This is a genomic window from Actinomadura macrotermitis, from assembly GCF_009604375.1.
GTDB lineage: Bacteria > Actinomycetota > Actinomycetes > Streptosporangiales > Streptosporangiaceae > Spirillospora > Spirillospora macrotermitis.
Window position 1 is genome coordinate 335,782 of sequence record NZ_WEGH01000002.1, and the last position, 56,694, is coordinate 392,475.

Annotated in this window: 49 protein-coding genes (1 of these 49 only partly in view); 28 read left to right on the forward strand and 21 right to left on the reverse strand. The window is 72.1% G+C overall.

What is annotated here, in order from left to right:
- Positions 1–633 precede the first annotated feature (633 nt).
- The 4 genes from ACRB68_RS13345 (at position 634) to ACRB68_RS40155 (ending at position 5,004) form a co-directional block, all read left to right on the forward strand.
- Complete coding sequence (locus ACRB68_RS13345; RefSeq protein ID WP_153532821.1) at positions 634–1,098, forward strand: hypothetical protein; 465 nt, start codon at positions 634–636, stop codon at positions 1,096–1,098.
- Between the two features lie 7 nt (positions 1,099–1,105).
- Positions 1,106–3,766, forward strand: coding sequence for a tetratricopeptide repeat protein (locus tag ACRB68_RS13350; RefSeq protein ID WP_153532822.1), 2,661 nt, complete (start codon positions 1,106–1,108; stop codon positions 3,764–3,766).
- Between the two features lie 163 nt (positions 3,767–3,929).
- Positions 3,930–4,241 carry a hypothetical protein gene (locus ACRB68_RS13355; RefSeq protein WP_235959373.1) on the forward strand — a complete coding sequence of 104 codons (312 nt, stop codon included), beginning with the start codon at positions 3,930–3,932 and terminating at the stop codon, positions 4,239–4,241.
- Between the two features lie 298 nt (positions 4,242–4,539).
- On the forward strand, positions 4,540–5,004 hold the full coding sequence (locus tag ACRB68_RS40155) for a nuclear transport factor 2 family protein (RefSeq protein ID WP_194293303.1): 465 nt from the start codon (positions 4,540–4,542) through the stop codon (positions 5,002–5,004).
- A gap of 115 nt (positions 5,005–5,119) precedes the next feature.
- On the opposite strand, the gene ACRB68_RS13365 is transcribed toward ACRB68_RS40155, so the two are convergent.
- Complete coding sequence (locus ACRB68_RS13365; RefSeq protein WP_153532824.1) at positions 5,120–6,034, reverse strand: putative sugar O-methyltransferase; 915 nt, start codon at positions 6,032–6,034, stop codon at positions 5,120–5,122.
- 180 nt (positions 6,035–6,214) lie between these two features.
- Between ACRB68_RS13365 and rfbA the strand changes: the two genes are divergently transcribed.
- Positions 6,215–7,120 (forward strand): glucose-1-phosphate thymidylyltransferase RfbA, encoded by a 906-nt coding sequence (gene rfbA, locus ACRB68_RS13370; RefSeq protein WP_153532825.1) that lies wholly within the window; start codon positions 6,215–6,217, stop codon positions 7,118–7,120.
- Entirely contained in the window at positions 7,117–8,100 is a 984-nt protein-coding gene (gene rfbB, locus ACRB68_RS13375; protein WP_328594150.1) for a dTDP-glucose 4,6-dehydratase, read from the forward strand. Before rfbA ends, rfbB begins: the two co-directional genes overlap by 4 nt.
- Here rfbB and ACRB68_RS13380 read toward each other — a convergent pair.
- The 3 genes from ACRB68_RS13380 to ACRB68_RS13390 form a co-directional block, all read right to left on the reverse strand.
- Positions 8,097–9,482 (reverse strand): NDP-hexose 2,3-dehydratase family protein, encoded by a 1,386-nt coding sequence (locus tag ACRB68_RS13380; protein WP_153532826.1) that lies wholly within the window; start codon positions 9,480–9,482, stop codon positions 8,097–8,099. The two genes, rfbB and ACRB68_RS13380, sit on opposite strands and share 4 nt — an antisense overlap.
- Before the next feature lie 324 nt (positions 9,483–9,806).
- Positions 9,807–12,290, reverse strand: a complete 2,484-nt coding sequence (locus tag ACRB68_RS13385; protein ID WP_153532827.1) for a helix-turn-helix transcriptional regulator — start codon at positions 12,288–12,290, stop codon at positions 9,807–9,809.
- 271 nt (positions 12,291–12,561) lie between these two features.
- Positions 12,562–13,329 carry an AfsR/SARP family transcriptional regulator gene (locus ACRB68_RS13390; RefSeq protein ID WP_153534763.1) on the reverse strand — a complete coding sequence of 256 codons (768 nt, stop codon included), beginning with the start codon at positions 13,327–13,329 and terminating at the stop codon, positions 12,562–12,564.
- Between the two features lie 480 nt (positions 13,330–13,809).
- Between ACRB68_RS13390 and ispH the strand changes: the two genes are divergently transcribed.
- From ispH to ACRB68_RS13435, 9 genes are all read left to right on the forward strand, one after another.
- On the forward strand, positions 13,810–14,823 hold the full coding sequence (ispH, locus tag ACRB68_RS13395) for a 4-hydroxy-3-methylbut-2-enyl diphosphate reductase (protein ID WP_153532828.1): 1,014 nt from the start codon (positions 13,810–13,812) through the stop codon (positions 14,821–14,823).
- Positions 14,824–14,885: 62 nt separating this feature from the next.
- The gene (dxs, locus tag ACRB68_RS13400; RefSeq protein ID WP_153534765.1) at positions 14,886–16,742 is read left to right on the forward strand and encodes a 1-deoxy-D-xylulose-5-phosphate synthase; all 1,857 of its coding nucleotides are present in this window, start codon (positions 14,886–14,888) and stop codon (positions 16,740–16,742) included.
- Positions 16,739–17,872, forward strand: coding sequence for a flavodoxin-dependent (E)-4-hydroxy-3-methylbut-2-enyl-diphosphate synthase (gene ispG / locus ACRB68_RS13405; RefSeq protein WP_153532829.1), 1,134 nt, complete (start codon positions 16,739–16,741; stop codon positions 17,870–17,872). Before dxs ends, ispG begins: the two co-directional genes overlap by 4 nt.
- A 50-nt stretch (positions 17,873–17,922) precedes the next feature.
- Positions 17,923–18,159, forward strand: a complete 237-nt coding sequence (locus tag ACRB68_RS13410) for a response regulator transcription factor (protein ID WP_153532830.1) — start codon at positions 17,923–17,925, stop codon at positions 18,157–18,159.
- A gap of 52 nt (positions 18,160–18,211) precedes the next feature.
- Positions 18,212–19,399, forward strand: coding sequence for a cytochrome P450 (locus ACRB68_RS13415; protein ID WP_153532831.1), 1,188 nt, complete (start codon positions 18,212–18,214; stop codon positions 19,397–19,399).
- 33 nt (positions 19,400–19,432) lie between these two features.
- A complete protein-coding gene (locus tag ACRB68_RS13420) occupies positions 19,433–20,446 on the forward strand; it encodes an NAD-dependent epimerase/dehydratase family protein (RefSeq protein ID WP_153532832.1) in 1,014 nt (337 codons plus the stop codon).
- A 106-nt stretch (positions 20,447–20,552) separates the two neighbouring features.
- Positions 20,553–21,137 (forward strand): dTDP-4-dehydrorhamnose 3,5-epimerase family protein, encoded by a 585-nt coding sequence (locus ACRB68_RS13425; protein ID WP_328594152.1) that lies wholly within the window; start codon positions 20,553–20,555, stop codon positions 21,135–21,137.
- A gap of 22 nt (positions 21,138–21,159) precedes the next feature.
- Complete coding sequence (locus ACRB68_RS13430) at positions 21,160–22,416, forward strand: class I SAM-dependent methyltransferase (protein ID WP_153532833.1); 1,257 nt, start codon at positions 21,160–21,162, stop codon at positions 22,414–22,416.
- Positions 22,417–22,429: 13 nt separating this feature from the next.
- Positions 22,430–23,374 (forward strand): NAD-dependent epimerase/dehydratase family protein, encoded by a 945-nt coding sequence (locus tag ACRB68_RS13435; protein WP_328594153.1) that lies wholly within the window; start codon positions 22,430–22,432, stop codon positions 23,372–23,374.
- A gap of 8 nt (positions 23,375–23,382) precedes the next feature.
- On the opposite strand, the gene ACRB68_RS13440 is transcribed toward ACRB68_RS13435, so the two are convergent.
- Positions 23,383–24,567: a nucleotide disphospho-sugar-binding domain-containing protein gene (locus tag ACRB68_RS13440; protein WP_153532834.1), complete on the reverse strand. Its 1,185-nt coding sequence runs from the start codon at positions 24,565–24,567 to the stop codon at positions 23,383–23,385.
- 184 nt (positions 24,568–24,751) lie between these two features.
- Between ACRB68_RS13440 and ACRB68_RS13445 the strand changes: the two genes are divergently transcribed.
- The 7 genes from ACRB68_RS13445 to ACRB68_RS13470 all read left to right on the forward strand — a co-directional run bounded on the left by ACRB68_RS13445 (position 24,752) and on the right by ACRB68_RS13470 (position 32,473).
- The gene (locus ACRB68_RS13445; RefSeq protein ID WP_235959533.1) at positions 24,752–25,792 is read left to right on the forward strand and encodes an alpha/beta fold hydrolase; all 1,041 of its coding nucleotides are present in this window, start codon (positions 24,752–24,754) and stop codon (positions 25,790–25,792) included.
- A 39-nt stretch (positions 25,793–25,831) separates the two neighbouring features.
- Positions 25,832–26,920: an AAA family ATPase gene (locus tag ACRB68_RS13450; protein WP_328594154.1), complete on the forward strand. Its 1,089-nt coding sequence runs from the start codon at positions 25,832–25,834 to the stop codon at positions 26,918–26,920.
- A gap of 22 nt (positions 26,921–26,942) precedes the next feature.
- Positions 26,943–28,214, forward strand: coding sequence for a vWA domain-containing protein (locus ACRB68_RS13455; protein ID WP_235959374.1), 1,272 nt, complete (start codon positions 26,943–26,945; stop codon positions 28,212–28,214).
- A complete protein-coding gene (locus ACRB68_RS41215) occupies positions 28,214–29,002 on the forward strand; it encodes a hypothetical protein (protein ID WP_235959376.1) in 789 nt (262 codons plus the stop codon). Before ACRB68_RS13455 ends, ACRB68_RS41215 begins: the two co-directional genes overlap by 1 nt.
- Positions 29,003–29,103: 101 nt before the next feature.
- Positions 29,104–30,279 carry a cytochrome P450 gene (locus ACRB68_RS13460; RefSeq protein WP_153532836.1) on the forward strand — a complete coding sequence of 392 codons (1,176 nt, stop codon included), beginning with the start codon at positions 29,104–29,106 and terminating at the stop codon, positions 30,277–30,279.
- 23 nt (positions 30,280–30,302) lie between these two features.
- Entirely contained in the window at positions 30,303–31,757 is a 1,455-nt protein-coding gene (locus ACRB68_RS13465; RefSeq protein WP_153532837.1) for a serine hydrolase domain-containing protein, read from the forward strand.
- 116 nt (positions 31,758–31,873) lie between these two features.
- Entirely contained in the window at positions 31,874–32,473 is a 600-nt protein-coding gene (locus tag ACRB68_RS13470) for a TetR/AcrR family transcriptional regulator (protein ID WP_328594155.1), read from the forward strand.
- A gap of 12 nt (positions 32,474–32,485) precedes the next feature.
- On the opposite strand, the gene ACRB68_RS13475 is transcribed toward ACRB68_RS13470, so the two are convergent.
- The 7 genes from ACRB68_RS13475 to ACRB68_RS13505 are packed head-to-tail and all read right to left on the reverse strand — an operon-like array spanning position 32,486 to position 39,311.
- Positions 32,486–33,331, reverse strand: a complete 846-nt coding sequence (locus tag ACRB68_RS13475) for an alpha/beta fold hydrolase (RefSeq protein ID WP_153532839.1) — start codon at positions 33,329–33,331, stop codon at positions 32,486–32,488.
- 21 nt (positions 33,332–33,352) lie between these two features.
- A complete protein-coding gene (locus ACRB68_RS13480) occupies positions 33,353–34,558 on the reverse strand; it encodes a cytochrome P450 (protein ID WP_153532840.1) in 1,206 nt (401 codons plus the stop codon).
- The gene (locus tag ACRB68_RS13485; protein ID WP_153532841.1) at positions 34,555–35,334 is read right to left on the reverse strand and encodes a flavin reductase; all 780 of its coding nucleotides are present in this window, start codon (positions 35,332–35,334) and stop codon (positions 34,555–34,557) included. Before ACRB68_RS13485 ends, ACRB68_RS13480 begins: the two co-directional genes overlap by 4 nt.
- 11 nt (positions 35,335–35,345) lie before the next feature.
- Positions 35,346–36,848: a class I adenylate-forming enzyme family protein gene (locus ACRB68_RS13490; protein WP_207709684.1), complete on the reverse strand. Its 1,503-nt coding sequence runs from the start codon at positions 36,846–36,848 to the stop codon at positions 35,346–35,348.
- A gap of 37 nt (positions 36,849–36,885) precedes the next feature.
- Positions 36,886–37,710 carry a class I SAM-dependent methyltransferase gene (locus tag ACRB68_RS13495; protein WP_153532843.1) on the reverse strand — a complete coding sequence of 275 codons (825 nt, stop codon included), beginning with the start codon at positions 37,708–37,710 and terminating at the stop codon, positions 36,886–36,888.
- A 32-nt stretch (positions 37,711–37,742) separates the two neighbouring features.
- Positions 37,743–39,056 carry a cation:proton antiporter gene (locus ACRB68_RS13500; protein WP_328594158.1) on the reverse strand — a complete coding sequence of 438 codons (1,314 nt, stop codon included), beginning with the start codon at positions 39,054–39,056 and terminating at the stop codon, positions 37,743–37,745.
- A gap of 9 nt (positions 39,057–39,065) precedes the next feature.
- Positions 39,066–39,311 (reverse strand): DUF6059 family protein, encoded by a 246-nt coding sequence (locus ACRB68_RS13505; RefSeq protein ID WP_153532844.1) that lies wholly within the window; start codon positions 39,309–39,311, stop codon positions 39,066–39,068.
- A 180-nt stretch (positions 39,312–39,491) separates the two neighbouring features.
- Here ACRB68_RS13505 and kynU point away from each other — a divergent pair, with 180 nt between their 5' ends.
- Together kynU and ACRB68_RS13515 are read left to right on the forward strand one after the other, a co-directional pair.
- Positions 39,492–40,727 carry a kynureninase gene (gene kynU, locus ACRB68_RS13510; RefSeq protein ID WP_235959538.1) on the forward strand — a complete coding sequence of 412 codons (1,236 nt, stop codon included), beginning with the start codon at positions 39,492–39,494 and terminating at the stop codon, positions 40,725–40,727.
- On the forward strand, positions 40,724–41,536 hold the full coding sequence (locus ACRB68_RS13515; protein WP_153532846.1) for an alpha/beta hydrolase family protein: 813 nt from the start codon (positions 40,724–40,726) through the stop codon (positions 41,534–41,536). Before kynU ends, ACRB68_RS13515 begins: the two co-directional genes overlap by 4 nt.
- Before the next feature lie 76 nt (positions 41,537–41,612).
- On the opposite strand, the gene ACRB68_RS13520 is transcribed toward ACRB68_RS13515, so the two are convergent.
- Genes ACRB68_RS13520 through ACRB68_RS13560 form a run of 9 tightly spaced genes read right to left on the reverse strand, consistent with a single transcriptional unit; the run spans position 41,613 to position 52,120 of the window.
- Complete coding sequence (locus tag ACRB68_RS13520) at positions 41,613–43,211, reverse strand: tryptophan halogenase family protein (protein WP_153532847.1); 1,599 nt, start codon at positions 43,209–43,211, stop codon at positions 41,613–41,615.
- A gap of 58 nt (positions 43,212–43,269) precedes the next feature.
- A complete protein-coding gene (locus ACRB68_RS13525; RefSeq protein WP_153532848.1) occupies positions 43,270–44,019 on the reverse strand; it encodes a tryptophan 2,3-dioxygenase family protein in 750 nt (249 codons plus the stop codon).
- Positions 44,019–44,873, reverse strand: a complete 855-nt coding sequence (locus ACRB68_RS13530; RefSeq protein ID WP_153534775.1) for a TauD/TfdA dioxygenase family protein — start codon at positions 44,871–44,873, stop codon at positions 44,019–44,021. The genes ACRB68_RS13525 and ACRB68_RS13530 overlap by 1 nt, the downstream gene beginning before the upstream one ends.
- A gap of 59 nt (positions 44,874–44,932) precedes the next feature.
- Positions 44,933–46,222: an FAD-dependent oxidoreductase gene (locus tag ACRB68_RS13535; protein ID WP_207709685.1), complete on the reverse strand. Its 1,290-nt coding sequence runs from the start codon at positions 46,220–46,222 to the stop codon at positions 44,933–44,935.
- Positions 46,219–47,934: a prenyltransferase/squalene oxidase repeat-containing protein gene (locus ACRB68_RS13540; protein ID WP_207709686.1), complete on the reverse strand. Its 1,716-nt coding sequence runs from the start codon at positions 47,932–47,934 to the stop codon at positions 46,219–46,221. The genes ACRB68_RS13535 and ACRB68_RS13540 overlap by 4 nt, the downstream gene beginning before the upstream one ends.
- Before the next feature lie 46 nt (positions 47,935–47,980).
- Positions 47,981–49,045 carry a UbiA family prenyltransferase gene (locus ACRB68_RS13545; RefSeq protein ID WP_194293305.1) on the reverse strand — a complete coding sequence of 355 codons (1,065 nt, stop codon included), beginning with the start codon at positions 49,043–49,045 and terminating at the stop codon, positions 47,981–47,983.
- Positions 49,046–50,080, reverse strand: a complete 1,035-nt coding sequence (locus ACRB68_RS13550; protein WP_153532850.1) for a polyprenyl synthetase family protein — start codon at positions 50,078–50,080, stop codon at positions 49,046–49,048.
- On the reverse strand, positions 50,077–50,901 hold the full coding sequence (locus ACRB68_RS13555) for a fumarylacetoacetate hydrolase family protein (RefSeq protein ID WP_194293306.1): 825 nt from the start codon (positions 50,899–50,901) through the stop codon (positions 50,077–50,079). The genes ACRB68_RS13550 and ACRB68_RS13555 overlap by 4 nt, the downstream gene beginning before the upstream one ends.
- Positions 50,902–50,938: 37 nt before the next feature.
- Entirely contained in the window at positions 50,939–52,120 is a 1,182-nt protein-coding gene (locus tag ACRB68_RS13560; RefSeq protein WP_153532852.1) for a cytochrome P450, read from the reverse strand.
- A gap of 333 nt (positions 52,121–52,453) precedes the next feature.
- Here ACRB68_RS13560 and ACRB68_RS13565 point away from each other — a divergent pair, with 333 nt between their 5' ends.
- The 4 genes from ACRB68_RS13565 to ACRB68_RS13580 all read left to right on the forward strand — a co-directional run.
- A complete protein-coding gene (locus tag ACRB68_RS13565; RefSeq protein WP_153532853.1) occupies positions 52,454–54,931 on the forward strand; it encodes a class I SAM-dependent methyltransferase in 2,478 nt (825 codons plus the stop codon).
- A gap of 97 nt (positions 54,932–55,028) precedes the next feature.
- Entirely contained in the window at positions 55,029–56,234 is a 1,206-nt protein-coding gene (locus tag ACRB68_RS13570; protein ID WP_153532854.1) for a cytochrome P450, read from the forward strand.
- Positions 56,235–56,242: 8 nt separating this feature from the next.
- Positions 56,243–56,473, forward strand: coding sequence for a ferredoxin (locus tag ACRB68_RS13575; protein ID WP_153532855.1), 231 nt, complete (start codon positions 56,243–56,245; stop codon positions 56,471–56,473).
- Between the two features lie 43 nt (positions 56,474–56,516).
- Positions 56,517–56,694, forward strand: the 5' end (the start) of a protein-coding gene (locus tag ACRB68_RS13580; RefSeq protein WP_153532856.1) for a phthiocerol/phthiodiolone dimycocerosyl transferase family protein. It continues 1,061 nt past the right edge of the window; the window shows 178 of its 1,239 coding nt (coding positions 1–178); it begins with the start codon at positions 56,517–56,519; the stop codon falls past the right edge of the window.

A 56,694-nucleotide genomic window follows, 5' to 3' on the forward strand; every position in this document is an offset into this window, starting at 1 on the left:
AAACGCACGTGTGCCGCATGTTCATGGAAGCGCATCGTCCCCGGGTCGGCTGGCTCCCGGATGCATCCCCAACTCCGCCGCAGGTCGTCCGGCTCCATCGGCGCACCAAGTCGGGAGGGGAAGACAGGCCCGTGATCCTCCCATGCCTCCCAGTTCTCCGAACGCTCGCCCTCTTGGCGAAGCTTCTGGACTGACACCCCGAGACCAGTGAGCCCACCGAGGCGGAAGAGAATTTCTCTACGTCTTAAGGGCGCCGCTACGCGTCGCCGGCGGCCGCCCGCCCGGTGCGCCGGGTGGGCAGCCTGTCCCGTCCGATCCCGCCGCGCTGCGTCGCCCGACCGTGGTTGAGCGAGCCTGAACCAGGGGCTTTGCAGCCCCTCTCGACTCCCGCGAACCGAGGCACTCATTTGCGTGATCGGCTCTGTCACGACTGCGCGTCGTTCGCGCAAATGAGCACCCCGGGTCGGCCGTTATCGCCGCGTGGTGTGGTCAGTTGCTGGGACGAGTAGCGCGGCCGGTTTCGGACGGCGAGGAACGTTTGCGGCCAGGTCTCGAGACGCTGCGTCTAAGTTGCGTTGTGACCGTGGGTGGTTTGCCCGGTACGGCGTGATCGTTTAGGCGGGGGTGGGGCGGATGTCCGCAGACGTAGTGCAGTTGGCCTCTGAGGTGACGCCGTATGTGACAGCGGCGGCGAGTGCGTACGGGGGCGCGGTACTGGCGCGCGTGCAGGACCAAGTGACCGAGGGCACCGCCGATGCCGCGGTCGGGTTCGGGCGGCGCCTGGCACAGCGAATCTTTGGTACCCACGCCGAGGACGACGAGGCCAGGGACGGCCAGGTCGTAGAGGCCGAGGTGGTGCCAGAGGTGCTGGCTGATGTCATCGACGACCCTGACGACCAGGACAATCAGGCTGCGTTGCGTAAAGCGATCCGCAAGGCATTGGCCGCCGATGCGGGCCTGGCGGCGGAGGTGGCGGAACTGTTGGCGCAGGCGCAGGGGGCTGGCGTTCAGGTAATGACGTTCGGTGATCGGTCACCGGCAGTGGGCACCAATCACGGCATCATCGCCACTGGCGACGACAACACCTTCACCCGGTGACCAGGTGATGTCAGGCCCGTCCGGCTCCGAGGAGAAGCGCGTCAGCTCATCTCCAGCCGCTCACGTACAGACTCATGGTGACCGGTCACCTGCCATCGACGCCAACTACGGCCCGGTCGTAACCGGTGATAACGCAAACCTCACCCTGAATCAGGCGGTGCCGTTCCCCGATCCTGCGGCGGTGCGGCCGGCGGCGCGGGTGGTGGGGCTACCAAGACCGGCGACACCGGTGTTCGTCGGTCGCGACACCGCCTTGGAGCAGGTCAAGCAGGCGTTGTCAGCCGCCGATGAGGTCGTGGTGTCCCAGGCGGTCATCGGGATGGGCGGGGTGGGCAAATCCGAGCTGGCATTGCAGTACGCCGAGCACGCCCGCAACCGCTACGACCTGGTGTGGTGGATCACCGCCGAGGCACCCGAGCAGATCGACGCGGGACTTGCAGAGCTGGCGCGCACCCTCGTCCCGGACGCGGCACGGACGGCCAGGGCCGAGGACGCCGCCGCATGGGTGTGCGGATGGCTGCGGGCACACCCCGGCTGGCTACTGGTGCTGGACAACGTCACCGAGCCCGAACACACCGCCGGATTGCTGGGGCGGCTGGAAGGCGGGCATGTCCTGATCACCAGCCGCCGGAACGTGCGCTGGCCCGGCCACACCACCACCGTGCGCCTGGACCTGTTGGCCCCGGACGCGTCCGCCGAACTGATCACCACCATCACCGGCCGCACCGCCCCGGCAGACCGCACGGCGGCGCTGGCCATCGCCGAGGAACTGGGATACCTGCCGCTTGCACTGGACCAGGCCGCCGCCTACATCCGCCAGACCGGCATCACCCCGGCCGTCTACCTGGAACGGCTGCGACGCCGCCCGGCCCGCTACTACGCCAAGGCCGCAGACGGAGACAAAGCCCAAGCGACCATCGCCCGCCTGTGGGACATCACCCTGGAAACCCTCACCCAGGACGCCCCCCACGCAGTAGAACTCGCTGCGATCATGGCCCACTACGCCCCGGACGATATCCCCCGCAGCATGCTGGGCGGCGGCGATGACGAGACCGCCGAGGAGGCCGACGAAGCACTGGGAGTGCTGGCCTCACACAGCATGGTCGATCAGAGCGACCAAACGGTCACGATGCACCGGCTCACCCAAGCCGCCGTCCTCTCCCAACTACACCAAGCCGACGACCACACCGACGACCCAGCTTGTCGGACCGCGCTCGCCTGGCTCCACTACGCCATGCCCTACGGCGACCCCGCTACCGATGTGGATGATTGGCCCCTCTTGCGTTCCTTGGCCCCACACGCCGAAGCAATCACCCGCCACTACCCCAAAAGCCAACAGCCCGAGCAACTTGGCCGCGTCCTCAACCAAACCGCCGTCTTCCTACGCTTGCAGGGCGAATATCGGCGCGCCCACACCATGTTCACCACCGCAGCCACCATCGCCGAGGCAGCGTTGGGCCCCGACCACCCTGACGTCGCCATTCAGCTGGGCAACCTGGCCGCCACCCACCGCGATCTGGGGCGGGCTGGCGAGGCGCTACCGCTGGAGAAGCGGGCGTTGGCCATCACCGAGACAGCGTTGGGCCCCGACCACCCTGGCGTCGCCATCCGGCTGGGCAACCTGGCCGCCACCTACAGCGATCTGGGACGGGCTAGCGCGGCGCTACCACTGTTCGAACGGGCGTTGGCCATCACCGAGACAACGTTGGGCCCCGACCACCCTGGCGTCGCCATTCAGCTGGGCAACCTGGCCGCCACCTACAGCGATCTGGGACGGGCTAGCGAGGCGCTGGCATTGGAGAAACGGGCGTTGGCCATCACCGAGACGGCCTTGGGCCCCGACCACCCTGACGTCGCCACCCGGCTGAGCAACCTGGCCGCCACCTACAGCGATCTGAGACGGGCTAGCGCGGCGCTACCACTGTTCGAACGGGCGTTGGCCATCACCGAGACAGCGTTGGGCCCCGACCACCGCACCGTCGCCATTCAGCTGGGCAACCTGGCCGCCACCTACAGCGATCTGGGGCGGGCTAGCGAGGCGCTGGCATTGGAGAAACGGGCGTTGGCCATCACCGAGACGGCCTTGGGCCCCGACCACCCTGGCGTCGCCATCCGGCTGGGCAACCTGGCCGGCACCTACCGCGATCTGGGGCGGGCTAGCGAGGCGTTGGCATTGGAGAAGCGGGCGTTGGCCATCACCGAGGCAGCGTTGGGCCCCGACCACCCTGACGTCGCCATCCGGCTGAGCAACCTGGCCGGCACCCACCGCGATCTGGGGCGGACTGGCGAGGCGCTACCACTGTTCGAACGGGCGTTGGCCATCACCGAAACGGCCTTGGGCCCCGACCACCCTGACGTCGCCACCCGGCTGAGCAACCTGGCCGCCACCTACAGCGATCTGAGACGGGCTAGCGCGGCGCTACCACTGTTCGAACGGGCGTTGGCCATCACCGAAACGGCCTTGGGCCCCGACCACCCTGACGTCGCCACCCGGCTGGGCAACCTGGCTGTCACCTACCACGCTTTGGGGCGGGCGGCTGACGCGCTTGAAGCGGTCACGAGAGCTGAACAATGCGCATTGGCTGCACTCGGGACGGAGCACCCCACCACGTGCTTACTTCACCAGTACGCCGACCACTTGAAGGATTGGTTCGGACTCCCTGACTGAAGGGAGCTGTACAACAGCGAAGTACCGCAACAGAGGCTCGCGGCCACGCACACAGGCACACGTCGGCGCACGGTGTGGCTGGGGTGGGCAGTGGCGAGCGCGGGCGGCTGCCAGTGGTTCGCATCTAGGTGTTCACGACGCGACAAGCAGTTATCGTCGGAGCATGGACGAGGCCGAAGCGTGCAAGCTTGTCTGGCAGGAACAGATGCGCCGGCGAGACACTGCCGAGCAGGATCGAGACACCTTGGCTTGTCTCATCAAGGACGATGCCAACTTGTTCGAGGTCGAGTTGTACGAACTGGCAGCCGTCCTGCGGACGCTACTCATCATCGCGCCAGCGGCGGCGCCTTGGGCAGCACGAGCGGCACGTCCGGCGGTTGAAAGCGTGAGGTCGAAGGGCCAACCGGTGACGGCAACGTTGACGGCAACGACGGCCACCAGCAGGCACCATGGGCGCACGCCAGGCACCGTCTGACTTCGGTGGACAAAGTGGCTGCAGGGTGGTTGCTACTTCTGAAAAGCGGAAGGTCGGCGGTTCGACCCCGCCCCTGCCCACCTTCCTAAGCAACCGAGAATGGCCCTCGACCGGTTTTCATGCGGTCGGGGGCCATTCTTGTATGACCGGCTGTGTCCGACCAGGGGTCGTCTGTTCAATGTGGCGGCTATGCTCCGGGCATGTCGCTGGGACTTGGGTTTTCCATGTCGTGCCAGGGCGCGGTCTCCTGGGCGCCGGAGGGGCTCGCCGTGATCGGGGCCGAACGGCTGGGGCTCTCATGAGGGTGCTCGACCCGCACGACCGGATCGCGCTCGCCGACCTCGTCGCCAGGTACGCGCTCTACTCCGACCACGTCAGGTACACCGGCCTTGTGGGGCTGTTCACCGATGACGCGGTGCTGGTCCTGCCGGACCCTCCGGAGCAGCTCGAGCCCGTCCGTTCCTTCGCGGGGCGAGACGAGATCGCCAAGGCGCTCCGATCCCTGGAGAGGTACTCGCGCACGTCGCACGAGATCGTGGGCCAGGTGTTCGATCCGGGACGCCAGAACGCGACGGCGACCGGGCACATCGCCTGCGTCGCGCACCATCTCGACGAAGACGAGGCGGGGAAGCCCGCCGACTTCGTCTGGCATGTCCGCTGCAGCGACGCCTACCGGCGCGAGGGCGGCGTCTGGCGGATCGAGCGCCGGACCGTGCAGATCGACTTCATCGAGAAGAGGCCGGTCTGGCGCTGGAGCGATTGAGCGCCGGGGAGGCGGCACAGCGCTCACGGTCCTGCGTCCTCCGGCCGGCTCAGGCCGGCCATGAGCGGTCGACGCGGCGGCCGGTCCTCTCCAGTCCGGTCGCAGGATCATCACGTCACGGGTGTCGCCCGGACTTCCGGTAAAGGGCCTGCCAGAGATAGCTCCATGGAAGGGCGCGCCCGTCGGCGACGCAGTCCCAGCCGTCGCCTGGCCGGTACCCGTCGATGAAGCCGGGCACCGCCGCCTGCACCGCCTCGCTGTCGTGGATGTCCAGCAGCTGCCGGAGTGGCCCGTTCTCCAGCGCCATCCGGACGGCGTCTTCGCCCGCCGCATGGCCGTCCATGGACTTGTCGATGTACTTGCCCACCGGATTCTTCACATAGAACGCCGAGCACGTCTCGTCGATCAGCGCGAGGTAGGCGCGCACGGTCTGCGGGCGCATCTCGGTCATCGAGTGGATGTTGAGGCACAGGTCGAAGTGCTCGGGCTCCCGGGCGCCGTCGAGCTCCTCGACCTGGACGAACTCGATCCTCTCGAACCGTTCGTCGTCCAGGACCTTGCGCAGGTAGGCCCGGCTCAGCAGGAGCGTGTTCCGCAGATCGACCACCCGGTACACCGCGACGTCGTGGTTGGACATGATCATGTGGCAGGTGCGCCCGTAGCCCGCGCCGATCTCCATGATCCGAGCGCCGCTCAGGTCGATCTCCCGCTCGATGAAGCCGACCTCGAACGTCGCCTGCAGGTAGTCCATGCACAGCGGCTCGCCCTCGCACCGGACCGTGGTCGGGTCGCCGAGCTCCCGGTTGGGCGTGCGTCTGATCCGCGCCCAGTCCTGCGGGGTCAACCCCATGCCCACCTGGTAGATCAGGGCCTTCAGGTAGCGCACGCCGTTCGTCGCCGGATCCCAGAGGGACAGCTTGTAGTTCCTCTGGTCGGCCCTGAAATTCGTCAGGTCGACGGCCACGTCCTCGGTGAACCAATGGTCTTGAATCCGTTCCCATTGCCGGCTGGCCTGGAATTTGTGGTCCATCTCGCTCCGCCCTGGTGTGACTGCCCCACAGGGTCGCCGATACCGCTAAAGCCGGTCTAATGCGTGCCCCCGGAGCCGCACCCCTAATGGCGCGCCAGAAATAAGGGGCATGAGTACGGGTGCCGCCGCCGGGTGAAAACCCCCATCATCGAAGCACATGATTTCAAGGAGAGTGCACAGATGAAGAAGGGGATCATTCTCGCGGGCGGGAACGGGACCCGATTACACCCCCTGTCGCTGGTGGGGTCGAAACAACTGGCCCCGGTCTACGACAAACCAATGATCTACTATCCGCTGTCCATGCTGATGCTGGCCGGGATCTCCGACGTCCTGATCATTTCCCGGCCCGCCGAGGTGCCCTTGTTCCGCCGGCTGTTCGGCGACGGCGAGCGCCTCGGGATGTCCATCGGGTACGCCCCCCAGGACGAGCCGCGCGGGATCGCCGACGCCTTCCGGATCGGCGCCGACCACATCGGCGGCGAGGACAACGCGCTCATCCTCGGCGACAACCTCTTCCACGGCGCGAACCTCCCGACGCTCCTGCGGAACAGCGCGCGGAGCCTGCGGGGCTGCGTGCTGTTCGGCCACCATGTCGCCGACCCGCAGCGGTTCGGCGTCGCCGAGGTGGACGAGAAGGGGCGGCTCACCGCGATCGAGGAGAAGCCGGCGGCCCCCCGCTCGAACCTGGCCGTTCCGGGCCTGTACTTCTTCGACGGCGAGGTGGTGGACATCGCCAAGCGGCTCGTCCCCTCCGCCCGCGGCGAACTGGAGATCACCGATGTGCTCGGCGCCTACCTGGCCGAGGACCGCGCCGACCTGGTCCGGCTGGGCCGCGGGGTCACCTGGCTGGACACCGGAACCCACGAGTCGCTGCTGGAGGCGGCCCTGTTCGTCCGCGACGTCCAGCAGCGCCAGGGCACCCGGATCGGGTGCGTCGAGGAGGTCGCCCTGTACATGGGCTTCATCGACGCCGAGCACTGCCACCGGATGGGAGAGGAGATGTCCAATTCGCCGTACGGCCGGTACCTGATGGACTGCGCCCGCTCCTACAGCCGGCCGCCGGCCCTCTGGGAGGACGCGCTGTGAACATCCTGGTCACCGGCGCGGCCGGTTTCATCGGCTCCGCGTATGTGCGCCTGCTGCTCGGCGACGGCCTGGCCGAGGGCCCCGCGGTCACCCGGATCACCGTTCTGGACAAGCTCACCTACGCCGGGACGCTGGACAACCTCGACCTCGCCGACCCGCGGCTGCGGTTCGTCCACGGCGACATCTGCGACGCCGGCCTCGTGGACGCGCTGACCGCCGACGCCGACCAGGTCGTGCACTTCGCCGCCGAGTCCCACGTGGACCGCTCGATCGACTCGGCGGCGGGCTTCGTGCGCACCAATGTGCTGGGCACCCAGACGCTGCTGGACGCGGCGGTACGGCACGAGGTGGAACGCTTCGTGCACGTCTCCACCGACGAGGTGTACGGGTCGGTGGAGACCGGCGCGCGCGCCGAGACCGACCCGCTCGCCCCGAGCTCCCCCTATGCCGCGTCCAAGGCGTCCTCGGACCTGGTGGCCCTGGCCTGCCACCGCACCCACGGCCTGGACGTCCGCGTCACCCGGTGCACCAACAACTACGGGCCGCGGCAGTTCCCCGAGAAGATCATCCCGCTGTTCGTCACCAACCTGCTCGACGGCCGCGAGGTCCCGCTGTACGGCGACGGACGGAACCGGCGCGACTGGCTGCACGTCGACGACCACTGCCTCGGCATCGACCTCGTGCGCGCGCAGGGCCGGCCCGGCGAGATCTACAACCTCGGCGGCGGGACGGAGCTGACGAACCGGCAGCTCACCGATCTGCTGCTGGCCGCCTGCGGCGCCTCGGCCGGCCTCGTCCGGTACGTGGCCGACCGCAAGGGCCACGACCTGCGCTACTCGGTCCGGACCGACAAGGCCCGGATCGAGCTGGGGTACCGGCCCCGGCACGATCTCGAGCGCGGCCTGGCCGAGACCGTCGAGTGGTACCGGGGCAACCGTGCCTGGTGGGAGCCGCTCAAGCGGCGCGGGCCCGGACGCTAGCCGACCCGCGCCGCCAGGGCGTTCAGGCACGTGAGCAGCGTGCGCGCGTGGACGTTGACGTAGTGGCCATGGCGGGCCATCTCGGCGAGCTGGCCGTGCGAGACCCACCGGAAGCCGAACGGCGGCGCCAGCGGCGCCATGGACTCGTCGGCGTCGATCACCATGTACCGGCTCACCGCGTTCAGGAACCGGCCGCCCTCCTCCGACTGGAGCACCGAGTAGCGGACCCGGCCCGCGGGGACGGCGGACACGACATCGAGGAAGGGCGGGTGCTTCTCCGGCGGCAGGTGCGCGTAGTTCGCGGGAATGGTCTGGACGGTCGGGCCGAGCTCCACCGTGTCCAGGAAGCCGGCCTCCGCGCGGGCCCGGACGAGGATGTGCGGCACCCCCTCGATCTCCCGGGTCAGGAAGGCCACCACCCCTTCGCCGCGCGGCTCGAACAGCGGCTGCGTCCACTGCGCCACTTCGCGGTTGCCCGCCTGCACCGCCACCGCGATGACGCTGAAGTACCGTCCCCGCTCGTGATCGATCGACGCCGCGCCGCGTGTCCAGCCCGAGGCGCTCCGCAACGGGATCCGCTCGGTCCGCACGAAGTGCGCCGACCGCATGGCGGCCAGCCAGGACAGCAGTTCGGTGTCGGAGTGCAGAGCGCGGGGCGTGCTGGCGGCGGGCAGGCTCGCCAGGACCGACCGCGAGTCCATGTTGACCAGGTTGTCGTAGCGCAGCAGTTCGGCGATCTGGCCGAGCGTCAGCCAGCGGAAGTCCTCGTGCGGCGGCACGTCGCCGGAAACTTCGACGATCATGTTGCGGTTGCGCTTGCGGTAGAACCAGGAGCCGTGCTCGGACTGCAGGACGTCCGACAGCACCCGGTCGCTCTCCCCCCGGGTGAAGTGCTCCAGATAGCGGACGGCCGCGCCTTGGTGCACCCCCGTGTAGTTGCTGCGGGTCGCCTGCACGGTCGGGGACAGCTGCAGCAGGTTCGGGTTGCCCGGCTCCATCTTGGCCTGCATCAGGAAATGCAGGACGCCGTCGAACTCCTTGGCCACGATGCCGAGGATGCCGATCTCGGGCTGGCCGATGATGGGCTGGTGCCAGCTCGCCGTCGGCGGGTCGCCCATCGCCACCCGCAGGCCCCCGACGGAGAAGAACCGGCCGCTACGGTGCACCAGGTCGCCGGTGTCATCGCGGAAGTACCAGCCGTCCAGGTCGCCGAAGGAGATGCGGTCCACCGCGAAACGGGTGGCGGTGCGGCGCCGGGCGAACCAGGCATGGAAGTCCTCCACGCTCCCCGACATGCCGTGCCGGGCGGCGGCCGACCTGGCCAGCCGGGCGGGCAGCCCCTGGTCGTCGCGCGGCCGGGTCAGCGCGATCTGAGCGGTCATCTCCGTCCCTTCCGACGGCCCGCGAGGCGCGGCGGCGGCGCCACCGCGCGAGACTGAGGAAATGAGCCGCCCAGCAAATCTCGCGAAACAGGTCTCACCTTCACCCGTCACATCATGGGGGATAATTCTAAAGTCCCGCCAATGGCGCCGGCCCGCACGGCAAGCCTATGTATTCAGGGGGCGCCGGGCCGGAAAGCGGGGGTTACCGTGCGGCGTGGAGACCGAATAAATCGAGGATACGGATCCCGATGGCCCGATCCGGCGGCGGTAAGCGGACTTGAAATCCGGCAAGTGCGGGTTCGAATCCCGTCCGGGTACGAAGGGCTATCCGAGCCAGACTCCTTCGAGATCCTTGTGCTGCAGAACCGATTTGAGGTCGAAGCGCCTGACCTTGAGCTTGCGGTAGATCCTGGTCAGATGCTGCTCGACCGTGCTGATCGTGATGGAGAGCTTCTCGGAGATCTCCCGGTTGGTGTGCCCGGCGGCGGCCAGCGCGGCGACCTTGCGCTCCGCGCTGCTGAGTTCGGCCACGATCCGCGCGGGCTGGGGCCGCCGGGGGGCGGGCTCCAGCAGTGCCGCCTGCTCGTCCGCCAGGGCCTTGGCCTTCCCGGGCTTGCCCAGCGACCGGTACGCCTCGGCCGCCCCGGAACGCCACGGCTCCACCGCCGGGAGGTCGATTCCCCAGTCCCGCATCAGCTTCCCGCATGTGGAGAAGTCGGAGAGCGCGGCGTAGGAGCGGCCGGCGGCCAGATGGTAGCGGCCCCGCGCGGCCAGGTAGTGCAGGCCCATCCGGGACCGGAACATCGCCTCGGGCACGGGAATGTCGAGCGACGCCTTCGCCCGCCGCAGATCGCCCATGGCGGTCGCGGCCTGGACCCGGACGGCCAGGGGCAGCCCCACCGCCACGCCCCAGCCCTCCGCGGAGATCAGGCGCAGCGCGGTCTCGGAGTGCGCGTCGGCCTCGGCCAGGCGTCCCTGCCTGAGCGAGATCAGGGCGCGTTGCGCCGACAGGAGCGCGTGCCAGGTGGGGCTGCGCCGCTCCACGGCCTCGGCGAGCAGGGCGTCGCACCAGAAGGACGCCGTGTCCAGCCGGTCGTTGTAGACGAGAACGGCCAGCGCCGCCGTGAGCGGGGCGAGCGTCCGGTGGTTGATCCTGGAACGTTGCAGGATGCCCTCGGCGTCGGCCAGCGCCGAGGGTTCGTTCCCGTGGGCCAGTTCCATCGCGAGGCGGCCGGTGCTCTGCAGGTCGGGGTTCAGCGGCGCCGGGGCGGCGCCCGTGGACGCGCCGCCCAGCGGATCGGCCTTGACCGCTCCCGGATACAGGTACGCCGTCCACAGCCGCGATGTGGCGAGGCCGGCCAGGGTCTCGGCGCTCTCGCCGCCGGCGGGCGGGGCCCCGGCCAGTTCGACGGCCTCTCCCAGGCGTCCGTGCCAGAGCAGGTAGGGCGCCGTCGTGTTGAGGGGGGCGCTGTCCGGCTCCCCGGCGGCGGTGGCGTCGAACTCGTGCAGCCGCCGTAGCACGGTGGCCGGATCGACACGCCATTCGGCATCGATGAGCATGGACACGATCTGCGGGCGCTGTTGTTCGTCGCATAACTCGTAGGCGACGCGCAGGTAGTCGATGCCGGCGCCGACCTCGTCGTGGGACAGGGCGTGTTCCGCGGCCTCGCGGAGGATCGGGACGGCCCAGGCCGCCTCCAGGTGTTCGGCCGCCACGATGTGGTCGGCCACGTCCCGGGCGGGCGCCCCCTTGTCGTGCAGCAGCCGGGCCATGCGCCTGTGCAGGGCCCGGCGCGTGGTGAGCGACCCGCCGAGCACGGCGTTCTGGATGATCCGGTGCCGGAACCGGCCGTCGACCAGGATCTCCGCCGCCGTCAGCGTCGCGACGGCCTGGTGTGCCGTGGCGGCGTCCATGCCGAGCAGGCGGCCCAGTACCGACGCCGGCACGGGCCTGCCCAGCAGGGCGATGGCCCGTGCCAACTCGATGACCGGCGGATCGTACTGGTAGAGCAGCCGCAGCACCGCCCGGCGGAACGACTCCCCGGCCTCGTTCCCCTCCGGGAACACCTGCGGGCCACCGCCGCAGAAATCGTCGATGAGCGCTCGCACCAGCATCGGGTATCCGGCGCTCGCCTCGTGGAACGCCGGGGCCAGATCGTGCGCGGCCTGCTCGTCCAGGTGCGCGGCGAGCATCTGGACGACCCCCGCCTTGGACAAGGGCGCGAGCCGGATCTGCCGGAAGGACGGCTCACGGAGGAACTCGCTTCGCAACAGGGTGTTCGCGGCGTTCGGTCCGGTGCTCTCGGTGAACACGACGTGGAGGCGCTCCGACCGCAGGCGGCGCACCAGGTAGAGCAGGCACTGCAGCGACGGTTCGTCGGCGTGGTGCACGTCGCCCACGGCGATGGCGAGGGGCCGCTGGTCGAGCAGATCGCGCAGCAGCTGCCAGAGCCTGCGCAGGACGCATGCGGGAACCCGCCCGGTGGACGTCGTCCCCCGGGCGGAGAGGCTGCGCGCGGCCAGTTCCAGCCAGTTCGTCGCGTCCTGCGCGCTGGGCGGGTGAAGATCCGGACTGTGGAACAGCTGCTCCAGGACGCCGAACGGGACGTGGCGCTCGCCCTGTGAGGCCACCCCGTACAGGCAGAGGGCCCCGGCCTCCCGGGCCCGCTCTTCGAAGGCTCGCAACAGTGTGGTCTTGCCCGTGGCAATGCCACCGGTTATCACTATTCCCTGGCTACCCGGACCGCGAAACCCCTTCACCATATTTTCGATTTCCGCGAGCTCGCATTCCCTTTCCACCAGATCCATCAGCGAATCCCCCAGACAGTCGGCAGGCACTGTCAAATGATGACATCATGACTGCCATACTGACAACGAGCAGCGTGTCCGCAATTGCTCTCAGTCTGTGATCATCCCGCCCGCGACCTGCCGATTCATCGTGTCGGCGGCGGCGATATGGCCGTTCGGTGATTCTTTCTTGACCCCGGCGGCTTCATTGCCACCGGTTTTACCTAAATTTAATTGGCGGAGTGCCCGATTCACTTTGCCGCGGCACCGGCCTTCCGGTGCACCGGCGGCGCTAGGACGCGGCGCGAAGGTCGAGCCCTTCGTCGGCGGTGAGGATCGCCTGCTGCAGGTCCCGCAGCGCCCGGCACGGCTCGAGCCCCAGCTCCTCCATGAGCAGGCTGCGCGCGGACTGGTACACCCCGAGCGCCTCCGCCTGCCGGCCGGACCGGTAGAGCGCCAGCATGAGCTGCCGGTAGTACGCCTCGCACAGCGGGTTCTCGCCGACCAGCAGCTGCAGCCGCCCGATCACCTCGCGGTGCCGGCCGAGCCGGAGATGGACGTCGGCGAGCAGTTCCAGGCACTCCAGCCGCAGCTCCGTCATCCACGTCACGAAGCCCTCGATGATCGGCCCGCTGCGCAGGTCGCCCAGCACCGGCCCCCGCCACAGGTCCAGTGCCCCTTCCAGGCAGGCCATGGCCTCCTCGTCCCGCCGCTCTCGCATGAGGGCGCGGCCGCGCTCCACCGCCCCCAGGAACAACCGGAAGTCGATCTCGTCGTCGTCCGTGCGCAGCTGATACCCCGAGACCCGGGTGAGCAGCGGGTTCGCCGTCCGGCCCGGCCGGTTGAGGAGCTTGCGCACCTGGGAGATGTAAACGTGCAGGCCCGCTGTCGCACGCCGCGGCGGCACATCGCCCCAGATCTCGGTGATGAGCTGCCCGGGCGCGACCACCTGGTCGCACCGGACGACCAGCGCGGCCAGCACTGTCTGGACCTTCCGCGCGCTGATGGTGAAGGAGTCCTCTCCGTCGAGCACGCGCAAGGGGCCGAGGACTTCGTACATCACGATGTTCTCCTCCTGGTGGGCCGATGCGGGGCACAGTCGTCGTGGACGGCCCTGCCGGCCCCTGCCCGCCGGCCCCCGCCATCGGGTGAACCGGCGCTGGTGAACCGGATGAGATGGTCGCGGGCTGTTCCACGCTGACGCCGCGAACTCGAGGGCCGACCAGAATCTGAAGACGGGCAAATATTTGGGAGCTGCCATTCTGAGCCTCAGGGCAACATCTTCGATGATGCGTTGACACGCCTCGGTTCGGTACCCGTACTTTTACCCTTACCCGTGACTACTCGGGAACAGGGGCATACCCCTTACCCGATGCGCCCCGTCCTCACCTGCCGTCGCAGGCCCTGCCGAGGCGGCGACGCGCCCCTGAGCCGCACCGGCCGCGCCGGACGCCCAAGAAGCGCTTTAGAGGCCGCGTCCACGATGGTCGCGAAACGCGCATGATCCGGCCCCGGCGCCCAGCGCCGATCTGAGGGAGTCATGGAAGAGCACCAGCCTCACGGGAGCACGAAGAACGGGAACTCCACGTCGAAACGGACGGTGCTCGCCGAGCCGCGCGGGTTCTGCGCCGGAGTGGTGCGGGCGATCGCGATGGTCGAGCGGGCGCTCGAGATCCACGGGCCGCCGGTCTACGTGCGAAAGGAGATCGTCCACAACCAGCATGTCGTGGCCGGCCTGCGGCGCCGGGGCGCGCGGTTCGTGGACTCGGAGTCGGACGTGCCGGAGGGCGCCGTCTGCGTCTTCTCCGCGCACGGCGTCTCCCCGCTCGTCCGCGACAACGCCGCCGCCCGCGGCCTCCGGGTGATCGACGCGACCTGCCCGCTGGTGTCGAGGGTCCACCGGCACGCCCGGCGGGGGGCGCGGAACGGGCGGCTGGTGCTGCTCGTCGGGCACGCCGGCCACGAGGAGACCCAGGGCACCCGCGGCGAGGCGCCGGACCGCACGATCGTCATCGAGACCGTGGCCGACGTCGACCGGCTGGACCTGCCCGCCGACACCCCGGTGACCTACCTGACGCAGACCACCCTGTCGGTGGACGAGACGGCCGAGGTGATCGAGCGGATCAGGGCCCGGTTCACCGACGTCGCCGCACCGGGCACCGACACCATCTGCTACGCGAGCCAGAACCGGCAGAACGGCATCAAGTCACTGGCGCGCCGGTGCGAGCTCATCCTCGTCGTGGGGGCGCGCAACTCCAGCAACTCGCTGCGCATGGTGGACGTCGCCCGCGAGGCCGGCGCGCGGGCGCACCTCGTGCCCGACGTCACCGAGTTCGACGAGGCGTGGCTGCGCGGCGTGTCGTCGGTCGGCGTCAGTTCCGGCGCGAGCGTGCCGGACATCCTCGTCGAACGGCTGGTGGACCGCCTCGTCCGGCTCGGCTACGGCGACATCAGCACCGACGTCACCTCGGTGGAGGACGTGGATTTCGCGATGCCGTCGTTCCTGGCGGCCGGCACCGGCCGAACCGGCCCCGCCCTTCGAGACCCCGCCTGAGCGCACGGGAGTGGACTGTGGCTGACATCAGACCCGAACCCGGCCGGGGCAGCGCGACGCCGCTGCTCGACCGCGTTCACCGCCCCGCCGATCTGCGGGCCCTGGACGGGAGCACGCTGACGGCCCTGGCCACGGAGATCCGGGGGTTCCTGATCGCCGAGGTCTCGCGCAGCGGCGGGCATCTCGGCCCCAACCTCGGCACCGTCGAGCTCACCATCGCCCTGCACCGGGTGTTCGAGTCGCCGCGCGACCGGATCCTGTGGGACACCGGGCACCAGTCGTACGCGCACAAGCTGCTGACCGGCCGCAAGGACTTCTCCCGGCTGCGGGCCAAGGGCGGGCTGTCGGGGTACCCCTCGCGCGCCGAATCCGAGCACGACCTCATCGAGAACTCGCATGCCTCCACGGCCCTCGGCTGGGCCGACGGCCTTGCGAAGGCGTACCGGCTGGCCGGCCGGGCCGATCGCAGGGTCGTCGCCATCGTCGGCGACGGCGCGCTGACCGGCGGCATGGCGTGGGAGGGGTTGAACAGCCTCGCGGACCAGAACCTGCGAGTCGTGGTGGTGGTCAACGACAACGGCCGCTCCTACGCCCCGACCCGTGGCGGGCTGGCCCGGCACCTGTCGGCGCGGCGCACCGCGGGCGGTCGCCGGCAGCGGCTGCGCGAGGTCCCGGTGGCCGGTGCGCCGCTCTACCGCGCGCTGCACGCGATGAAGACGAAGATTACGAACATGCGCGCCCCGCAGAGCCTGTTCCAGGGTCTCGGAGTGGAATACCTCGGCCCGGTCGACGGGCACGACATCGCCGCGACCGAGGAGGCCCTGCGGCAGGCCACTCGCCTCGACGGGCCGGTGGTGGTCCACTGCGTCACCCGCAAGGGCAACGGCTTCGCGGCGGCCGAGCAGGACGAGCTGGACCGGATGCACGTCGTCCGGCCGCGGTCCGCGGCCGGCGGCCGGCCCCCGGCGGACTGGACCTCGGTCTTCGCCGACGAGATGGTGCGCATCGGGGCCGAGCGTCCCGACGTGGTGGCCGTCACCGCCGCCATGCTGGAGCCGGTCGGCCTGCAGGCGTTCGCCGAACGGTATCCGGACCGGGTCTTCGACGTCGGCATCGCCGAGCAGCACGCGGTCACGTCGGCGGCGGGCCTGTCCGCGGGCGGCGCGCACCCGGTCGTCGCGCTGTACGCCACGTTCCTCAACCGCGCGTTCGACCAGGTCCTCATGGACGTCGCCCTGCACGGATGCGGTGTCACGTTCGCACTCGACCGGGCGGGGGCCACCGGCTCGGACGGCCCGAGCCACAACGGCATGTGGGACCTGTCGATGCTGCAGCTGGTGCCGACGATGCAGATCGCGGCGCCGCGCGACGGCACCCGGCTGCGCGCCCAGCTGCGCGAGGCGATCGCCGTGGAGGGGCACCCGACGATGGTCCGGTACCCCAAGGGTCCCGTCGCACCCGACATCGAGCCGGTCGCCAGGGCCGGGACCGCCGAGATCCTGGCCCTGCCGGACGGCCCCGGCGATGTCCTCATCGTGGCGGTGGGCCCGATGGCGGCGGCCGCCCTGGGCGCGGCCGGGAGGCTCGCCGCCGAGGGCGTCGCCGTGACCGTCGTGGACCCGTGCTGGGTGAAACCGCTCGACGCCGAACTGCTGAAGCTGGCGGAAGCGCACCGGCTGGTCGTCACCGTGGAGGACAACGGCCGGGTGGCCGGCGCCGGCGCCGCGCTCGCCCAGGCGATGCGCGACGCCGGGATCCACCGGCCGCTGCACCAGGCCGCCCTGCCCCAGGAGTTCCTGGCGCAGGCGGGCCGCGACGAGGTACTGGAGCAGGCGGGCCTGACCGCCCGGGGCATCGCCCGGGACGTGGCGCACGCCCTGGCCCGGCTCCGCGTGACCGATCACGAGGAGGTCGTATGAGCGGCATGGCCTTGGGCATGCCGGCGGTTCCGCCGCCGCGGCTGGCGGCGCGCCGCCGGACCAGGCAGGTCCGGGTCGGCGGCGTACCGGTCGGCGGGGACGCCCCCGTGTCGGTGCAGTCGATGACCACGACCCTCACCGCCGACGTCGACGCGACACTGCGGCAGATCGCGGAGCTGACGGCGGCGGGCTGCCAGATCGTCCGGGTGGCGGTGCCGTCGCAGGACGACGCCGACGCGCTGCCCGACATCGCGCGGCGGTCACAGATCCCGGTGATCGCCGACATCCACTTCCAGCCGAAGTACGTGTTCGCCGCGATCGACGCCGGGTGCGCGGCGGTCCGGGTGAACCCCGGCAACATCAAGAAGTTCGACGACAAGGTCGGCGAGATCGCCCGCGCGGCCATGGACGCGGGCGTCCCGATCCGGATCGGCGTGAACGCCGGCTCGCTCGACAGGCGGCTCCTGGACAAGCACGGCAAGGCCACGGCCGAGGCGCTGGTCGAGTCCGCGCTGTGGGAGTGCTCGCTGTTCGAGGAGCACGGCTTCGGCGACATCAAGATCTCGGTCAAGCACCACGACCCGGTGGTGATGGTGCAGGCGTACCGGCTGCTGGCCGGGCGGTGCGACTACCCGCTGCACCTGGGCGTCACCGAGGCCGGCCCGCGGTTCCAGGGCACGATCAAGTCGGCCACCGCGTTCGGCGCGCTGCTGTCGGAGGGGATCGGCGACACCATCCGGGTGTCGCTGTCGGCGCCTCCGGTCGAGGAGGTCAAGGTCGGCCTGCAGATCCTGGAGTCGTTGAACCTCCGCGAGCGCGGGCTGGAGATCGTGTCCTGCCCGTCCTGCGGGCGCGCGCAGGTGAACGTCTACAAGATGGCGGAGGAGGTCTCCGCCGCCCTGGAGGGCATGGACGTCCCGCTGCGGGTCGCCGTCATGGGCTGCGTGGTGAACGGGCCGGGCGAGGCCCGCGAGGCCGATCTCGGCGTGGCGTCCGGCAACGGCAAGGGCCAGATCTTCGTCCAGGGCGAGATCGTCCGCACCGTCCCCGAGTCGCAGATTCCCGAAACGCTGATCGACGAGGCGCTCAGGCTGGCGGCGCGGATGGGACACGCCGTCCCCGAGGCCTGAGGGCGGCACGGCGTCACCGCCCGTATCGAAGGATCGACTGGAGGAGCGATATGACCGCGTTGAGGCAAGGGGGCCCGGACGGCGCGCAGGCGCTGCTGACCGCACGCCAGACCGAGGTGGTCCGGCTCGCGGCGCTGGGGCTGACCGCGAAGGAGACCGCGCGCCGGCTGGGCATCTCCAAGAACACCGTGGACGAGCACCTGAGCGAGGCCCGGCGGCGCGTCGGGGCCACCACCAAGTCCCACCTCGTCGGCTGGGCGGTCGCCTCCGGGATCGTCCCGGGCTAGCCGGCCCGGCCCCCGACACCGTGGCACCCCCTTACCGGGAAAGCGAGGAGACATGACCGCCGAACACACCGACCGCTCCGGCTACACGACCCCGGCGCCGGTACGCGAACTGTGGCTGCAGACACCGGTGCGCGAGTTCACCACCGAGACCGGGGACAGGCGCTGGCTGGTCACCGGGATGGAGCAGGTGCGCGCCGTCATGGCCGATCCGCGGTTCAGCCGCGCCGAGGCGCGCCGGCTCGGCGCCGCCATCGGCCCGGCGGCCGTCTTCCGCAACACCGGGATCAACGACCTCGACCCGCCCGAGCACACCCGGTTGCGCCGCCTGGTGGCGGGGGCGTTCAGCGCGCGGCGGATCCGCGGCCTCCGGCCCCGGATCCAGCAGATCACCGATGAGCTGATCGCGTCCCTGGTCGCCGCCGGCCCGCCCGCCGACCTGGCCTCCGGGCTGTGCTATCCGCTGCCGGTCACCGTGATCTGCGAGATCCTCGGCGTCCCCGGCGAGGACAGGCAGCGGTTCCGCGGCTGGGCCGATCGCGTGGTGTCCACCGGCGCCTACCCGCCCGAGGAGGCCCTCGGCGCCCTCAAGGCGATGGTCGCCTACATGGCCGAGCTGGTCGACGCCAAGCGCCGCGACCCCGACGAGAGCCTGCTCCAGGACCTGATCACGGCCCGCGACGAGCAGGACCGGCTGAGCGAGGACGAACTGGTGACGCTCGGCTGCGGCCTGCTCCTGGCCGGGGGCGAGTCCACCGCGACCACGCTGGGCAAGGGGCTGGTCGCGCTGATGGACAACCCCGGCCAGCTCGCGCTGCTGCGCGCCGACCCGTCCCTCGTGCCCGCCGCGGTGGACGAGGTGCTGCGGTACACGACGCTGGGAGTCCACCCCTACGGTGGCCACATCCGCGCCACCACGAGCGATGTCGACCTGGACGGGACGACCATTCCCGCGCACTCGGTGGTCCACGCCTGCCTCCCCGCCGCCAACCTGGACCCGAAGGCGTTCCCCGATCCCGAACGGTTCGACGTCACCCGCGAGGGCGCCGCCGACCATGTCGCCTTCGGGTACGCGATGCACCGCTGCCTGGGCGCCCAGCTCGCCAAGCTGGAGCTGGAGGTGGCGATCGGCAGCGTGCTCGCCGCGTTCCCGGGGCTGCGGCTCACCGTGCCCGCCGAGGACGTCCCCTACAAGCACGGCTTTCTCATCACCGGGCTGCGGGCGCTGCCCGTCACCTGGTGAACGGCCCCGACGCGACCGGCAGAGGTAATGATCATGAAGGTTCTGGTGCTGGGCGGAACACGCTACGTGGGACGCGCCATCGTCGACGCGGCGCTGGCACGCGGCGACGAGGTCACCGTCCTCAACCGCGGCATCAGCCGCCCCGCCCCCGGCGGCACCGTCCCCCTGGTCGCCGACCGCACCGACCCGCGGGCGCTGCGGCGCGCGCTCGGCGACCGGGAGTGGGACGCGGCCGTCGACACCTGGATGGGGGCGCCCCGCGTCGTCCGCGACACGTGCGCGCTGCTCACCGGGCGGGTCCGGCACTTCGGGTTCGTCTCCAGCTGGGTGGTGTACGAGCGGCCGCTGCCCCCCGGCGCCGACGAGAGCGCCAAGGTGATCGACGGTGATCCCGGCGACGAGGAGGACGGCTTCTACCCCACCGCCAAGCGCGGCGCCGAGCTCGCCGTGCTGGACGCCTTCGGGGACCGCGCGCTGATCGCCCGCGCCGGGCCGACGCTGGGCCCGGGCGAGGACGTCGGGTCGATGACCTGGTGGATGCGCCGGCTCGAGCGCGGCGGGCGGGTCCTGGCCCCCGGCGAGCCGGGCGACCCGCTGCGGTACGTGGACGTCCGCGACCTCGCGGGCTGGATGCTGGACGCCGCGGGCCGGGGCGTCGGCGGCGTGTTCACCGCCCTGTGCCCGCGCGGGAGGCACACCATGGGCGAGTACCTGGACACGATGCGCCAGGTGACCGGGTCGGGCGCCGAGCTGGTCTGGGTCCCCGACGACGTGGTCGTCGCCGCGGGCATCCGCCCCTATCTCGACATCCCGATGTGGCTCCCGGCGTCCATGCGGGGCGGCATGCACGACATCGACGCCTCCGCCGCCCACCGCGCCGGGCTCGACACCGGCCGTCCGCTGCGCGGCACCCTCGCCGACGGCTGGGCCTGGCTGCGCGGCGAGGGCGAGCCGCCGTGGCAGGACACCCACCGGTGGCTGGACCCGCGCATCGAGCGGCGCGTCCTCGCCCAGGCCGGCCGAGCGGGAGGCGCGCAACCCCGATGAATAGGGGGTGAACCCACGCCCTCCCGCGAAGCAGAATGGCGGCGGGCCCCTGATCGCGGCCCCTGCCCCTGCGAACTTGTTCCTCTTCGAAGGAGGATCCCGGCCCGTGGAGATCAAGGAATTGGCGATAGCGGGCGCATTCCGCATCACCCCAGAGAAGTACCTCGACCGCCGGGGCAGTTTCTTCGAGACGTTCCGGACCGCGGAGGTCGCCCGCCTGACCGGCCTTCCCTTCCGCATCAGCCAGGGCAACATCACGGTCAACCGCCGCGGGACGATCCGCGGCGTGCACGGGACGAGGACCGGTTCCGGGGAGGCCAAGCTGGTCAGCTGCGTGACCGGGGCGGCGCTCGACGTCGTCGTCGATCTGCGCGTGGGGTCGCCCACCTTCGGCGCGTTCGACAGCACGACCCTGACCGAGGAGTCCGGCGAGCTGGTGTTCCTCGCCGAGGGCCTCGGACACGCCTACCACGCGCTCACCGAGGGCGCCCGGATGAGCTACCTGTGCGCGGAGCAGTTCGTCCCGGGCACCCAGATCGACGTGAACCCGCTGGACCCCGAGCTCGCCCTGCCCTGGGCGCTCGAGGAGGAGCCGATCCTCTCCGACAAGGACCGGGCCGCGCCCGGCCTGCGGGAGGCTGCCGCGGCCGGCCTGCTTCCGCGCTACACCGGCCCCTCCGCACGGACATGACCGGCAAGGAAGCGAGGAAGACATGGTGATCTCCGAGTGCCGCATCTGCGGGAACGGTGAGCTGGCCACGATTCTCGACCTGGGGGTCCAGGCGATCACCAGCGTGTTCCCGCGCACGCCCGGCGATCCGGTCCCCCGGGTCCCGCTCGAACTGGTCAAGTGCGGTCCCGGCGGCTGCGGGCTCGTCCAGCTCCGGCACACGACCGACGCCGGGGCGATGTACACCACCGGCTCCTACGGCTACCGCTCGAGCATCCGGCCGTTCATGATCAATCATCTGCACGGCATCGTGAACGGCATCCTCGGCCGTGTCGATCTCGCCCCCGGCGACCTCGTCGTGGACATCGGCAGCAACGACTCGACCCTCCTGCGCGCGTATCCGCGCAACGGGATCGACCTGGTCGGCATCGACCCGACCGGTGAGCAGTTCCGGCCGCTGTACCCGGAGGGGATCGACCTGATCCCCACCTACTTCTCCAGGGAGGCGTTCGCCGCGGAGTTCGGCGACCGCAAGGCCAAGGTGGTCACCTCCATCGCGATGTTCTACGACCTCCCCCGGCCGATGGACGTCATGCGGGACATCCACGACATCCTCGATGACGACGGGGTCTGGGTCTCCGAGCAGAGCTATCTGCCGTCGATGCTCGCCGACAACGCCTACGACGTGGTGTGCCACGAGCACCTGGAGTACTACGCGCTGCGCCAGTTCGAATGGATGGCCGAACGCGTCGGCCTCACCGTCATCGACGCGGAGATCACGCCGGTCTACGGCGGCAGCCTCAATCTGACCATGGCGAAGAAGGGCAGGCGCCACCGCGACGCCTCCCCCGCCGTCGCAGAGCTGCGGAAGCGGGAGGCCGCGCTGGCCCGGGAGGGGCTGCGCCCGTACGAGACGCTCGCGGCGACGGCGATCCGGCAGCGGGCCGCACTGCGGCGGTTCCTCGACGACTCCCGCGCGGCGGGCAAGCTGACGGTCGGCTACGGCGCCTCCACCAAGGGGAACGTCATCCTCCAGTACTGCGGCCTCACACCCGACGACCTGCCCTGCATCGGTGAGGTCAACGCGGACAAGTCCGGGCGCGTGACGCCGGGAACGCACATCCCGATCGTGTCCGAGGAGGACGCGCACGCGCTGCGCCCGGACCAGCTGCTGGTACTGCCATGGACGTTCCGGGACGATTTCCTCTCTCGTGAGCAGCGGTATCTCGCGGGCGGCGGCAAGCTGGTCTTCCCGCTGCCCGAGATGCAGGTCGTGCCCGGGGAGACGGTCCCGGTCTAGGCAAGGAGTGATCGTGGTGCCCTCGTCCAAGGACCGGCCGCTGATCGCGGTGCTCGGCGCGTCCGGGTTCCTCGGCGCCGCGGTCACCGCGGAGCTGGCCGGGCTCCCGGTGCGCCTGCGGCTCGTCTCCCGCGAGCGGCGGCCGCCGCTCGTGGACGCCTCGGCCGAGGTCCGCCTCGCCGACCTCACCGACCCGCAGGCGGTGCGCGCCGCCGTGGACGGCGCGGACGCCGTCGTCCACCTGGCGGCCCACATCCCCGGTGAACGCTCGTGGCGGTCACCGGGGGCCGAGTCCGAGGCACTGGGCGCGGGCCTGCTCGGCACGCTCGTCCGCTCGGTCCGCCCGGCCGGCGCCCGGCCGCCGGTCGTGGTGTTCGCCAGCACCCTCCAGGCGTCCGCCCCGCCGGGGGCACCGCTCAACGACTACGTGCGGCACAAGGCCGCGGCCGAGGAGCTGCTCGTCAAGGCGACCGAGGACGGCGTGGTGCGCGGGATCGTGCTCCGGCCCGCCACGGTCTACGGGTGCGTTCCGCTCACGGGCGCGACGGGGCGCGGCGTCGTCACCGCGATGGCCCGCAAGGCCCTCGCGGGCGAGCCGATCACCATGTGGCACGACGGCACGGTCGAGCGGGACCTGGTGCACGTCACGGATGCGGCGCGCGCCTTCGCCGCCGCGCTGCGCGCCCCCGGGGACCTGGTCGGCGGCCGGTGGCCGGTGGGCACCGGCACGCCCGCGCGGCTCGGCGAGGTGTTCCGCACCCTGGCCGGCCTCGTCGCCGCCCGGACCGGGCGCCCGCCCGTCCCCGTGGTCACCGTGCCGCCTCCGGACTGGGCGGATGCCGCCGACCTCGGAAACCTCCCCGCCGACCCCTCGGCCCTCATCGCGGCCACCGGCTGGCGGCCGCGCGTCCGCCGGGCGGACGGCCTGGCGGGCGTGGTGGACGCCCTCACCCGGTAGCCCGCCGGCTAGGCGGCGCCGGCGAGGGCGGCCAGGCGTGCGGCCACATCGGCGGGGGCGGGCTGGGCCAGGACCTCGGCGCGCAGCTCCACAGCGGCCTCCCGTATCCGGTCGCCGGCCAGGACCGCCGCCACGGCGTCCGCGAGCGCGTCCGGGGTGAGGTCCTGGCGGTCGACGGACAGGCCCGCGCCCGTGGCGGCCAGCCGGTCGCAGCACGTCCGGGTGTCGAGGGTGGCCGTGAGGGCGAGCTGCGGGACGCCGTAGTACGCGGCCGTCATGATCGTGCCGCCGCCGCCGTGGTGCACCACCGCGTCGCAGGACGGCATGATCGCGTTGAGCGGGACGTTCTCGACCACGGTGACGTCCGGGGGCAGGTCCCGGGTCCAGCGCCGGTCGGCGGCGGTGACCGCGACGACGACCTCGGCGCCGTGCTCCCGGAGCGTCCCGACGACCTCGGTGACCGGGAACGCCGCCATGCCCTCGCGGATGGCCAGCAGGGAGCCCCAGGTGACCAGGACCCGCCGCCGTCGCGGAGGCGAGAGGACCGGGGGCGGCAGGACACCGCTCCCGTTGTAGGGGACGAAGCGGATCGGGATCCGCGACGGCGTCGCGGCGATCTGCATGATCTCGAGCCACGGATCGACCGTCGCGACGGCGTTCTCGACCCGGGGTTCGCAGCCGTGCCGCGCGTAGAGCCCGCGCAGCGCCTCGGGCCAGGCCGAGAGGGGGATCCCGCAGCCCGGATAGCCGTACTCGTGGGCGCGCAGCATGTCCGGGCCCCAGAGGTGGTGGACGAGCGGCGCGCCCGCCGCCGCCGCAGCGGGTGCGGCCGCCAGCACCAGCGGGTCGGCGACGACCAGGCCGGGCCGCCAGTCACGGGCGAGGGCGACCAGGTCGTCCGCGGCCTCCGCCGCGAACCGGATCTGGGCGTCGATCATCGCCGCGTGCAGCGGGCCCCCGGGGGCCGCCGGGGCCGCGGCCGGGACGCGCGGCCGGTGCCGCGCGAGTTCGGCGGTCATGTCGAAAGACTCGGCGATGGCGACCATCGGTAGCCCGGAGCCGGGGACGATCGAGGCGCCCCACGGCTGCGCGGCCACGCAGACGTCGTGGCCGGCGGTCCGGCAGGCCCAGATCAGCGGGACCATCGGGAAGTAGTGCGACGGCGCGGAAGCCGGAACGAACAGGACGCGCATCCGATACCCCACTCTTCTTGCCAGCGAACGCGATCGTGAACCCCCACTCTGCCGATCCGGCCCGTCCGCGGGCACCCCCGGCTGATGGGGGTACCGGCCCGCCCGCGTCCGTGTTATCGCCGCCGCGGTGGACGGGCGATTGACACAGTGGGCGCCCGCCCACGATAGTGGGCTGGTGCCCACTATGACACGTGCCCAGCTGAAATCCCTCCTCATCGCGGCGTGCACGGCGGCCACAACGCTGACGGCCACGACCACGGCCACGCCCGCCTCCGCGAGCACGGGCCCGAGCTGCGAGACCTACCGGCTGCCGGTCCGCATCGCCGACCCCGGACAGGCCACCGAGACCATGTCGGGAGAGCTCTGCCGCCCCGCGAACCGCCGCCCCCGCACGGTGCAGCTCCTCGTGCACGGCGGGTACTACAACCACGCCTACTGGGACTTCCCGGTCGGCAACGGCTACTACTCGTACGTCCGCGCCGCGACCTCGGCCGGGTACGCCACGTTCAACGTCGACCTCATCGGCTCGGGCGCCAGCTCCCATCCGCAGAGCGGCCTGGTCACCTCCGAGGCCGGCGCCGTCGCCCTGCACGACGCCATCACCGCGCTGCGCGCGGGCACCCTCGACGGGCATGGCTTCGGCAAGGTGATCTGGGTGGGGCACGCACTCGGCTCGTACTACGCGTGGAGCGAGATCCCCCGGTACGGCGACGTGGACGCGGCGATCCTGACCAGCGCGCTGCACGGCTTCAACCTCGACCACGCCAAGACCGGGGCGGCGAACGCCTACCCGGCTCCCGACGACCCCAAGTTCGCCGGCTCCGGGCTGGACCGGGGGTACATCACCACCAGGCCGGACACGCGCGGCGCCATGTTCTACTATCCGCCCTCGGCCGACCCGGCGGTGGTGGCCAAGGACGAGGAGCTCAAGGACGTCTACCCGTCCGCGGCGATCGTCCCGCCGAAGATCCCGTACGGGATCCGGGTGCCGGTGCTCCTCGTCGGCGGCGCGCAGGACTGGCTGACCTGCCAGGGAGTCACCGTCTACGACTGCGACGACCCCGAGAGCGTGCGGGCCTACGAGTCGCAGTTCTACCTGCCCGAGGCGAAGCCCAAGGTGGTCATGGTCCCGGCGACCGGTCACGTCATGGCGCTGGCGAGGACGGCCCCGCTGACCGACTCCATCATGCTCGACTGGGCCAGGGGCACCGTGGCACCGAAGTGACCGGCGACGAAGACGACACGAAGGCGGGGCCTTTCTGCAGTGGACACCAGAGTCGTGCTCGAGGCGCTTTCCCTGTCGGTCTCGGCAGGCGTCCCGACCCTGTTGTGGGGCAGCCCCGGAACCGGCAAGACGTCCGCGGTGAAGGCCCTCGCGGAATCGCTGGGCTGGCCGGTCGAAGTGGTCATCGGATCCCTTCGCGAACCCAGCGACTTCGCCGGGCTCCCCGTCGTCTCCGAAGGGGCCGTCCGGCTCGCGCCGCCCGCCTGGGCGCAGCGGCTCGCCACCACCGGGCACGGGCTGCTGTTCCTGGACGAACTGACCACCGCTCCGCCCGCGGTGCAGGCCGCGATGCTGCGCGTGGTGCTGGAACGCGTGGTCGGCGATGTCCCGCTGCCCGCCGGCGTGCGCGTGGTCGCCGCGGCCAACCCGCCTGAGGAGGCGGCCGACGGCTGGGAGCTGGCCCCGCCGCTCGCCAACCGCCTCGTGCACCTCAACTGGCCGGTGAACGCCGAACGGATCGCCCGCGGCCTGGCCGCCGGGTTCGCACGCCCCTCGCTGGCCGGCTTCGAGCGCCCCGCCACCGCCCGGCAGGACCTCACGGCACGGGCCACGGTGTCGGCCTTCCTCCAGGTGCGTCCCGCTCTCGTCTTGCAGGTGCCCAAGGGCCCGGCGGCGGGGCAGGGATGGCCGAGCCCCCGTTCCTGGGAGTTCACCGCGACACTGCTGGCCGCGTGCGCGGCCACCGAGGCGGGACCCGATGTGCGCGCGGCCCTGGTCACGGGTGCGGTCGGCGAGGGGGCCGCGCTGGAGTTCCTGTCCTGGCTGGAGAACCTCGACCTGCCCGACCCGGCGGCCGTCCTCGCCGACCCCGCCTCCTTCGAGCTGCCCCGCCGCAGCGACCGCGCGTTCGCCGTGCTCACCTCGGTCGCGGCGGTGGCCGTGGCGGCGGACGACAAGGACACCTGGGAAGCGGGGTGGAAAGTGGTCGCCAAGGCCGCCCGGGCGGCGCCGGACGTGGCGACGCTGGCGGCGCGCACCCTGGCCGCCCGGCGCCCGGCGGGCGCGCGGATCCCGGCGGCGCTGCTGGAACTGACCCCCATCCTGCGCGCCGCGGGCCTGATCGAATAGCACCGGAGCGAACCCGAGCCATATGTCTGGTCTGCCTCTCGACGAACTGCCGCCCGGCCTCCTGCGCAAGTGGGCCGCGGCGCGGGTGTGGGCCGCCCACCGGGCGCCCTACCTGGCCAGCGCGCTGCTGACGCTGGACCCGGTCGTCGTGCCCGACACCGAGATCACCGGCGGAGGCGCCGCGCTGCGCAGGTTCCCCGCCGACGTCGGCTGGCATCTCCACATCAGCCCGGCCGAACTCGAACGGCAGAGCGTGCCGCGCATCGGGTTCTGGGTCCTGCACCAGCTCGCCCACCTGCTGCGCGAGCACGCCGCGCAGTACCCGGGCGCCGCCGCCCCGGACGCCGCCCCGGGCGCCGGCCGCACCCCGGATCAGCGGAGGTGGAACGTCGCCGCCGACGCCGAGATCTACGACGACCTCTCCATCGGCTGGCTGGAACCGCCCGCGGATCCGCCCCCGCCCCACGCCCTCGCCCTGCCGGCCGGCCGGCTCGCCCGACGGTACTGGGAACTGCTCCGCGAACGCGCCGAACCCATCGACCCGGCGGTGACGGCGGGCGACTGCGGCAACGGCTGCGACGGGCAGCCGCGCCCCTGGAACTGCGACTGGCCCCCGCTGTCTCGCACCAGCGCCCGGCTCACCGCGCTGGAGACCGCCCGGCGCGTCCGCGAGCATCTGCGCACCCGCGAGGACGTGCCCGGCGGCTGGCGGCGCTGGGCCGACGAGATCCTGCAGCCCACCGTCAACTGGCGGCGGCAGCTGGCGACGCAGATCCGCCGCAGCATCGCCCACACGGCCGGCCGCGTCGACTTCACCTACCGCAGGCCGTCACGGCGGGCCGCGAGTTCGCCCGGCGCCGTGCTGCCCAGCCTGCACCAGCCGCTACCGGTGGTCACCGTGCTCATCGACACCTCCGGCTCGATGAGCGACGAGATGCTGGGCCGGTGCCTGGCCGAGGTCGACGGGGTGCTGCGGGCCGCCGGCGTCGGCCGCGACCGGCTCACCGTCATCTCCGTGGACGCGCAGGCCTACCAGGCGCAGACCCCACGCCGGCTCGCCGACCTGCGGCTCGGCGGCGGCGGGGGCACCGACATCCGCGCGGGCATCGACGCGGCGCTGGCGCGCAGGCCCGTGCCCGACCTCATCATCGCGCTCACCGACGGCCACACCCCCTGGCCGGACGACCCGCCGCCGCGGACCCGGGTCGTGGCCGGCCTGCTGGACCCGGCGGGGCAGACCCCCGGCTGGGCGACGACCGTTGTGATCAGCGACGAGAGACCGAGGACAGTGTGATGGCACACGACAAGGGACCGTCCGGCGAGTTCGATCCGGCCGCCTACACCGCCATGGGCTTCTCCGCCGAGGAGGGCCGGGCCTGGTGGGGATGGCGCATCGCCCCGCGCCGGGCCGCGTCCTGGCGCGCCGCCCGGGTGACCAGCCCGCTCGCCGCGGCCCAGTGGGAGACGGCCCGCGTCACCCCGGAGACGGTCGCGCGGTGGCGGGCGGCGGGGATCACGGCGGCCGAGGCGATCGGCTGGCACGAGTTCGGGCTGGACCTCGAGTCCGCGATCGCCTACCGGGCGCAGGGCCACACCCCGGCCCAGGCGTACGAGGTGAGCTGCGGCCGCGAGCCGAGGCCGGCCGGGGAGGACGAGGACCGGTCCCCTGACGCGTTCCTCGGCCTGATGGCGTTCAACGCCTCCGAGGTCCAGCAGGAGACCGACCGTTTCATCAAGCGGGCGAGCGGCGCGACCGGCGTCACCATGTACACCTACCTCCAGGCCGAGTGGGTGGACGACGAGGCGGTCGCCTGGGTGCGCTGCGACATCGATGCCGCGACCGCCCGGACCTGGAAGGACCTGGGCCTGCGTCCGGCGGAGGCCCGCCGCTTCATCCAGCGCGGCCTCAGCCCGATGGCCGTCGCACGCGAGTGGTGGCAGGCGGGCATCCCGTTCGAGGAGGCGGCGTCCTGGATCGGCGCCGGGCTGACCCCTCGGGAGGCGGTCGAGCAGCGCGAGCGCGGCATCACCGCCGAGCAGGCCGAGACCCTGCGCGTCCTGCGCGACGGGGACGACGCCTAACACACGCGTCGCGGCCGGGAAACCCCCGGCAAATCGGGATTTCAAGGACGGCCGGCATCCGGAAAAGTGATTCCTGTGATCACAGGAAGAGGTGCTCCGGTATGACCGCTCAGATCCGGCTCCCGCTCGACCTGCCGCATCCGGCGCGTCCGCAGCGCAACCTCCGCGAGCTCCAGAAGCGGGCCCCGGTACACCGGGTCAGCACCGCCGTGGGCGCCCCCGCGTGGCTGGTGACCGGATACCACGAGATCAGGCGGCTGCTCGGCGACGCGCGCCTCGGCCGCAGCCACCCCGACCCCGACAACGCTCCGCGCAGCGGTGAGTCGGTGCTGCTCGACGGACCGCGCGGTGACTACGAGACCGAGCAGGCGTGGGTCTCGCTGATGCGCTCGCGCCTCCAGCCCTTCTTCTCCCCGCGCCATGTGCAGGCCATGCGCCCGCGCGTCGAGGCGCTCACCGGCGACCTGCTGGACCTGCTGGCGAAGCAGGGCCCCCCGGCGGACCTGGCCGGGTCCCTGGCGCTGGCCCTGCCGCGCGAGGTGATCGGCGAACTGCTGGGCGTCCCGGCGGAGGACAGGGCGCTCCTGGACGAGTGGACGACGGCGATCAGCGACGCCGGGGACCGGGAACGGTCGGCGGGCGGCCTGGCCGCCCTCAACGACTACGGCCGGGAGCTGGTGGCCCGCAAGCGCGCGCGGCCCGGCGAGGACGTCATCTCCCGGCTCGGCGCGGACGGAACGCTCTCCGACGACGAGATCGCCCAGCTCGCGATGGGCGTGCTGTTCGCCGGGTACGAGACCACGGCGGCGGCGCTCTGCGCCGGCACGACGCTGCTGCTGGACTCCCGGGAGCAGTGGCGCACGCTCCGGGCCGACCCGGACCTGGGTCCCGCGGCGGCGGAGGAGAGCCTGCGGGTCGTCAGCCGCCTGCTCCCTCCCGACATCCGCTATGCGCGCGCGGAACTGGGGATCGCGGGGGCCACCGTCGAACACGGCGAGCTCGTGATGCTCGACATGTACGCCGCGGCCCACGACGAGACCGTCTTCGACGATCCGGACCGGTTCGACATCACCCGCGAGAACAACCCCCATCTCTCCTTCGGGTTCGGCCTGCGGTACTGCGTCGGGGCACCGCTCGCCCGGCTGGAGCTGCAGACCGCCCTGACCCGGCTGACCCGGCGCTTCCCCGAGATGCGCCTGACGGTGCCAGCCGGGGAGCTGACCGTGCGCCGTGCCTCGTTCGCCGCCATCCCCGAGTCCATTCCCGTCACCTGGTAGACCGGAGACCGAGAGGAACCCGCATGAGCCTGACGACGAGCGCGTTGCGGGAGGGCGTCGGCCGGATCGCTCCCGCCGTGCTGGAGACCACCGGCACGCCCGGCGCCCTCATCACCGTCGGTTTCGCAGGCCGGCGCCCTCTGACGCTGCCGTTCGGCGTGGCCGACGTGGAGACCGGCGCCCCGGTGACCGCATCGCACACCATGCGGGTCGGCAGCCTCGGCAAGGTCCTGGTCGCCACCGCGATCGCCGGCCTCGCCCGCTCGGGCGAGCTCGACCTCGACGCTCCCATCGACAGGCACCTGCCGTTCCCGGTCGTCAATCCGCTCGGCGGCACGGTGACCCTGACCAAGGCCCTGGCCATGCTCACGGGCGCCGCCACGGACGGATACGACTGGGTCGAGCACCCCGAGCCGCCGATGAAGTACATCGAGCGCGAGCTGAAGCGCGGTGTGGTCCGCGAGTACGGGACGGGCGCGCCGCGTTTCGCCGGCTCGGCGGACACGAACGAGTGGCGCTCCTCCTCGTTCATGTACCAGGTGGCCGCCCTGACGGCCGAGGCCGTGACCGGAATGCCGCTGGGGCGGTACGTGAAGGCCGAGATCCTGGACCCGCTGGGCATGCGCGACACCGCCTGGCGGGACAGCCCGGGGTGGGACGAGATACGGGCCCGCTGCACCACGGGCCACATGGTGTTCGGGAACCGCGCGGTCCCCCTGCCGTGGCACGAGTGCGGGAGCTACCACTCGGTGGGGGCGGTCATGTCCCCCGCCGACCACACGGCGCTGATGCTGGAGCTCATCCGTCCCGGGGGCCGGCTGCCCGGCGAGGTCTGCGAGACGGTGCTGCGGCCCCGGACGAGCGCCCGTGCCGGTCTCCGCGTCGGGTTCGGAGTCCATCTGGCCGGGGATCCGGAGGCGGTGGACTACTGCGTTCGCGCCGTGGGCCACTACGCGTTCGGCTGGTGGGCGGTCTCGCTCGCCTATCCCAACGCCCCCGAGCCGTTCTGCGTCACGGTGTGCACGAATCTCGCGGATCAGCGGGACGTCTTCAACCCGCCCGAGCAGTACTCCTTCGGCATTCTCGCCTTCGAGATCGCGAACTGGATCCTCAGCGGGACGATCGACACGCGCAGCCTGGCCACCCAGGCCGAATGGGGGTCCTATGTCATGGGCCTCGTCGCCGCCGACAGGTTCGCCGGTCTCATGGGCGCGGTCCTGGACAAGGGCCAGATCGTCCGGATGGCCAGGGGGACGCGGGCCGTCGGGCGCTCCTCCGCCGCGCCTTTCGACGAAAGCCTGTTCGTCGAGGGCTATCTGGACATGCAGGCCGCGGCGCGCGCCGGACGCATCGACGAGTTCCTCTCCCAGGAATGCCCGGTCGGGAGCGTCTTCCGCAAACTCGCGCGCAAGGAATGGGGGGCCAAGAACTTCGAGGATCCGTCGCCGGTCCGATTCTGGGTGGACAGGCGGCCCTGACCTTTCTCTCCCTCTCCGGCCGTCCCGGCTCGGAGGTATCATGGCCGGGCGCCCACCGAACGGGCGCCCGGCCATGCGCAGGCCGGGCCGAGCCGGGCAAGCGAGGGGAGGCGCGGGTGCCCACAGGGACCGCGATCCGCGACGCACGCGAACAGCTGTTCAGCGCGGCCGAGCGCGTACTCCTCCGGGACGGGCCGAACGCCCTGACCAGCCGGGCGCTCACCACGGAGGCGGGTGTCGCCAAAGGCGTCCTGCACCGGCACTTCGCCAACTTCGACGCCTTTCTCGCCGAGTTCGTCCTGGACCGCGTCCAGCGGATGGACGCCCAGACCGCCGCCCTGCGCGATGCGGCCGGAACCGGCACCGTCGCCGGCAACCTCAGCCAGGCGCTGACGGCGCTGTTCGGATCGGTCGCCGTCGCGGTCGTCGCCCTCGTCACCTTCCGCGACGAACTGCGGGACCGGTTGCGGGAGACCTGGCCCGCCGGCGTCCCGGTCCTCACCGAGGCGGCCACGATGTTCGCCGACTACCTCACCGCGGAACGCGAGCTGGGACGCCTCGCCCCCGGGGCCGACGTCGACACCGTGGCCTTCACCCTGATCGGGGCCGGGCATCTGCTGTTCGCCGACCGCAAGAGCGCCCCTCCCGAACCCGCCGCCGTCCACAGGCTGGTCACGACGACGCTCGGCGACTCCGTCCGGGACGTGTCCCGCTGATCCACGCGCCGCTCATACCGGCGCGGTGAGCGAACGGGCCAGGGCCCGGGCGAACTCCCGCGGCCGCTCCTGAAAACCCGTGTGACCGCCGGGGAAGCCGACCACGGCGGTGCCGAGCCGGCCGGCGAGCGCGACCGAGGCCCGATGGGCGAGCTGCCCGCGCGAGGTGCTCCCGCCCGCCACCACGATCCGGGCGGGCGAGTCCCGCAAGGCCGCGAGGTCGGGCCGGTAGGACGCGACAGGACGCAGCAGGTGCCGGAAGAAGCGGTCGAGAACGGCCCGCGCGTCGGCCGGCGGCGTGAACGCACCGGGATCGGGTGCCGCCCGGCGGGCCCGCGGCGGCTGCGAGAAGCGCTCGATGCCGGTGACGGCCGCGTACATCTTCAGCGCCGCTTCCCTGCCCTCGTTCTCGTAGGCGTCGCACACCTCGCCGATCGCCGCGCGCAGCCGTCCGGCATCGGGAAGGAGCTCCGGCAGCGGCGGTTCGTGGGCGACGAAGGTGCGCACCAGGCCGGGATACCGGGCGACCAGGGCGAGCCCGGTGACGGCTCCGCCGCTGTTGCCGAACACATGCGCCGGTCCGGCGCCGAGGGCCGACAGCAGCCGGCGCAGGTCGTCGGCCAGCACCTCGACCGTGGTCTCCCGCGACGGGTCCTCGACGACGCTGCGGAACGTGCCGCGCGGATCGTAGGTCACGACCGTGAACTCGCGCGCCAGCAGCGGCGCGATCTGCGCGAAGCCGCCGGTGCCCATGGGCACGCCGTTGAGCACGACCAGCGGGCCGGAGCCGCGGATCTCGTGGTACAGGCGTGCGCCGGGTACCTCCAGGTGCCGGATCCGCGGGTCGCCGATCGCCATGGCGGGTCTCCTCTCTCGCGGTCAGGCCCAGCGCACGCGGAGCGGCAGCCGCCTGGCGCCGCAGATCCCCCGCGCGTCGTGGAACTCGGCTCCCGCTGCCACCGACATCTCGCTCCAGCGGGCGAGCATCTTCGCCACGGCGATCCGGACCTCCAGCCGGGCGAGCGGCGCCCCCAGGCAGAAGTGGATCCCGTGCCCGAAGCTCTGGTGCGCCATGCGCCCGCGGCGGGGATCGAAGCGGTCCGGATCGGGGAAGCGCCGCTCGTCCCGGTTGGCCGAGGCCAGCCACGCCAGGACGATCCTGCCCGCCGGCACGACGCGGTCGCCGAACCGGACGTCCGCGGTGGTCCGGCGCATGCTCGGCGCGAGCGGGGTGCGCAGGCGCAGCACCTCCTCGATCACGCCGGGCAGCCCGGCGGGGTCCGCGCGCAGCGCGGCGGCGTCCTCGGGATGCTCGTCCAGGGTCTGGACGACGTTGCCCAGCAGCGCCGTGGTCGTGATGTGGCCGGCGAGCAGCAGCAGCCCCACGAACCCGACGATCTCCTCGTCCTCCAGGCGCTCGCCGTCCACCTCGGCGGCCACGAGCGCGCTGGTCAGATCGTCCTCCGGCCGGGCCCGGCGGCGGCGGATGTGCTCCAGGCAGTAGGCGTTCATCTCGCGCATGACCACCGCCATGGCCTGCGTGCGCCCGGCGTTCGGGACGAAGCCCGTCTGGCTCTCCGGCGCCACCAGGGAGTCGGCCCACCGCCCGAACGTCGGGCGGTCCCCGGCCGGAATGCCCAGGAGCTCGGCGATGACGGTCACCGGCAGCGGATACGCCAGGGCCGAGACCAGCTCGATCCGCTCCGCGCCGCCCATCGCGTCCAGCAGCTCGTCGGTGATGGCGGCGATGCGCGGTTCGAGCCGGGCCACCACGCGCGGGGTGAACGCCTTGCTCACCAGCGTGCGCAGCTTGCGGTGCTGGGGCGGGTCCTTGCGGAGGACATTGCCCTTGATGAAGCGGTCGACGTCCTCCTGAGCCGGCATGAGCGGGCTGAAGTCGGACGAGAAGGTGCCCGCGTCGTCCAGCACCCGTTCCACGTCGGCATGGCGGAAGACGTGCCATACCCCCGCCTCGGCGTCATGGCTGACGGGTTCGCTCTCGCGCATCCTCCGGAACCAGGCGAGCACCGACTCGGCGTCGCCGGCCTGGTCGGCCAGCCCGGTCCCCCGCTCGGCGGTGGTCATCGCCCTGTCCCTCCCGCCATCCATGCCGAGAACCGGCGCCTGCCGTAGAGCAGCGGTTCCCCCGCCAGGATCTCGGCGCCGACCACCTCGCCGAGCACCACCGCATGGTCGCCGACGTCGAGCATCCCGGCCACGGCGCACTCGGCCACGGCGAGGGCGTCGGACTCCAGCCACGGAAGCCCCTCCGCCCCGGTAGGCCGCCAGTCGACGTGGGCGAACCGGTCGGCCACGGGGGAGGCGAAGATCTCCGCGGCCCGGCGGGCCCCGGCGTTCAGCAGGTTGACCGCGAAGCTCTGCCGCGTCGTGATCGCCTCCAGGGTGGTGCTCCCGGCCTTCAGGCACACCAGCAGGGTCGGCGGTGAGAGGGTGACGCTGCACAACGAGGAACAGGTGGCCCCCCGCGGCAGCATGTCCGCGCCGATGCTCGTCACGACCGCCACGCCGGTCGGGAACGCACTCATCAGCGACCGGTAGGCGTCCAGCCCGACATGGCGGCGCCCGGATCCGGCCGGCCCGGAGGCGGCGGGCGACGCCGCGATCGCGATGGAGCGCAGCGAACTGTAGGCATCGGGCGGGTCGTCCGGATCCCATGCGGTGTGGAACTCCGCCTCCACCCTGTCGAGCAGGGACACCAGCGTCAGCGAGTCGACGCCGAGGCTCAGGAGCGTCGCGTCGCCGTCCACCGGCAGGTCGGCGGGATGCTCGTCCCAGACCTCTTTGAGTAACGATCGAAGGCGGTCGAGGACGTGCTCGAGTTCGGCGCCTTTGGTGCTCATGGTTCCTCCTGTCACGAGCGGGGACCGGCGAGGCCGGCGGCGTGGCAGGCCGCTTCCGTGCGAAGGTGCCGCCGGGTCACCTTGCCCGCCGGGTTGCGCGGCAGCTCCCGGACGACCTTGAATCCGACCGGGCGCTTGTACAAGGCGAGCCGCTCGCGGACCAGCCCCTTGAGCGACGCGACGAACTCCGCGGCCTCGCCCGGGGCCTCGCCGGGGGCGACGACATAGGCGAACGGCAGCTCGCCCCATTCGTCGCTCGGCACGCCGACGACGCACGCGTCCCGCACTCCGGGATGCTCCAGGAGCACGCGCTCGACCTCCGCGGGGAAGATCTTCTGCCCGCCGCGGATGATCACTTCCTTCACCCGCCCGGCGAGGTGGACGTACCCGTGCTCGTCCACCGTGCCCAGGTCGCCCGTGCGGACCCAGCCGTCGCGCACGGCCTCCTCGGTGGCGGCGGAATCGTTCCAGTACCCGCGCATCCGGCCCGGCCCGCACACCCACAGCTCGCCGTCGTCGCGGCTCTCCACGACCGTGCCCATGATCGCCCGGCCGACCGAGGCGCCCGCGCCCCGGGGGACCGCCGACGTGTAGTCGTGCTCGGACGGGGCGAGGGTCGCCACCGGCCCGCCGCCCTCGGTGATGCCGTACACCTGGCGGAATCCGCACCCGAGCGTCGCGTGCGCCTCCAGGAGCAGGGGACGCGGCATCGGCGCCGCCGCGTAGACGACCTCCCGGAGGCTCGGCAGGCTCGCGGACGAGCGCTTTGCGGCCTGTAGGACGAACCTCAGCATCTCCGGCACCAGGAACAGGTGCGTCGCCTCCGCCCGGCGGATCGTGGCGAGGCAACCGGGCGGGCTGAACATCCGCATGAGGACGATGGTCGCGCCGGCGGCCATGTAGACGAGCGGCAGCACCATCGCCCCGTGGGACAAGGGGCCGCAGTGCAGGAACACGGTGTCGCCGCCGGGATCGACGTCGGCCAGGTAGCCCGTCGCCACCGACCGCAGCGACCGGTGGTCGACGCAGACGCCCTTCGGACGGCCCGTCGTCGCCGAGGTATGCAGGATGAACATCAGCTCGTCGTCGGGGATGTCGAGCGGCGGCGGCCGGTCCCCGCTCGCGACGGCGTCCCGGTACCGGCCGCTCTCGAACGCGAGCACGGAGCAGCCGGCCGGGCGGGAGAGCCTGCGCAAAAGCTCCTCTTCACCCGCGATCGCCGAGGTCTCGCATCCCGCGACGATCGCCGCCACCTCGTCCGGGACGGCGCCGTAGTGGACGGGGACCGCGATCGCCCCCACCTTGCCGAGCGCGAAGTAGGTCTCCAGTACCTCAAGGCGGTTGTGCGAGAGGACCGCGACCCGGTGGCCGCGTCCGACGCCCATCGCGTGGAACGCGGCGGCCAGGCCGTCGGTCCGCCGGTCCAGTTCCGCGTAGGTGACACGCCGGTCCGCGTCGATGACCGCGACGCGCTCACCGTGGCGCTGCCGGCCTCGCTCCGATAACCGCGCCATCCAGGCCATCGTGGTGGTCCCCTCCTCGTGCGGGCCGTCAGCCCGACGCCCGCACCGCGCTCATCGCGATCGTGGTGTAGCGCATGGTGAAGGTGCCGCCCACCGCGTCGATGGCCTCGCCGATGCCCGCCTGCACCTCGTGCACCTTGGCCGCCGGGTACTGGCCGTGGTCGCCGTGGGTGGGCAGCTGGTCCACCCACTCGTCGCGGGTGTAGCTCTTCTCCCAGGCGAAGCGCCACTCCTCCGGTTCGCCGAACGCGCCGGCCTCCCGCATCCCGTCCGCGGCCTTGCCGCACAGCATCACGTAGCCGTCCATGGCCTTCGCCGTCCACTGGCGGGCGACGAGCGAGTCGGGCAGCAGCCGCCGGTAGACCTCGCCGAAGGACCGCAGCAGTTCCGGCGGCGGCGTCTCGGCGTTCCAGAACACCGCCAGCCGCCCGCCGGGCCGCAGCACCTGCGCCGCCTTCGCCGCCCCGGCGGCCGCGTCCAGCCAGTGCCAGCTCTGCCCGGAGACGACCGCGTCGAAAGTGCGGCCGGACGGCTCCCAGGTCTCGAAGGTCGCCACTTCGGCCGCCAGCCCGCGGCGCCGGGCGAACTCGGCCATCCGCGCGTCGGGCTCGACCCCGAGCACCGTGCAGCCGGCCGCCTGGAAGAGCCGGCTGGAGATGCCGGTCCCGCAGCCGACGTCGACGACGTCGAGACCGGTCCGGTTCGCGGTGATCCGGTCCACCAGGGCCGCGGGATAACTGGGCCGTGTGCGGTCGTAGCGCTCGGGGTCCGACCCGAACGCCTCGGCCACCTGCCGGTGCCGATGGAGTTCCTTCTCGGAGAGGGGGGTGCGGGCGGAAGGTGTAGTGGGCATGTGCCCATTTTAAGTGGGCACACGCCCACTCGTCAATGGGGTTCGACGAGGGCGAGGGCATGGCCGCGCAGCTCCTCCTCGGCCGTCGTCTCCACCCGGGCCATCGCCAGGCGCAGGACGGGCGGCGCCATCAGCGACGTGATGATCGCGACCAGCACGACGATCGTGTAGCTCGCGGTGCTCAGCACCCCCAGGCGCAGCCCCACCGTGGCCACCACGACCTCGACCACCCCGCGGGCGTTCAGCCCCGCCCCCAGGGCCAGCGCCTCCCACCGGTTCAGGCCGCCCAGCAGCGCCCCGGCGAAGGCGCCGGCGAACTTGCCCGCGACCGCCAGCAGCAGGACGGCCAGCCCCGTCCAGAGCACCAAGGGCCGTCCGAGCGCCGTCAGGTCCATGCGCAGCCCGGCGGCGGCGAAGAAGACCGGAGCGAGGAAGCTCGTCACGAGCGAGCGCAGCGGCGCGAGCCGCTCCGCGCTCACCGCACCGGTGGAGCCGATGACGATCCCGCCCAGGAACGCGCCGAAGATCGGCTCCAGCCCGAGGGCATGGGTGCCCGCCGCCGCCAGCAGCATCAGCGCGATCATCGTCGGAACCGAACGATCCTGCGTCCCCGGCCGGGCCGACCACCCCAGCAGCGGGCCGGCCACCGGACGGGCCGCGAACGCCAGCACCACGACCAGCAGCAGGGCGCCGGCCGAGGCCGCGACCCCCACGGCGGTCACCCCGGTCGCGGCCATCGCCGACACGACCGACAGCAGCAGCCAGCCCGCCGCGTCGTCCACCATCCCGGCCGTCAGTGTGAGCTGGCCGATGTCACGGTGCAGCAGCCCCATGTCCGCCAGCGTCCTGGCGATGACGGGGATCGCGCTGACGCACATCGCCACACCGAGGAAGAACGCGAAGACCCGGCGATCGGCGCCGTCCGCCATCAGGGCCCCGGGCAGCAGGAAGCCCGCACCGACGCCGAGCGCCAGCGGGACGGCCAGGCCGGACAGGCTGACCCTGACCGCCACCGCCCCTTGCCTGCGCATCAGCGCGAAGTCGAGCTGGGCACCGGTGACACCGACGAGGAGCAGCACACCGATCTGCCCGAAGGCGTCGAGAAGGTGGAACTGCGCCGGATCCTTCGGCAGCAGCCATCCGGAAAGGGCGGGCGCGACGTGGTCGAGCAGCGACGGCCCGAGCAGCACACCGGCCAGCAGCTCCCCCGCGACGGTGGGCATCGCGAGCCGCGCCGCCAGGCGGCCGAGCACCACGGCGGACGCGAGCAGCAGCCCGACCTGGAGGAGGAACACCAGCATCGGGTGCGCGGCCAGCGGTGCGACAGGGGCGGCGGAGAGCACCACGGGCGTCTCCTATGCCTGACGGTCCAGCCGGGACCAGAACTCGCGTTCCCGCGGGCTCAGCGCGGCATAGGGAACGAGCCGCTCGGGGTGGCCGTCCGGAGGCGGCTCGGCCGGGATCGGCTCCTCCTGCGCCCCCTCACCGGCGAAGCCGTCCCGCTCCTGGCGCAGATAGAGCACCATGTCATAGGGAAAGCCCATCATCATGCAGTTCATGGCCATCGCCAAACCGAACTCATGCAGCAGCCGGCGGGCCATCCTGCGTAAGTCCATCACGGCTCCCCTTTCTTCATGCGATTCCACCAATGAGTCACAGTGCCGGAGGGAGCCGGTCGCAATGAACCCCCAATAGTGGGGGCTGCCCAAATTCGAGTTCACGCGCTAGGGGTTTTACGCGCACACGGCGGGCCGTACTGTTGGCCGATGACCGATCCGTATATGGAAGAAGCCAGGCGATTGGACGCGGCCGATTCTCTTTCGGGTTTCCGGGACAGGTTCGTGATCACCGATCCCGGCATCGCCTATCTGGACGGGAACTCACTGGGCCGGCTGCCGCGGTCCACCCGCGACCGGCTGCGCGCGCTCGTCGACGAATGGGGCGCGGACCTGATCGACGGCTGGCGGCGGTGGCTGCCGGCCGGCCGCGAGGCGGGCGACCTCGTCGCACGGATCGTCGGCGCCGAGCCGGGCGAGGTCGTGCTGTCCGACTCGACCGGCGTCAACCTGTACAAGCTGGCCGTCGCAGCGCTGGACGCCCGGCCGGGACGCGATGTGATCGTCGCCGCCGCCGACGACTTCCCCACCGACCGGTACATCCTGGACGGCATCGCCGCGGCGCGCGGGCTCAAGGTGCGGTGGCTCGGCTCCGGCCTCGACGACGCCGTGCGACCGGCCGACGTGGAGGCCGCGCTGGACGCCCGGGTCGCGCTGGTGTGCCTGTCCCACGTGGCGTACCGGTCCGGCGCGGTGGCCGACCTCGCCGGGGTGACGAAAGCGGCGCACCGGCACGGCGCGCTGGTGCTGTGGGACCTGTGCCACTCCGCCGGCGCCGTCCAGGTCGGGCTGTCCGCCGCCAACGCGGACCTCGCGGTCGGCTGCACCTACAAGTATCTGAACGGCGGGCCGGGCGCACCCGCCTTCCTGTACGTGCGGCGGAAGCTCCAGCCCCTGCTGCGGCAGCCGATCTGGGGCTGGTTCGGGCAGACCGACCAGTTCGCCATGGGGCCGGACTACCGGCCGGTGCCGGCGATCGAACGCTTCCTCGTCGGCACTCCCCCGGTGCTGGCCGGCCATGCGGCGCTGGAAGGGGCGCGCCTGACGGCCGAGGCCGGGATCGAGGCCATCGCGGCCAAGGCGCGGAGCCTGACCGGGTACGCGCTGCGGCTGGCCGACGCCTGGCTGGCACCGCTCGGGTTCCGGGTCGCCTCGCCTCGCGACGGGCGGCGGCGCGGCGCCCACCTGACCTTGCACCATCCCTCCGCCTGGCCCGTGTGCCAGGCGGCGAAATCGGCCGGGGTGATCCCGGACTACCGTGCACCCCAGCGGCTCCGGCTCGGCTTTCCGCCGCTGTACACCCGCCACATCGACGTGCACAGCGGATTGTCGCGGCTGCGCGACGTCGCGGCGACCGGCCGGTACAGGGACTTCCCTGACGACCCGAAGGGACTGACATGACGACCACGGGCGACGGCGTCCAGCCGGAGGGCTACCCCGCCCGGCTGGCCCGGCTGACCGACGTGCCCGACGGCGCGTACCGGACCGTCCGGTACGGACCCGCGCCGGAGCAGTTCGGCGAGTACTGGCCGGGGGGCGACGGGGCGGCCGTGGTCCTGGTCCACGGCGGCTACTGGCGCAAGCGCTACCGGCTGGACCTGATGCGCCTGCTCGCCGCCGATCTCAACGCCCGCGGGTTCGCGGTGTGGAACATCGAGTACCGGCGGATGGACATGGCGGGCGGCGGCTGGCCCGGCACCTTCGACGACGTCTCCGCCGCGCTGGACGCGGTGACCGGCCTCGACGGCGGGGCGGTCGATCCCGCCCGTGTGGGCCTGGTCGGCCACTCGGCCGGAGGACATCTCGCGCTGTGGGCGGCCCACCGGGCGGCCGGGCCAGGGCGGGTCTCCCCCGCCGCGGTGGTGTCGCTCGCGGGGGTGTGCGACCTGGTGACGGCCGCGCGGCTGGGGCTGAGCAACGGCGCGGTGGCGGAGCTGCTCGGGGGCGGGCCGGACGACCTGCCGGAGGTGTACCGGCGAGCCGACCCGATGGCGCTGGTCCCGCTCGGTGTGCCGCAACTGGTGGTGCACGGCACCGCCGACGAGGACGTGCCCATCGAGCTGAGCCGGCGCTACGCCGAGGCGGCGGGCCGCGAGGCGGTGCTGCTCACCCTGCCGGACGCCGACCATATGGACGTGATCACTCCGGGCACGGCGGCCTGGGCGCGGATCGCGGAGGAACTGGGCCGGCTCCTGCCGCCCGGCCGGTAAGGCGCCCGGGCCGGCCGGGCCGGCGGACGTCCGCCTCGGACGGGTTCGCGAACCCGTCCGAGGCGCCGCCGCCGCGTCAGCGGCCGTGAATGGCCCGCAGCAGCTCGTAGTTGCTGGGCAGCGTCTCGGCATACTCCCGCTGGCGGCGCTTGACCTCATCGAACAGCGGTTCCGCCGCGCGCACCGACTCCGGCTTGTAGGCCAGTGCCGGAAGCGGCCGGTCGGGCAGGAATCCCATCCCGGTGAAGATGCAGTAATAGCTGCCGTTGGTCCAGAAGTTACGGAACTCCGTTTCGAAGTTGCCGTAGTAGTCGCTCTCGCCCGTGATCGGCTGGTTGATCGCGAGCCCGGCCTTGTACATCGCCATCTTCTCCTGGATGGCGTCGGACAGCTTGAGTTCTTTGTTGGCCTTCCAGAACTCGGTGTCGATGCGCGGCGAGCAGTAGAAGTGGGCCTGCAGGAAGTCCCGCGTGTCGTCGAACATCACCTGGATCTCGCGGTTGAAGCGGTCCACGAGGGCCGGGTCGAAGTCGCCGTCCGGGATGAGCTTCGCCAGCCAGTACAGCGCGGCGTAGGTGAAGTAGATGCCGGTGGACTCCAGCGGCTCGACGAAGCACGAGGCGAGTCCGACGCTGACGCAGTTCTTCACCCAGGCCCGGCGGTTGCGGCCGACGCGGAACCTGACGTGGTTGAACGTCTCCTTCTCAGGGTCCAGGCCCCACATCCGGCTGAACTCCTCGGTCGCCTCGTCCTGGGAGGCGAACCGGCTGGAGTACACGTAGCCGGTCCCGAACCGGTCCAGCATCGGGATCTTCCAGGTCCAGCCGGACTTCATCGCGATGGACGAGGTGTACGGCTCGACCCCGAGGCGCTCGTCGTCGTTGGGGATCGCCGTGGCCACCGCGCGGTCGCACAGCAGGTGGTCGCTCATGTCCACGAAGGGCTCGCCCATGGCCTTGTTGATGAGCAGGCCGCGGAACCCCGAGCAGTCCACGAACAGGTCGCCTTCCAGCACCCTGCCACTGGCGGTGCGCAGGCCGGTGATGTGGCCGCGCTCGTCCAGCAGCGCCTCCTGCATCGTGTCCTGGACATGCTCGACGCCCTGGCGCCCGGTGGCGAAGCGGCAGAGGAAGTCGGCGACGAGCTGGGCGTCGAAGTGCCACGCGTACCGGGTGGCACGGCGGCCGTCCAGCCACCGGGGCCCCCGCTTGGCGTCCATCATGGCCGGTTCCGCCATGCAGGCGTAGTCGAAGGGCTCGTCGGTCTTCCCGGCGTGGTGGCGCTGGAACCAGTAGTGCGACAGCGGGATCTGGTCCTCGTCCGGCAGCAGGCCGAACGGGTGGTGGAACTGGTCGGGGCGTCCGTCAAGGTCGCGCGGGGTGCTCTGGGACTCACCGGGGCTGCGCCAGTTGATGAACTTGACCGCCAGCTTGAAGGCGGCGTTGCATTCGCGCATCCACTCGTCCTCGGGGATGCCGAGGTAGTCGAAGAACGCCCGCTGCAGGTTCGGCACGGTCGCCTCGCCGACGCCGATGCGCGGGATCGAAGGGGCCTCCAGCACCGTGATGTCCACGGTGCCCTGTAAGGCCTTGCCCAGATAGGACGCGGCCATCCAGCCGGCCGTCCCCCCGCCGAGAATGACGATCTTCTTGATGCGGTTGCCGAAGGCGTCCATGGTTTCCCTGCCCTTCTCCGTGTTTCACGTTCGCGGTGCGGATCGCTGGACCGCGGGCTCACACCCTCGCCCGCAGATCCCAGAGTTCGGGGTAGAAGCGCTTGGCCGTGGTGGCGTGCAGATAGGCCACCCCGGCGGAACCGCCGGTGCCGCGCCGCCGCCCGATGAGGCGCTCCACCATGGGGACGTGCCGGGCCCGCCAGAGCCCGAAGCCCTCGTCGTGCTCGATCATCGCCTCGGCCAGCCGGACCAGCCCGTCGCCGGGCACCTCCGCCCGGTACAGCTCCACCAGGTCGGGATCGCCCTGCCGCGTGCGCAGCCGCCGGAACTCGTCCCACAGGGACGGTTCGGCCATCCGGCGCTCCAGCCGGGTCCGCTCGGGCTCCGACATGCGCGTCGTGGTCAGGTAGTCCGGATCCTTCAGCCCGGACAGGAACTCGATCTCGCGGAACTGGACCGACTGCAGGCCGCTGGAGCCCGCCAGCGTCCCGCGCAGCGCGGCGAAGCCCCCCGGGCTGATCGTCTCCAGCGTGGCGACCTGCGCGACCAGGATCTCCTCCACCGCGCGGACGCGCCGCAGGCAGTACACCGCGCGCGGGATGTCGTCGGCCGCCACCGCCGCGACGGCCGCGTCCAGCTCATAAAGGACGATCTTGAATTGCAGCTCGTACACCTGGTGCACGGTGAAGAAGAAATGCGCGTCGTGCGCCTCCGCCGACTCCCGCTGCAAGGACAGCAGCGTGTCCAGCCGCAGGAAGTCCCCGTAGCGCGGTTCCCACGACGCCGGCTCCGCCGGCGCCCGCGACATCAGTAGGACTCCTTCGCGTTCACGCGGGCCGGCGCGTAACGCTCGCCCGGCCTGGGCCGGAAGTGCTCCCACCGGGGCCGGTCGCCGTCGGGGCTGTCGCCGAGGACGACGACGCGCAGTCCCGTCCGGCGCTCGGCGTAGTCGTCGACGGCATAGTGCTGCGTGGCCCTGTTGTCCCAGATCGCCACGTCGCCGTCCCGCCACCGGTGGCGGCAGGTGAACTCCGGGGACGTGGAGAACTCGCAGAGGAACTGCAGGAGCGCGTCGCTCTCGTTGCGGCTGAGCTGCGCGATGTGCGAGGTGTGGGCCCGGTTGACGAACAGGGACCGCCGCCCGGTCTCCGGATGCACCCGGACGACGGGGTGCTCCGCCCTGCTGTCCAGCCCCGGAATGTGGATGGCGTGGATCGCGGTGAGGCCGTCGAGCAGCTCGCGCAGAGGCGCCGACAGGGCCTCGTACGCCAGGTACTGGTTCGACCACATGGTGTCGCCGCCCGTGCCGGGACTGCGCACGATCTGCAGGATGGAGCCGATGGGCGGGTTCGGCGAGTAGGTCATGTCGGTGTGCCAGATCGGGATCTTGCCGTCCTGCTCCGAGTCGATGATCTGAATCTCCGGATGCCCCTCCAGATGCGGCAGGTAGGGGTGGACCTCCAGTTCCCCGAAGCGCCGGCCGAACGCCACGCGCGACCCGGGCGGCCAGTCGTGCTGGCCCCGGATGAAGATCACCAGGTATCTCAGCAGCAGCCGGCGCAGCTCCGCGAACTCCTCATCGGTGATCTCCGCGAGCCGCACGCCGCGGACCTCGGCGCCCAGCGCGCCCGACAGCGGCCGGACATCGAACGCCGTCGTCATTGACTCCGCCATCTCTCACACTTCCGTTCTCATCGGTCAGCGGTACATCCGGGTCCGGCTCACTCCGGCGCGAGCGAGGGCATCGCCCTGCGATCGGGCAGCACGCCCAGCTGGAAGAGCCTGTCCAGCGGCCCGAGGCGGCGCATGCCGAGGCCCGACATGTTGTAGGTCGTCAGATAGCTGAGCCGCGCGCTCCTGGCCGTGCCGGACAGCAGCCGCCGGCCCAGCAGCCGGCCGCCGCGCGACGTGGAGGTCATCATGCGCGCGGCGTTGTGGCTCATCGCGTGGACGTCGCCGATCCTGCCCATCCGCTGGTCCTCGTAGCCGCGCAGCGCCCCGTCCACCGCCGCGCCGTCACCAAAGTCGATGCCGGAGAGCCGGGCGGCGAGCGCGTGCGCGTCGCCGATGGCCGTGTTCATCCCCTGGGCGGCCAGGGGATGCACGCTGTGCGCGGCCTCACCGATCAGGGCGATGCCGGGCCGCGCCAGCGACGCGGCCACGTACCGCCAGACCTTCAGCAGCTGGCGGCGGTCCAGGCCGCCGGGGATCGCGGACGCGAGCGGGCCGAGCGCGGGCACCTGACCGACGAGTTCCGCGGTCCACCGCCGCAGCCGGTCCGCCCCACCTCCCCTCATCTCGTCCGCCGTCACCTGGACATAGACGCGTGTCGCCCCCTCCGGCAGCGGATAGACCATGACCAGCCCGCGGTCGGTGACATAGGCGGACACCTCGCCGGCGACCGGCGGCGGGCACGGCAGCTCGAAGGTCAGGAGCCGGTGACCGTAGGCGACGGGCTCCGCCGCGATCCCCGCCGACCTGCGCAGCCGCGAGGACATGCCGTCCGCCGCCACGACGAGCCGCGCGCCGATGTCGCGCGTGGCGCCGCCCTCGGTGACCCGCACTCCGGCGACACGGCCGCCGGGGTCCCTGATGACGTCGTCCACCAGGACACCGCGCCGCCACCGCACCGTCGGGCCCAGCGACTCCCCGAGGCACTCCAGGATCGTCGTGTAGTGGTGGGACAGCATCCAGGACCGCTCGCCGCCGAGCGCCCCGAAGTCCATGGCCAGCAGTTCGGCGCCGTCCGCCCTCCTGGCGACGAGCCGGTCGATGCGGACCGCCCGCCTGGCCTCCAGCGTGCGGAGCACGTCCCACCCCTGCAGGATGTCCAGCGAGCCGGGCTGGAGGACCTCGCCCTTCGCGATCGGGGGCTGCCGGCGCTTCTTGTCCAGCAGGACCACGTCCAGCCCGAGCCTGCCGAGGGCGTTGGCCGCCGCCAGGCCCGCGACGCCTGATCCGCAGATCACGACGTCGGCGTCCAGGGGTTGCGGCGCGTATCCCGTTGTCATGACGCCCTCTGTTTCTCGAACGGGCCGTCCGCCGCCGCGGCCCGGTAGCTCCCGAGCGCCTTGAGGGCGAGCCCGTTGACGATCAGACCGTCCACGTAGTAGGCGAGATCGCGGATGTGCATGCAGACCGGGCTCGCCTTCCACAGGCCGTCGCTCTGCTGGGCGGAGACGATCCATCCGGCCGCGCGCCGCAGGCGCGGGTCGTCCGCCGGTACGCCGCAGGCGAGCAGGCCCCGCAGGGCCCACGCGGTCTCCTCCACCGTCCCCGCCGAGGCGTCGTCGCCGGGCGTGCCGGTCTCACCCGGCCCCCACGACCCGTCCGCGAGCTGGGCGTCCAGCAGGGCCTCGCGGGCGCGCACGGCGACCGGGTGGCCGGCGAGCCCGGTACGGCCGAAGGCCACGAGCGCCATGGACGTCCCCGGAGTGAGCCCGCGGTACCAGAGGGCCTCATAGGTGCCGTCGGCACGCTGGTGGGCGAGCAGCCAGTCCAGCGCCTTGCCGATTCCCGGGTCCTGCCGGGAGGCGCCGCCGTCGAGCAGGACTTCGACGGACTGCGCGGTCACGTAGGGGCACGGGCCGTCGTTCGCGAGCGTGGTGTCGGGCACGAAGGTCCCCCACGAGCCCGTGCGGTCCTGCCGCGACTCCAGCCAGCGCAGCCCGCGCCGCAGGCTCTCCGCCCCGTCCTCCCCGCCGCCTTCCCGGCCGGCCGCCACGAGGGCGGACAGCACATTGGCGCTGTCGAGGATGTTCGGCCACCCCCGGGGCCCTTCCCAGCCCCAGCCGCCGGGGGGCGCGTCGAAGATCGCGAACGCCTCGTCCTGCTGGCAGCCGCGCAGCCACCGCCTCGCGCGCGCCAGCCGGGGGTCGGCGGCGAACCCGGCATCCGCCAGGCCGCGCGCGATGTAGGAACCGCCGATCAGATCGAGTCCCTGCATGATGTGCCAGGAGCCGTCCGCGTGCACGTTCGACCGGAGGTAGCCGACGGCCTCGGAGATCAGGGCGTCCGGCGCGCCGGCGCAGCACAGGCCGATGCACACCACCGCGACCAGCCAGTTGTCCCCGCCGTAGCCGCCGCGATCGTTCTCGCCGCGTTCCACCTCCGCGAGCGCGCGGAGCCCGGCCGATCTGGCCGGCCGGCTCAGCAGGCGCTGGAAGCCCTTCGGCGGGCTGTGCCGCGCCTGGACGAACGCCATGGCGACGAAAGGCGCCACCCGGAAGGACAGCCGGGCACGCCAGAACCGCCGGGGGAGCATGAGCAGCTCCAGCGGGATGCGCCGTGCCCCCCGGATGTCCCCGAGGCCCGCCAGCATGAGGAAGGTCGCGGCCATGTGGGCCATACCGGGATCGGTGAACGCCCGCATCCCACCCTGCCGGTCCAGCAGGTCCGTCGCGCGCCGCACCGGTTCCCGCGACGCCTGCGGATCCAGCAGGTGCAGGGCCGACGCCGCGACCACGGTCGGCACCGGCTGCGTGGGGGCTCCGGCGACCCCGCCCCACCCGCCGTCGGCGTTCTGGGCGCCCGCCAGCCACCGGACGCCCCGCTCGACCAGGTCGCGCGAGCGCTCGGGATCGGCCAGGTGCAGGGCGACGACCGCGCCGGCCGTGCCCAGTACGGCGGTGGGCCGCCGGTTCGGCCAGGATCCGTCCGGGCGCTGCAGCGCGAACAGGGCCTCGGCGGCCCGCACGACCGAACCCTCGATCCGACTGTTCATGGTCGCGCACATGGGACCACCCTCGTCTTCCCTCGCTTCGTATCGGTCAACGCAGACGCTCCGCCCGTGCCGGCGTGAACGACAGGACCGCCCCCGCGCCGTCCGGCCCGGCGGCACCGGGCGTGTGCGCGCGGTCGCCCGGCGGGAACTCGTGCGCGGAACGCATCGCCCGCTGGGTGCCGAGGGTGACCGCGAGCATCGGCAGGAGGAGCGCGATCGCCACCGGCAAGCCGAGGCCCGGCACGAGCAGAGCGTCCGCGAGCACGAGCCGTTCGGCGACGAGCACCTCGTGCGACCGCAGGGCGGCGCGCCACGGCGGGACGCGCCCGGGGACGAAGAGCACCCTGAACGCGTGGCAGCCGAGCGCCGCGGCGACCAGGGTCACGGCGAGCGACGTCCACCGGCCGCCCGGCACCACCAGGAGTCCCGCCACCGCCGCCGCGACGGCCACGCCGTAGAGCGCGACGGCGGCCCACGCCCCCGCCCGGACGCCGTGACGCACGGCGAAGGTGGCATAGCCGCCCTCGCGGTCCCCGGCGACGTCGCGCAGCGTCCCGACCAGGTTCGAGGCGGCGTCGTGCGCCGAGAACACCAGCACGAACGGAAGCAGCCCGATCGGCGGCGCGGACGTGGCCATCATCGCGCCGAACAGGAGCGCGCCACCGGTGAGGGCGCCGCGCACGAGGTTGCCCCACAGTCCCCGCGCCTTGAAGAAGCCGTTGTAGGCGACCGCGCCTCCGATGCCGCCCGCCAAGATCAGGAGCGTGCGCCAGTTGACGATCAGCGCGACCGCGCAGGCCCCCGCCGCGAGGATCACCCCGCAGGCGAGCGCGGTCGAGGGCCGCAACTGCCCCGACGGGATGGGCCGCTGCGGTTTCCCGATCGCGTCGAGGTCGCGGTCGAGGTAGTCGCCCAGGTAGTGCGCCGCGATCCAGACCAGGGTCGGGACCAGCCACGCGACGAGCGGGCCCGCCGCCTGCCGCCCGCCGCCGGCGATCTCGCGGGTCAGGCTCTCGCCGGCCAGCCCCACCAGGCCGACGTACCAGAGGGTGTAGGGCCGCCATGTCCGCAGGTGGGCGGTGAGCGTCCTTCGGAACCGGTGGCCGCTCATTCAGAACCGCCTCCGGGCCGCGTAGTCCGCGATCCCCGCCAGCGTGACGACGCTCTCGCAGGCCGGAAGAGCCGTGAGGCGGTCCTTGGCCTGGCGGATCAGCCCGGCGGCGACCTCCCCGGCCGCCTCCCGGGCGCCCGTCGCCTCCAGGACCTCGCTCACCACGGCGTAGGACCTGTCCGCCGGCTGGTCTTCGTGGAAGGCACGCGCCAGCCTCTTGCGCTCGTCGGCGGAGGCGCGCTGGTATCCCAGCAGGATCGGCAGGGTGGGGCGATGGTTGTGCAGATCGCTTTCCTGGGGCTTGCCGATGAGCGCGGACGTGCCGTCGAACGCCAGCAGGTCGTCACGGATCTGGAAGGCGACGCCCAGGCGGCTCCCGAAGACGCCCAGCGCCTCGACCCACTCCTGCGGAGCGTCGCCGAGGATCGCACCCGCCCGGCAGGACGCCTCGAACAGCGCCCCCGTCTTCAGCCCGGCCATCGTCAGATACCGGTCGACCCCGCACTCCAGGTCGCCGACGAGCTCGGTCTCCATGAGCTGCCCGCGGCACACGCTCAGCCCGGCCTCGGCCGTGACGTTCACGAGCGCCACGACGGCGTCCGCCGGGACGTCCCCGGGCAGCGGGCCCGTCAGGGCCGCGAAGGTCTCCAGCAGCAGCCCGTCTCCGGCGACGATGGCGGACGCGAGGCCGAAGGCCGCCTGGACCGAGGGGCGGCCCCGGCGCATGTCGTCCTCGTCGATGATGTCGTCGTGGACCAGCGTCGCGACGTGCAGGTACTCCAGGGCGAGGGCCGGCCGGGCCAGGTCCTCGGGACGGCCGCCGACGCACCGTGCCGACTCGAGCACCAGCAGCGGCCGGAGCAGCTTGCCCGCCGGCACCAGGGCGTACTCCGAGATGCGGTCCAGCAGGTTGTCGTGGCGGCCCTGCCAGAGCCCGAGCAGGTCGCGTTCCAGAAGGTCGCGGCCCTCCAGGAACGCGGCCGGGTCCGGCCGCCCGGCCGCTCGTAAGTGTGCGTCTTCGTCGATCGTGCTCATGGCGTGAACGACCTTTCTCGTTCGCTTCCGGCGGCGTCCGGCTCCCGGGCCGCGCCGGACGGCTCGTCGATGGTGTTGCACAAGGCGCCGATGCCCTCGATCGCCACCTCGACCCGGCTGCCCGGCGGCAGCGGACCGGAGCCCGCGGGGGTACCGGTGAGGATCACGTCCCCGGGCAGCAGCGTCATGTGCTCGCTGACCAGGGCGATGACGTCGTGGACCGGGGTGCGCAGTTCCCGGGTGCTGCCGCGCTGCCGGATCGCGCCGTCCACGCTGCACGTGATCTCGGCGTCCGCCACGTCCAGGTCCGTCGCCAGCCAGGGCCCCAGGGGCGTGCAGCCGTCGAAGTGCTTGGCCCACACCAGGTCCCCGGCCGGAGCGCCGCCGTCCTGCGGGTGCGCGTACGCCGTGATGTCGTTCGCGCACGTGTAGCCCGCCACGACCTCCTCCGCATGCGCCGGGAGGACCTTCTTGCAGCGCGTTCCGATCACGATGGCCAGTTCCGCCTCGTGCTTCAGCAGCCAGGGGCGCCCCGGATGGCCGATGGAGGTCCAGGGGCCGGTGAGCGATGACGGCGGCTTCAGGACGACGGCGGTGGAGGCGGGGTCCGCCGGGCGCCCGGTCCCGTGGTTGAGGGCGATGCAAACGACCTTGGTCGGCTCGGCGGGGGCCAGGACCGTGACCTCGCTGATCGGCCGCGCGGGACCGGAGCGCCGCACCCAGCGCCTGGTGTCCCGGTCGTAGTCGGCCGGGACGACGTGGTCGTCGTCGACGCGCCCGTATCCGCGCCGGCCACCGTCGGAATACCTGCAGACGAGCATGTGTGCTCCTTCCATGCGGACCGGGCAAGAGGCGGTCTCACCAGGTCACGGGCAGCTCCTCCAGGCGGAGCGTCACATGGCCGCCCCGCCAGCGCAGGCTCTCCGGCGGCACCGCCAGATCCAGGCGCGGGAAGCGGCGCAAAAGCGCCGAGAACGCGGTCTTCAACTCGGCCCGCGCCAGGGCGGCGCCGAGGCAGTGGTGCGCTCCGTGGCCGAACGCCAGGTGCGGGTTCGGCTCCCGGGCGATCTCGAAGCGGTCGCCGCCGGGGAAGACCTCGTCGTCACGGTTGGCGGAGTTGATCGATATCTGGACCAGGTCGCCCGCGCGCACGAGCCGCTCGCCCAGCCACACGTCCTCGGTGGCCTTCTGGACCCGGTTGAGGTCGATGACCGGCTGGAAGCGGAGGAGCTCCTCGATCGCCGAGTCGATGAGGCCGGGGTCGGCGCGCAGCCTGCCCAGCTGGTCCGGGTTCCGCAGGAGCCTGGCCAGCCCGGCGCTGATCGCGGTCTGGGTCGTCTCGAGCCCGCCCGCCAGGAGGACGATCACGAGCAGGACGAGTTCCTCGTGGGTGAGCCGCTCCTCGTCGTCGTGGGCCTGGACCAGGGTGCTCAGCAGGTCGGTGCCCGGCCCCGTGCCCGCGCGTCTCGCCCGGACCGCCCGGTCGATGTAGGCGCCGAGTTCCAGGCCCGCCTGCCGGCCGGGTCCTTGCCCGTCCACCGTGGTGATGCGATCGCACCAGTCGCTGAGCATCTCGTGGTCGGCATGGGGGAAACCGAGCAGTTCGCAGATGACGATGGACGGCAGCGGGGCGGCGAAATGCCGGACCAGGTCCGCGGGCGGCCCCTGCTCCTCCATGGAGTCGAGCAGCCGGCCGGCCACCCGCTGGATGCGCGGGCGCATGGCCTCGACCCGCCGGACGGTGAACGCCTTCGACACCAGGCCGCGCAGTTGCGCGTGCGGGCGGCCGTCCATGTTCACCGTCCGCACCGGGCTCGCCCCGTCCCCGCCATCGCGCGGTTCCGTGAGATCGCGGGTGAACCGGCCGCCCACCAGCACCGTCCGGACGTCCTCGTGGCGGGTCACCAGCCAGGCGGTCCGGCCGTCGGGCAGGCGGACCCGGGATGCGGGGCCCTGCCCGCGCAGCGCGTCGAACTCCGGGGGGAGCTCGCCCGCATAATCGGCGGAACTCGGATAATCGATGATGTAATCCCTAGGCATGATTCCGCAACATTGCCTGAGACCGGCGAGTTCCGACCACCCCGATAAAGAGGGGTGGCGCTCGGGAGAACACGCGCTTTTCAGCCAGGGGCCGGGGCGGTGCGGGAGCGTAGCACGCGCCCTGGTGAACGAACACCCCGGCTAATCAGGAATGGTCCGCACAAGCGGAGCCCGGCAAAGTCGATTTCACGCCGAGCGCCAGAATCAACCCTTCCTGGAGATCTTCCGATGCTATATGACCCACCGGCGGCGGTCATCGCCCCGGCCGGCAGAATCGACCGCTCCCTCCGGGCAGAGGCACGCCGCACCGCATTTCTCTTCCAGGACGGGGTGATGCTGGCCTCCGCGGTCCGGGCGCTGGATGCGTTCGGGCTGCTCGACGGCGCACCGTACGGCAAGGGCGACCTCCCCGACAGCGGATATCTGCGCGCTCTCTGGCGCGGCCTGGCCGCCGCCGGCTGGATCGACCCCGCCCCCTCCCCCGCCTGGACCGAACGCGGCCGGAACGCGCTTCGGAACCGCTCGCGCTATGTCGCCGGCGGCCGGTTCCTCGCCCGCTTCGACGACAACGCGCCCGACTCCTGGGCCAGGCCCTGGGACGGCCCGGCCGAAGCCGCCTTCGCCGAAGCGCTCGACACGCACGAGACGTGGCGCCGCACCGCCGACCCGGACGCGCCGGGCACCGTCCACCTCGACGCGCCCCTCGCCCTTCCCGCGATCCTGACGCTGCACGGGACGGGACGCCTCCACCGCCCCGGCGGGGACTTCGCCCGCCTCTTCCGGCTCCTCGGCTGGCTCGGCCCCGACGGCGCGTGGACCCCGCGGGGACGGGCGGGTCTCGACTTCGCCGGCCACTGCGGCCTCATCGGCTCCTACCTTCCGATGCTGAGCCGGCTGGAACCGCTGTTACGCGGCGAGCTGCTCGTCGTCCCGGGGGACGGCGAGTGGCACTGCCAGCGCCGGATCAACGTCGAGGCGAGCTCGGCGGCCCACCGGCGGTATTTCACCGACGCCGACCCCGTCATCAGGGAGATCTTCCGGCGCAGGCCGCGGCCCGCGTTCATCGCCGACACGGGGTGCGGCGACGGGAGCTGGCTGGCCCACCTGCACGGCATGCTCGGCGACGGCATCCGCTACGTCGGCATCGACGTCAGCCCGGTCGCGCTCGACCGCGCCCGTGCCGTCCTGGAGGCGGCCGGCGTGCCCGACCCGCTGCTGCTGCCGGGGGACGTCACCGACCCCGACGCGCTGGCGAGGCTGCTCACCCGGCACGGGCTCGCCATCGAGGACGGGCTGCACATCCGGTCGTTCATCGACCATGACCGCACCTATGCCGGCGGGGACCCCGCCAGCGGCGCACCCGGCCGGTCCTCAGGCGCCTATGTCTCCCCGGACGGCGCCCCGCTGAGCCCCGCGCAGATCGAGTCGGACCTCGTCCGGCATCTCCGGCGCTGGGCGCCCCACGTCCGCGAGCACGGCCTCGTCGTCCTGGAGGCGCACAGCGTGGCCCCGCGCCTGGCCCGGCGCCACCCCGGCGCACTGCACTCGGTGGCCCTGGACACCTATCACGCCCTGTCCCACCAGTACCTCGTGGAGCACTCCGCGTTCCTGCACTGCTGCCGCCTGGCGGGGCTGGAACCCGTGGGCCACCTGGAGCGCCGCTACCCGAGCGGCCGCCCCTTCGTTGCGGTCTCCCTCAACCATCTGGTGCCCGCCAGGCCGTTCCCCCGCCACGAGCCGGCCGAGCGCCGCGACACCTGGCAGCCGGAGCCGGGCACGGACCTGGCCGACGGCCGGAAACTCCACGATCTGCTGTTCACCGGCGGTGACCTGACCCGGCCCCGGGGGTGGTGCGCCGGAGCGACCGGGATCGTCGTGCGGCATGTGCTGGAGGCCGTGGAGTCCCGCATCGGGCAGGTGCGCCCGGGCGACGCCGTCCGGGTGCTGGACTACGGCGCGGGAACCGGCCTGGCGTCCATCGAACTGATCAAGGCGTGCGCCGAGCGGGACGTCCCGGGCCGGCTGGCCGAGCGCGGCGCCTCCCTCGAACTGCATCTGGTGGACATCCCAGGCAGTTGGTTCGCGCAGGGGTTCGCGCTGCTGCGCGACCTGTCATGGACGCGCTTCCACGCGTTACGCGGCGCCGATGGCCGGTTCCGCCCGCTCCTCGACGTCACCGCGGGCCGGCAGGTGGACGCGGTGCTGGCGAACATGGTCTTCCACCTGCTCGACGACAAGGCGATGCGCAAGGCCGTGCCCTCCATCGCCGGGGTGCTGCGGCCGGGAGGCGTCCTCGCGTTCAGCGCGCCCGACCTCGCCGCGCCGGCCGCGGATTCCCTGCTGTTCCACGACGCCAACCGCCTGATGCGCAGGTACTGGCTCGCCGCCCTTGACGACGAGCGCCCCGAAGCCCTCTCCCCCGTCCTGAGGGAGGCGGCGGCGAGCGTTCGCGGCGTGTCGCGCTCCAGCGCCCAGCGGCGCGCGGACCGCCGGATCCTGCCGAGACCGCGGCACGGCGACGCGGTCGCCGCGGAGCTGGCACCGTACTTCGCCGGGGCCGTCGAACGCCGTACCTACGAGATCCTGGCCGAGGAATGCCTGATGGCCGCGCTCGTTCCGGCCAACCAGCGGGAGTATCTCGCGGAGATCTCCGACCCGGTTCTACGCGAGGAGGTGATTCGCCATCTCCTCCTCGACCGGGTGCTGCCCGAACTGATGGACGGCCCCGCCGGAACGGCGCACGGGCTCAACCTGGAATGGAAGATCGGCCGGTTCACCCGAACGGCCCCTAGCACACATGCGGTCGAGTGACCATCCCGGCTAATCGCGGATTGTTGCCGAAAGCGGCGTCCGGCAAAGTGGCTCTTGCGGCGGAAACGCTTATGAGGAGCCTCGGCGAGGAGATTCCATGACCATGAATTCCGAGGTGCGCGAATATCCGTTCATCGGCGAGCCGGCCGGGGTCGAGGTGGATCCGCTCTACGCCAGGCTGCGCCGCGAGGAGCCGGTCTCCCGCGTCCGGCTGCCCTACGGCGGCGAGGGCTGGCTGGTCACCCGCTACGAGGACACCAAGAAGGTGTTCGCGGATCCGAGGTTCAGCCGCGCCGCGACGGTGGGCCGCGAGGACGTTCCGCGGACCACGCCGGAACCGGCGAGCGGCGGTTTCCTGCTGAGCATGGACCCGCCGGAGCACAGCAGGCTGCGCCGGCTGGTCGCCAAGGCGTTCACCAACCGCAGGGTCGAGCGGCTCCGGCCGCGCGTCCAGGAGATCGTGGACGCGCGGCTGGAGGAGATCGAGCGGTCCGGGCCGCCCGCCGACCTGGTGCGCGGCCTCGCGCTGCCGCTGCCGATCACCGTGCTCTGCGAGATGCTCGGCGTCCCCCCGCAGGACCAGGACCGGTTCCGCGACTTCTCCGACGCGATCCTGTCCACCACCGCCTACACGCGCGAGGAGATCTTCGCCGTGCGCGACGCCCTGCTGGCCTACCTCGCCGGCATGGTGCGGCAGCGCAGGGAGCACCCGGCCGACGACCTGCTCGGCGCGCTGGTGGCCGCCCGCGACGAGGGGGACCGGCTGAGCGAGGAGGAACTGGTCAACCTGGGCGTCGGGCTGCTGATCGCGGGCCACGGGACGACGGCCAACCAGATCTCCAACTTCACCTATGTGCTCCTCACCCGCCCGGACCGCTGGGACCTGCTGCGCGACCGGCCCGACCTGGTGCCCGGCGCGGTCGAGGAACTGCTGCGCTACGTCGAGTTCGGCACGGGCGGCTCGTTCGCCAGGGTGGCCACGGAGGACGTGGAGGTGGGCGGTGTCCTGGTACGCGCCGGAGAGGCGGTGTTCGTCAACGCCCAAGCCGCCAACCGGGACGAGTCGGTCTTCGACCATCCCGACGACGTGGACCTCACCCGCCGGCCCAACCCGCATCTGACGTTCGGGCACGGCCTGCACCACTGCCTGGGCGCGCAGCTGGCCCGGCTGATCCTGCAGGTCGCGATCGGCTCGCTGCTGCAGCGCTTCCCGGCGCTGCGCCTGGCGGTGCCGGCCGACGAGGTGCCGTGGAAGACCGGCCTGCTGGTGCGCGGGCCGAACGCCCTGCCGGTGAGCTGGTGAGGGGCGCCATGGACGGGCGACGGTGGCGGGTCCAGGTCGATCGGCGCACCTGCATCGGCTCCGGGCTGTGCACCGCGATCGCCGAGGAGCACTTCGCGCTGGTCGAGGGGCGCTCCCGGCCGGCGGCCGAGGTCATCGAACCGGACGACGCCGTCATCGACGCCGCCGACTTCTGCCCGGTCGAGGCGATCCTCGTCCGCACGACGGACACCAGGACCGTCCTCGCCCCCCAGCCGTGACCAGCGCGCCCGGTCGTCGCGCCCGGCCCGGAAAGGATTCCCGTTGCCCTTTGACGAACGCGTCCTCACCCCCCGCGAGTCGATGATCGTGGCGTCCGGAGCCAGTCCGGCGTTCATCACCGTCACGGCCGAGGGCGGCCTCGACGTCAACGCGCTGGACCGCGCGATGCGACTGCTCGCCGACGCCCATCCGATCCTGCGGACACAGATCGCCCGGACGG

Excerpts from the sequence above, each read along its gene's own strand:
- ACRB68_RS13345 (WP_153532821.1), top strand. The coding sequence starts at position 634 with ATGTCCGCAGACGTAGTGCAGTTGGCCTCTGAGGTGACGCCGTATGTG.
- ACRB68_RS13350 (WP_153532822.1), top strand. The coding sequence starts at position 1,106 with ATGTCAGGCCCGTCCGGCTCCGAGGAGAAGCGCGTCAGCTCATCTCCA.
- ACRB68_RS13355 (WP_235959373.1), top strand. The coding sequence starts at position 3,930 with ATGGACGAGGCCGAAGCGTGCAAGCTTGTCTGGCAGGAACAGATGCGC.
- ACRB68_RS40155 (WP_194293303.1), top strand. The coding sequence starts at position 4,540 with ATGAGGGTGCTCGACCCGCACGACCGGATCGCGCTCGCCGACCTCGTC.
- ACRB68_RS13365 (WP_153532824.1), bottom strand. The coding sequence starts at position 6,034 with ATGGACCACAAATTCCAGGCCAGCCGGCAATGGGAACGGATTCAAGAC.
- rfbA (WP_153532825.1), top strand. The coding sequence starts at position 6,215 with ATGAAGAAGGGGATCATTCTCGCGGGCGGGAACGGGACCCGATTACAC.
- ACRB68_RS13380 (WP_153532826.1), bottom strand. The coding sequence starts at position 9,482 with ATGACCGCTCAGATCGCGCTGACCCGGCCGCGCGACGACCAGGGGCTG.
- ACRB68_RS13385 (WP_153532827.1), bottom strand. The coding sequence starts at position 12,290 with ATGGATCTGGTGGAAAGGGAATGCGAGCTCGCGGAAATCGAAAATATG.
- ACRB68_RS13390 (WP_153534763.1), bottom strand. The coding sequence starts at position 13,329 with ATGTACGAAGTCCTCGGCCCCTTGCGCGTGCTCGACGGAGAGGACTCC.
- ispH (WP_153532828.1), top strand. The coding sequence starts at position 13,810 with ATGGAAGAGCACCAGCCTCACGGGAGCACGAAGAACGGGAACTCCACG.
- ispG (WP_153532829.1), top strand. The coding sequence starts at position 16,739 with ATGAGCGGCATGGCCTTGGGCATGCCGGCGGTTCCGCCGCCGCGGCTG.
- ACRB68_RS13410 (WP_153532830.1), top strand. The coding sequence starts at position 17,923 with ATGACCGCGTTGAGGCAAGGGGGCCCGGACGGCGCGCAGGCGCTGCTG.
- ACRB68_RS13415 (WP_153532831.1), top strand. The coding sequence starts at position 18,212 with ATGACCGCCGAACACACCGACCGCTCCGGCTACACGACCCCGGCGCCG.
- ACRB68_RS13420 (WP_153532832.1), top strand. The coding sequence starts at position 19,433 with ATGAAGGTTCTGGTGCTGGGCGGAACACGCTACGTGGGACGCGCCATC.
- ACRB68_RS13430 (WP_153532833.1), top strand. The coding sequence starts at position 21,160 with ATGGTGATCTCCGAGTGCCGCATCTGCGGGAACGGTGAGCTGGCCACG.
- ACRB68_RS13440 (WP_153532834.1), bottom strand. The coding sequence starts at position 24,567 with ATGCGCGTCCTGTTCGTTCCGGCTTCCGCGCCGTCGCACTACTTCCCG.
- ACRB68_RS13445 (WP_235959533.1), top strand. The coding sequence starts at position 24,752 with ATGACACGTGCCCAGCTGAAATCCCTCCTCATCGCGGCGTGCACGGCG.
- ACRB68_RS13455 (WP_235959374.1), top strand. The coding sequence starts at position 26,943 with ATGTCTGGTCTGCCTCTCGACGAACTGCCGCCCGGCCTCCTGCGCAAG.
- ACRB68_RS41215 (WP_235959376.1), top strand. The coding sequence starts at position 28,214 with ATGGCACACGACAAGGGACCGTCCGGCGAGTTCGATCCGGCCGCCTAC.
- ACRB68_RS13460 (WP_153532836.1), top strand. The coding sequence starts at position 29,104 with ATGACCGCTCAGATCCGGCTCCCGCTCGACCTGCCGCATCCGGCGCGT.
- ACRB68_RS13465 (WP_153532837.1), top strand. The coding sequence starts at position 30,303 with ATGAGCCTGACGACGAGCGCGTTGCGGGAGGGCGTCGGCCGGATCGCT.
- ACRB68_RS13475 (WP_153532839.1), bottom strand. The coding sequence starts at position 33,331 with ATGGCGATCGGCGACCCGCGGATCCGGCACCTGGAGGTACCCGGCGCA.
- ACRB68_RS13480 (WP_153532840.1), bottom strand. The coding sequence starts at position 34,558 with ATGACCACCGCCGAGCGGGGGACCGGGCTGGCCGACCAGGCCGGCGAC.
- ACRB68_RS13485 (WP_153532841.1), bottom strand. The coding sequence starts at position 35,334 with ATGAGCACCAAAGGCGCCGAACTCGAGCACGTCCTCGACCGCCTTCGA.
- ACRB68_RS13490 (WP_207709684.1), bottom strand. The coding sequence starts at position 36,848 with ATGGCGCGGTTATCGGAGCGAGGCCGGCAGCGCCACGGTGAGCGCGTC.
- ACRB68_RS13495 (WP_153532843.1), bottom strand. The coding sequence starts at position 37,710 with ATGCCCACTACACCTTCCGCCCGCACCCCCCTCTCCGAGAAGGAACTC.
- ACRB68_RS13505 (WP_153532844.1), bottom strand. The coding sequence starts at position 39,311 with ATGGCCCGCCGGCTGCTGCATGAGTTCGGTTTGGCGATGGCCATGAAC.
- kynU (WP_235959538.1), top strand. The coding sequence starts at position 39,492 with ATGGAAGAAGCCAGGCGATTGGACGCGGCCGATTCTCTTTCGGGTTTC.
- ACRB68_RS13515 (WP_153532846.1), top strand. The coding sequence starts at position 40,724 with ATGACGACCACGGGCGACGGCGTCCAGCCGGAGGGCTACCCCGCCCGG.
- ACRB68_RS13520 (WP_153532847.1), bottom strand. The coding sequence starts at position 43,211 with ATGGACGCCTTCGGCAACCGCATCAAGAAGATCGTCATTCTCGGCGGG.
- ACRB68_RS13525 (WP_153532848.1), bottom strand. The coding sequence starts at position 44,019 with ATGTCGCGGGCGCCGGCGGAGCCGGCGTCGTGGGAACCGCGCTACGGG.
- ACRB68_RS13530 (WP_153534775.1), bottom strand. The coding sequence starts at position 44,873 with ATGACGACGGCGTTCGATGTCCGGCCGCTGTCGGGCGCGCTGGGCGCC.
- ACRB68_RS13535 (WP_207709685.1), bottom strand. The coding sequence starts at position 46,222 with ATGACAACGGGATACGCGCCGCAACCCCTGGACGCCGACGTCGTGATC.
- ACRB68_RS13540 (WP_207709686.1), bottom strand. The coding sequence starts at position 47,934 with ATGAACAGTCGGATCGAGGGTTCGGTCGTGCGGGCCGCCGAGGCCCTG.
- ACRB68_RS13545 (WP_194293305.1), bottom strand. The coding sequence starts at position 49,045 with ATGAGCGGCCACCGGTTCCGAAGGACGCTCACCGCCCACCTGCGGACA.
- ACRB68_RS13550 (WP_153532850.1), bottom strand. The coding sequence starts at position 50,080 with ATGAGCACGATCGACGAAGACGCACACTTACGAGCGGCCGGGCGGCCG.
- ACRB68_RS13555 (WP_194293306.1), bottom strand. The coding sequence starts at position 50,901 with ATGCTCGTCTGCAGGTATTCCGACGGTGGCCGGCGCGGATACGGGCGC.
- ACRB68_RS13560 (WP_153532852.1), bottom strand. The coding sequence starts at position 52,120 with ATGCCTAGGGATTACATCATCGATTATCCGAGTTCCGCCGATTATGCG.
- ACRB68_RS13565 (WP_153532853.1), top strand. The coding sequence starts at position 52,454 with ATGCTGGCCTCCGCGGTCCGGGCGCTGGATGCGTTCGGGCTGCTCGAC.
- ACRB68_RS13570 (WP_153532854.1), top strand. The coding sequence starts at position 55,029 with ATGACCATGAATTCCGAGGTGCGCGAATATCCGTTCATCGGCGAGCCG.
- ACRB68_RS13575 (WP_153532855.1), top strand. The coding sequence starts at position 56,243 with ATGGACGGGCGACGGTGGCGGGTCCAGGTCGATCGGCGCACCTGCATC.